Genomic DNA, 54698 nt, shown 5'->3' with positions numbered 1-54698 from the left:
CTATATCCATTAAATATATATTGTTTGTAAGCTCTCTTTTGTTTGTTATTTTATACATTTCTGTTCCCCCTATTTTTGATATTAATTCATATTCAAAAAATAATAGTCAAATACTTTATGTATTTTCTTTTATATGCTTAGTATAGCACTTACTTTTATTTGTTATTTTTCTATCATATTCCTGTTTATTTTAATAACAACAAAAGCTCTCTTGTATGAGAGCAATTGTTTTACTGAGAGTTTAAGTGTGTGTATTTTAAAACTTTAACTTAGTCATAAAACTAAGTAAGTTAAGTTTACCTCATTATTAGTTAATTTATTATCTAAATAATCTTATAAATTAACTTTAGTTCCATAGTATGTGCATTCAAATAATTTTTCCATTGTTGCATCATCTATTTCTCTAGGATTTGATCCCGTACATGCATCTAATACTGCATTTTGTGCAATAAATTTAAGATTAGCTTTAAATTCAGCCTCTTCAATTCCATATTCTTTCATTGAATGTGGAATACTTAATTGATCATTTAAATCATTAATTACTTTTATTAATGAATCTGTTAATTCCCCATCTGTATTTCCTTCTAATTTTAATGCTCTAGCAATATCAGCATATCTATCTTCACATTTTGCTCTATTATATTCAATTACATATGGTAAGAATATTGCATTAGCACATCCATGAGGTATGTGGAATACAGCTCCTACTTTATGCGCCATTGAGTGAACTATTCCAAGTAAAGCATTTGAGAATGACATTCCAGCTAAACATTGAGCTTCATGCATTAAGTTTCTAGCTTCTTTATCTCCTTCATATGATTTAATTAAATTTTCTTTAACCATTTCTATTGCTTTAATAGCTAATGGATCTGAAAAATTTGATCTTAATGATGCAGTGTATGCTTCTATAGCATGAGTTAATGCATCCATTCCAGTATGAGCTACTAATTTAGCTGGCATAGTTTGAGCTAATGCTGGATCAACTATAGCTACATCTGGAGTTAAATTAAAGTCAGCTAAAGGATACTTTATTTTTTCTGTATAATTTGTTATTACTGAGAAAGCTGTAACTTCTGTAGCAGTACCACTTGTTGATGGAATAGCTACAAATTTAGCCTTTTGTCTAAGATCTGGTAACCCAAATGGAACAACTGCTTGTTCAAAAGTAAAATCTGGGTATTCATAGAATATCCACATAGCTTTTGCTGCATCTATTGGTGAACCTCCACCCATTGCAACTATCCAATCAGGCTTGAAGTTTCTCATTGCTTCTGCACCCTTCATTACTGTTTCTACAGATGGATCAGGTTCCACGCCTTCAAATAACTCAACTTCCATTCCTGCTTCTTTTAAATAATCTTCAACTTGCTTAAGAAAACCAAATCTTTTCATTGAGCCTCCACCAACTACTACAAAGGCTCTCTTACCCTTTAAAGTTTTAAGTGCTTCTAAGGATCCTTCTCCATGATATAAATCTCTTGGTAATGTAAAACGTGCCATAATTAATTCCTCCTAAAGTTTTATCCTTTATTTATATACCTTATCTATATATGTTTGTTATTAAATTCACAAATACATATAACCAATATTATACTTAAGCAAAAACCGTGCCAACTTTTTATAATATTAAATTCTTTTATTTTTTATATATAAAAAACGATAATATTTAAAATATTAAAACATATATTTTATTTCATAGAATGAAACAAAGTTATTTAATAATTAGCTATAAACTAATTTTCATCAACTAAATATTTTATAAAATATTAAAACATACTTTTTTTATTATTCTTTTAACATACTCTAGCTATTTGTGATATATACATTCTACAAAAATAAAAAATGTCCTAAAATAGTACAATTTATTCATTATTTATTGTACTATTTTAGGACACTGTTCAGATTTATTACACTTCTATGTTATACTTTTTAATTTTTAAATATAATGTATTTCTACTTATCCCTAAAACCTTTGCTACCTTAGTTATATTATTATTATATGCTTTTATAGCTGTTATAATTGTTTTCCGTTCTAATTCTTCTAAATTAAAATTTTTTTCTTCAATTTGAAAATTTTCAGAATTACTCTGATCTTCCTTAAAAATTACTTGATTTATCATTTCCTCATTATCTTCCCATAAATCAAATGATAAAACTCCATCTAAATTAACTATATTTTCTATATAATTTTCTAGTTGTCTAATGTTACCTGGCCAATTATATGATAATAATTTATTATATAATTCTCCTTTAATCTCAGGAATATGCTTATTTAACTTAAAAGATTTTATTCTTAAAAAATATTCTATAAGCTTTTCTATATCACCTTTTCTCTCTCTTAAAGGTGGTAAAGTTATTGGAATAATGCATAATCTATAATATAGGTCTTCTCTGAAAGTCCCTTTCTTAACTTCTTTTTTTAGGTTTTTATTTGTAGCTGCAATCACTCTAACATCTATCGGAATTTCTTTACTTCCTCCTAGTCTTATAACCCTACCTTCCTGAAGTACTCTTAGCAATTTAACTTGCATATCTAATGGCATTTCCCCAACCTCATCTAAAAATAAAGTACCTTTATTTGCAATTTCAAATTTACCTGATTTTCCACCTTTTTTCCCTCCAGTAAATGTACCATCCTCATATCCAAATAATTCACTTTCTATTATATTAATAGGTATAGCTCCACAATTTATTGCAACAAACTTATTGTTTCTTCTCAAACTATAATTATGCATAGCTTGTGCTAAAATTTCTTTTCCTGTTCCACTCTCCCCTTGAATTAAAACCGTTGAAGGACTGTTAGATATAATTTTACAATTTGTTATTACATTATTAATAGCTGCACTTTCTCCTATAATATCATTAAAACTAAAAAATGCTCCAGTTGAATCTTTTACCCCTTTTTCTTCCTTTTCGTTACTCATAGTTATAACCATTCCAACTATTTTTTTATTATGCCTAATTCCTTTAAAAACTAACTTAGTCTTATATCTACTTGTATGACTAAACTTTAATTCTTTAATAATAGTTTTTTCATCTGTATCTAATTTTTCTAATATATTTTCTAAATTAGGCAAAATATATTGTATTTTTTCCTTTAATAATAATTCTTTATCCTTATTAAAAATTTCTGCCGCAAATTTATTAATATTAGTTATTTTTCCTTCTTTATCTACAATCATAATACCTTTATCTAAATTTTCTATAACACTTTCCATATAGTTATACATTTGAGTCAAGATATTACTTATTTTTTTCTTGTCTAATTCGTTTTCAATTGCCTTTACACCAAAAACTACCAAACCTAATGTATGTGGATGTTTCATATTACTTCTTCCAGTTAAATTTAAAGTTCCAATAATCTCTCCTTTAGAATTATGAATAGGTGCAGCTGAACAAGTTAATCCTTGAAGACCATGTATATAATGTTCATTAGCAGTTATTTGAACACATTTATCTTCTTTAATCGCAGTTCCCATCGCATTAGTACCTATATTTTGTTCATCCATATAAGCTCCAATACTAATATTAATACAATCTAACTTACTAATGTTCTCTTCTATTCCTTTTATATATAAGATACATCCATTATTATCTGTAAGTACTATAATAAATTCATTATCCATTACAGCAGAAAAAACCATATCAATATATACTTTAGATACTTCTATTAATTCTTTATTTTTAATTAATATCTTTTTTAATCTTTCTCCTGAAAGAATTTTCTTTGAATAATTTGATTTCTTTTCAACACCATAGCTTTCACTTCTTTTATGAGAATTCTCAATTAATATTTTTTTATTTTCCATAGTGCAACCCATCTTTCCTTATAACTAGTTTCATTATTTCAACTTTCTTCAAATATCACTCATTCTATCATATATCATTTTTAGGCACAAATTATAACTATAATAATTCCTTTATTAATTTACTGCTATTCATAATTTTACTTTATTATATATAATTAGATAAATAAATAAATCTATGTCACTCATAGTAAACATAGATTTATTTATGTACAAATATTAAAATTTTTCTTTTATTAATTTCTTTATGCCAGTAATACCAATAATTGATAAACTAGTAGCAATACCAACTAATGCGATAATTTTTCTATTTTTAGAATTTCTTTTTATTAAATGATACTTACAATATTTTTCATCCTCTTCCATAGTATTATAACATTCTTTAATTTTACACTTCATAAATACTCCTCCTTTTAATTTAGGATATGTTCAAGTAAATTACCTTCCCCCTAAAATATAGCCTATTTTTTAATATGTTTTATATAACTTTTTTTGGAGTTATATAATATTTGGTTTATATTTACTATTTTCGTTTCATTTAAGTTTTTATTTATAGTATTATCTTCTTTTAATTTATGATTCACATAATTTCTTCCATTTTAAAAATTTTATTTGAACTTATATATTAAACACTTTAAATGTAATAAAAATTAGGTTATAAAAATATTTTAAAATTGATAATGATTTTCATTTACAATTCAAAATTTATGTGTTATATTATTTTCAGGCTTAATTTTATCGCGGCAAATCTTTACAGGAGATGATATTATTATGGCAAAAATGAGGCAACCAAGATTTAAATTATGTAGAAGATTAGGATTAAATGTTATCGGACATCCAAAAGCTATGAAAAGAGAAAATAATGGAAGCGCTAGAAACGCGAAGAAACTTTCATCTTATGGTACTCAACTTCTTGAAAAACAAAGATTAAGATCATACTATGGGGTAATGGAAAAGCAATTTGCAAATTATGTAAAAAAAGCACTTAAAGATAAAGAACAAACTGGCTCTGCTTTAATAAAAAGACTAGAATGTAGATTAGATAATTTAGTTTACAGATTGGGCTTTGCAACCTCAGTTGCTCAAGCACGTCAAATGGTTGTTCATGGACATATTTTAGTTAATGATAATAAAGTAAATATTCCTTCTTTCAATGTAAAAATTGGAGATGTGATTAATTTAAAAGAAAAGTCTCAAAAAAATGAACTTTTTAAAGAAAACTTTTTATCACAACTTACCAATGTGTATCCATATCTAACTAAAAATGAATCTAATTTCTCAGGTACTCTTATAAGACACCCTGAAAGACATGAGGTTCCAATACAAATTAATGATTCACTAGTAGTAGAATATTACTCAAAACTTTAATAATTAATGACCTATATTTTTATATAAGGTTTGCTTTAAAATATAGGTCATTAAAAACAATAGTAAATAAGAACTTACTTTTGTTTTTTAATTAATTGCATCATTGAAAAGAGGTATATTACATGAAAGGCAATACAGATAAAAACCTAAATACAAAAACTAATTATAAAGACTATTTATTTTGGGAAAATAAAATCTTAAATGATTACCCTTTATGGGAAGGTTATTTTAATAAAAACTCTATAACTACAGAATCTAAAATTGCTTATACTGGAATACTAGACTCAAAAAAAGGTATTTTAAAATGCGGATGGGTAGTTTATCCTTCACTAAATTCTCTTTTAGGTTTTTTACAACATGTATTCTTACCTACTTCATTTTTAACTTATTTTGATCGCACATGTGAAGGATTCTTTATTCCAGTATCTACCTTTGACATTGTAACTCAAGAGGTAATTAAAAATAATTCTATTAATATAAATGATTTTAATTCAATGATACAATCTTATAATTTTTTAAATTCACTTTGGGAAAGTAATAAAGACAAGCTATTATTAGAATTAAATTCATTCTGTAATAACTTTAATACTAGATGGGATAATGACCCTGAAAAAAAATTGTTCATTAAAATTTTTAATTCACCTTCAGATACATATGAATTTATAACCCAATCTATAGGATGGGATTTTGAAGAATTTGTTGAAGAAGAACTTTCTATGAGTTTAAGTGATCTTAAATTTACTTGTGATAATGTACTCAATGAACCTTTATTAAATAAAAGATTTATTGATATATTAAATATAAATATACCAATATTATTTTAGTAACTTAATAGAGAATTTAATCATAATTAACCTAACAGTGTTTTGCCAGAATACTGTACACCTTCTATTACATTAATTCTCTATTAGCACTAAAAAATTTTGCTCCTTAAAAATATAAAAAATTAATGCCATATAAACGATATTCTGAAAAAGCATTAAATTAAAAGAAGATGATTTTTATAAAATATAGAAATCATCTTCTTTTAATTTTATTATTTAATATAGGTTCTATGATATTTTTAAATAAAACACATTTTTTGACATTGACTTTTACTTTAAGCCTACTTAATATCAGTAATAAGAATATTTATTTTTTAAAATTCACTTACTTAATTTACATATTTTAAATTTTAAATAAAATAATTTTAAAAACTCTACTTTTTATTAATTAGACTTATATGGAGGTGCATAATGGTTTTTTTATTAACATTAACATTAATCACATTTATAATTTTTTTAACTTCCTATTTAATGGATTCAAGAAAATTAATTAATGGACTTTTGTTTAATATTTTCTTATTTTCTGCAATGATAACAACTGTTGATATAGCATTTGAAACACAAAATAGTTTTTTAATGTTTTTAGTTCTTGCTTTTGGTATAATAGTTTTTTTAGTGCTTATATTTGGAGTTTATGCATTAATTTTGGCATTATTTATAAATTCTAAAATTGTTCTAAAACGCGAAAGTAGAACTCGTGCTAACATGTTAACTTTCTTTTTAGCAATAGGATTAATTTTATATTTAATCTTCTCTGCTATTATAAGTAAAAACATTTTTCCTGATGAAGTAAATATGTTTTTAGCTGGTTTTAGTACTATTGTATTCTATTATTTATTTGATGTTTTTAATTTTTTAATGATATCTTTTCTTTATCAGTTTAATAGACCTAAATTAAATCAAGATTTTATTATTGTTTTAGGTAGCGGATTGATTGGAGAGAGAGTTCCTCCTTTATTAGCTAGTCGTATTAATAAGGCTATTGAATTCTATAATAAGCAAAGTCTTGTTACTACTCCACCAAAAATTATTTTTTCTGGTGGGCAAGGATCTGATGAAAAAATTTCAGAAGCCTTAGCTATGCAAAGATATGCTGTTGAAAATGGTATTCCTGTTGAAGATACTATTTTAGAAGATAAATCAGTTAATACATTACAAAATATGAAATTCTCTAAACAAATAATGGAAAACTTGATTCCAGAAAATCCTTCTAGTATATTTGTAACAAATAATTTTCATTTATTTCGTGCTGGAATTTATGCAAGAAAAGCAGGTTTAAAAAGTCAAGGACTTGGTTCGAAAACAGCTCTTTATTTCTTACCAAATGCTATGATTAGAGAATATATTGCTTTTATAGTAATGTATAAAAAAAGACATGCAATTATTATTTCTACATTTATAATAATAAATTTATTTTTAGTTATAATACAACATTTCTTTGTTGCACCTTATTTATAGAATTGATTTAAGGCTATGTTTTAAAATATACGTTTAAAACGTAGCCTTATTTTTCTTAAAAATATTATAACCTATATATTGCTTTTCATAAAAAATAAAGGTATATCTTAAAATTTCTATAAATATGTTTATTTTAAGCTATACCTTATTATTTTATTATAATATTTTTTATTCAAAAATTCCCTTTACTTCATCTAATATTTTAAAATTAGTAAAATCAAAATGTAGTGGTGTTAATGTAACATATCCTTGAGACAAAAAATATAAATCAGTTTCATCTTTTTCTATTTCATTTCTAACACCTTTTGTTTGATAAATTTTATCATCATCTTCATCTAAAAGAATGTATTCTGTTTTATAAGTAGATTTTCCAATTTTACATACTTTTAATCCTTTTATATGATGTTCATCTATATTAGGAACATTAATATTTAAAACCACATTGTTTTTTAAATATTTTTCTTCTGCCAAGTCAAGAACTTTACTTACCCAATTAGCAGCTTTAGAATAATCTTCATCATGTCTATCCCAATCTACTTCCATAGATACAGCAATTGATGGTACATTATAAATTGCTCCTTCTATTGCAGCAGAAACAGTACCTGAATAAAGGATATCAATTCCACTATTAACTCCTCTATTTATTCCTGAAATAACAACATCGATATCATCTGCTAATAAGGATAAGCCTACTTGAGTACAATCTGCTGGAGTTCCAACAACACTATATGCTCTGCAATTTAATCCAGAAATCTTTTCTTCTCTAATTTTAATTGGCGTATTAATAGATATAGAATGACTGGATGCACTCTTTTGTTCTCTTGGTGCAACAACTATTACATTATGATTCTTTAGTATTTTTTCAGCTAAAACTCTTATTCCTTTAGCGCTTATTCCATCATCGTTAGTAATTAAAATATTCATAATTCCTCCTAATATTATTAATATCTCAACATTATATGTTCTTTTTTAAGGTTTTTATCTTTTCATATAAATATTATTACTTTAAGTTAAAATTTATATTATTTTATAAGCTCTAATTTTTTTATAATACTTTTCTATACTTATATATTCTATAATACTAATCTATACTTATATATTCTATAATACTAAACTTAATTATAATTATCAAAAGCACTTTATATTTAATTAAAATTAAACTTATATATATTATATATATGCATTCTATTACTAATCAGTGCTATTGATCATTTAAACACTTTATCTATTATCAATAATTTAATTTAATAAGTATATCTACATTCCGATAAAATTTTGTTGATTTATATAAATATTTCAAGAAATTTATATAAAAAAAGTGCTTACTATAACTCTATAAAATGTTCTAGTAAGCACTTTTTTATTTACTCAATTAAAAATATAGTTTTTTATTTTAAAGCTTTTTTATGTTTATATACTATACTATTTTCATAAAAGAATGTAAACCATGCAAAATTACTAAAAAATATACACCATAAATAATTCTCGTTAATAATTCCTTTAAGACCTATTAATGAAATCAACCCTAAGAATCCTAAAAATTTATATTTTTCAAAATTCATTATATTATCCCCCTCGTAATAAAATCCATACTTTTGTATATTATACCATATTGTTAATTATATCCCATATATAAATCTATAGATTTATATAATACTTCATTTCTGGTCTTCCTATATTTCCCATATTCATTTCAACCCATACACTACCTATACTTTCAAGATAGTCCATATATTTTTTTATAGTAACATTACTAATACTTAATTCATAAGATATCTCTCTTAACGTCCAAATTTTATTATCACTTTCTTTTAAAAAGTTTATAATCTTATCTAATGTCCTTTTATTTAACCCTTTGGGTAATAAAGCTTCATTTGTGTTATTTGAAAAAACAGAATCTAATTCTTTTTGTGTTATTTTATCTTCTTTAGATAACATATTATGTTTTATTTTATATTTATTAATAGCTTCTTCAAATCTTTTAAATTCAAACGGCTTGATTAAATAATCAATAACTCCATAAGCATAAGCCATCTTTAATTCTTCCACACTATTAGCTGCTGTTATCATAATAATATCTTGAAGATACTTTTTACCTCTTAAACTTTTTAATATTTCTATACCACTTTTGTATGGTAAAAATACATCTAATAATATTAAATCAATCTCTTCTTTTTCTATAACATCTATTATTTCATTTTCATATATTTCTGGACCAAAAACTTTTATACCCTGAATTTTTTCTAAATAAGTTTTATTTATTAATGCTACCATTGGATCATCTTCAACAATTAAAACCTTTATCATTCGTTTTCTCCTTTAGAAATTGTTATAACAAATACTTTTGAATTCCTAAATTCATCTATTTCTATTCTTCCATTATATAACTCGACTCTATTTTTTACTAAATAAAGACCCGTTCCTCTTTGATCTCCTTTAGAAGATATCCCTTCTTCAAAAATGTTTTCTTTTATCTTTTCATTAATTTCTATACCATTATCTTCAACTTGTATCTCAATGACTTCTTCATCTTCATATAATGAAATTTTCACAAACATATCATTTTTATGAATTTGCGAGCATGCTTCGAAAGCATTTTCTATTAAATTTCCTATAATAGTTATTAAATCTAAAGAATCTATAATTTTATGATTTTCAAATAAAAATGATTCTTCTGTTAAAATAAACTCAATTTTTCTTTCCTTAGACACAAGTTCTCTACTTAATAATAAAGCTCTTACATAATAATCATCAATACTACTGAATTTATGTGAATTACTATTTTGTATTTGCCTAATTTTTAAAATATATTCTTCTGCATCATTATATTTTTTTAACTGTAACAGCCCAAGTATCACATACAAATTATTTTTAAACTCATGTACATTTGCTCTTAAATTCTTAACAACTTGATCTACTCCAGTTATTTCTTTAGCAATCTTGCTTATATTATTTTTGTCTATTAACCTAATAACCGAACCCAAATATTGATTATTAATTTCTATACTCTTAATACTTATAAACAACTTTTTTCCCTGTATTATAAATTCCTTCATTTCAAATTCTTCATGAGAATTTATATACTTTTTTAACTTTGAAATCATTTTTTCTGCATCAAATTCTTCTACCAACTCATAACATTTTTTATTTATTTCTGTTATTTCATTATTCTTATTTAAGGCTATTATTCCTTCATTTACAGTATTTATAATTATCTTTTTTTCACTATATAATTTACTTATTTCATAGGGTTCCATATTATGCATAGCCCTTTTTACCTTTAATGCAAGCATTTTGGAAGATATAATTGCTATACCTAAGATAAAAATAAGTTGAATTAAATATGTACTTTTAATTTTAGAGTTCATTACAACAATATCATTGTAATATTTACCAGTCATAACAAATCCTACTTGTTTATCATTGCTATAAATTGGTTGAAACCATCTTAATGTTTTACCCATAGATCCCTGCATCAATGAGTAATACATTTTTCCACTATTTAATACATCTTCTTTATCACTTCCTATAAAAGTCTGTCCAATTTGACTTTCATCAATATGAGAATACTTTTTTCCTGTCATATCTGCAATTACAATTATATCTACATTATTGAAATTTCTTATAAGATCCTTAGTGTACTGTTCTATTGTATAATCATTTTCTCTAAGTTCCAACTTATTTTTTACTAATTGACTTTCACTAATATAATTTCCCATTTCTTTTAACGCTATTTTATTTTTATATTCAATATCTTCTAATTTTGAAAATATTAAATTAGTATATGATAAAATTAATGGTAATGATGTTATTAGTAATGCTATTAATATTAATTGTTTTTCAAATGTATTTTTTTTATTTTTATTAATTTTCATTTGTTACTCCTTAAAGTAAGGTTCATATATTTTTTAAAAACTATATTTTTATCCATGAGCTTTATACTACAATATAATAGTGATAAAAAACAACCATAAAATTTAAGAGACTATATTACAATATAATTTTTATTAATTATATTGTATTAATATAGTCTCCTATTATATCGAATTTATTATATCTAGCTTATTATGCTATACTATTTTTGCATATTCCTTGATTTAAATACTCTCTTAAATTTTCATATGAAAACTCAATCATATTGCTTAATGCTTCATCTGTATATGAACCAATGTGTGGTGTTAATAACACTTTAGGATATAAATTAACTAGTTTTTCAAAAACTTTATTAGATAGTTCTTGATTTTTTAAATCTTTAAAGAATACTTGTGATTCTCCTTCTAAAACATCAGTAGCAAATCCGCCAAGTTTTCCACTTTCAATAGCTTTAATAATAGCTTCAATATTTTGAACTTCACCTCTAGCTGTATTTACTAAAATAGCTCCATCTTTCATTTTTGCTATAAATTCATCATTAATCATATGATAATTTACACCTTTAATATATGGCATATGTACTGAAAGAATATCTGCTTGTTTTAATAACTCATCCATTTCCATAAATTCAACAATTTCTTTAGCTTCATCACTTTGATAAACATCATAAGCAATAACTCTTGCCCCTAATCCTTTAAATAACTTAGCTGTTGTTAAACCAATTCTTCCTGCACCTAAAACCGCTACAGTACAATTTCTTATTTCTTTACTAAACATAAATGCATCTACAGTAAAATTCTTTTCCTTTGTTTTATTTACTGTGTAAGCAGTATGTCTTAATAACATCATTGCAAGTGAAACTGCAAGTTCTGAAATTGCATTTGGTGAATAACCAGGTACTCTAGCACATTTTAAATCTAACTCTTTAACAGCATCTAAATCAACATGATCAAATCCTACAGTTCTTGTTAATAAATATTTAAGTCCATTTGCTTTAAGTAACTCTAAATTTTGTCTATCTGCCATACAATTTCCTCTAACCATAACGGCTTCAGCACCAATAGCATCTTTAACATTTTCATGATTTAATCCCAATGTAACTAATTTTATATCATAACCAAACTTTTTATTTATTTTTTCAAAATATGGGACTTCTGTTTCTCTTACTCCATAACAAACTAATTTAACCATAATTAATCTCCTTTATCATTAGCTACTTAGCTTTAAAATATTGCTAAACTTTTTATAACTTCTAAAACAACTATCCAAATTGGCATTGCAAATACTGCAACTACAGTAGATAATAATGAACAATTTGATGTAAATAATGACTCTCTATCATAACTAATAGCATATGCTGCTGCCACTGTAGCAGTTGGTGCTGCCATCATTATAACAGTTGCTGCTAAACCTTCAAATGAAACTGGTAAAATGTTGAATTTATTTAATACTATTAATAATGCTAAATTTATTACTGGTACTAATATAACTTTAATTATACTATATACCCAAGCATCTTTTTGTGATACAGCCTTCTTAAATGGTACTTCTGCTAAAGTAGAACCTATTGATAACCAAGCAAGTGGTGATGCTAATGTTTTTAAATAAGTAAGTGGTTTATATAACCATGGAACTGTTTGATCAATTCTTAAAAAAGCAACTTCTTTCATTTTCCCTTGAACTTGAACTGATACTTGTGGTAAATTTTCTTGGAATAACCAAATAAATAATCCTAAGAAAGTTGCAATAATAATTGGATTTAAGAAAATTTCTTTCATATTCTTCTTGAAATTATCTTTGTCCATTTTTGCTCCTGACATTTTAATAAATGCATATGAATATAAGAATACTCTATAAGCAATATTAAATATGTTTGCATACATTACTCCTACTGCTCCATAAACTACAGTAACAATTGGAGTTGAAAAGAATGTAGTTGAACCAAATATAGTTAAAACTCTATAAACATCTTGCTTATCACCTTTTACTTTTAAATACATAAACTTGGTAATTGGAATTAATATAATATAAATTGCAAATCCCCAAACTAATATACTTAAACCTTCTTTTAATTGTTCTCCATTTATATCACTCATAAAAGATGTAAATGCTAATGCTGGTAATGAAACCGAAAGAACAACTTTAGTAAGCATCTTAGATGCAGCTGAATTTAATATTTCCTTCTTTCTTAAATAAAAACCTAATAAAATAATAAATATTGATGAAAAAATCGCTCCTAAAATTGCATTATCTGTTAATGTACTTTTTATAATCTCTAACACAATAACTTCTCCTTTGTTTAATTTTTAACATTAATTCGTATAATGTTTATCTCCAAAAGCATTGTATTATGTTTATTCATCCAAAACAATTTTATAAAGTTTTTAAATAATTATTTAAGTTATTTAAGTATTTTTTCACCTATAATAAAGTAATTAAGGTTATCATTTTCATTTAATGTCGTTATTTGGTCAAAGATCAACTTAGAATTTATCTCAATATATTCTTTAATGGCATCTTCTAAATAACCAAGATCTTGCAAGTTTAATTCATTTTTAGAATAAATTATAACATTATAATTTTTACTTCCACTTAAAAAAGATAAATTTTTTAATATATTCAGAATCATTCCACCTATTGAATCAGTATTTTCTTCTTGCCCCATAATAATATAATTTATATAATTCATATTTTTTACTTTATATAAAAACTCTTCATTTGAAATTATCTTAATTAATAATTTTAATTCTATTTCTTCATGGTTTTTTAAACCACTAATAAAAATAGTACTTTTTAAATTTTCTTCTGTTAAATTTTCTCCTGCAAATATTAAGACATTACTTTTTTTAATTAAATTCTTGATTTTACTAACATTATTACTAGTTATTTTATTAATCAATACTATTATTTTTCCTTTATACAAATTAAAATTATAATCTTCAAAATTATATAAATTAATTACTTCTATAATATTGTTATCTATTCTATAATAATGATTACTACTATCATCCAAAAAAGAAAGTGCGGGACTACTATCCTTTAATTTTATTTTATCTCCAAAACAAATAATCTTATAATTCATAAAACATACTCCCTCATCTTTAATTATAAAAACTCTTCACATTTTTTATATGATTTTATTTTTTTAAGTAACATTGAACTATTTATTATTATATTGTATTTTTTTTAATTTCACTAATTAAAATTTTAACTAAAAAAATGCAGAGAGATGAATTTCCTGTACTATCTATTGCAACAGCCTTAAGACTTTAATTAAAGGTTAATTAAAATATCTAATTTTAATATACTAGATAATAATATATCTTTATATAAAAATAGAACTTCACAAATATAGTGAAGTTCTATTAAATATTATTGCGCTCTTAATTTATTGATACATTTTACTATTAATTAATAATCTATTCCTTTTTTGCGAAATTACATTTGATTTTAGCTCTTATATCAAAACTTTGACTTAACAAACCACATATCTTTCTATTCCTAATGCTACACCATCATTGTGCACAGTATCTGTAACTTCATTTGCATATTTTTTAACCTCATCACATGCATTTCCCATTGCTATTCCACATCCAACTATTGATAACATTTCTATATCATTTTTGCCATCTCCAAATGCATAGCTATTTTCAATTGGAATATTTAAATATTCTAAAGCTTTTAATATTCCAGTTGCTTTAGTATTTTTCTTTGAATATAGTTCAAAAGATTGATCATCTATGCTACTAAAATAATCATAATCTGAATTACTCTCTATTAATGATAAAAATAACTTTGAAACTTCTTTATCATGACATAAAATTTCTACTTTATGCACATTAATTTCTTCAATATCATAATTACTATTTATATATCTTCTTGAAATGCCTAAACCGTCATAAAAATTATAAAACTCTTTAAAATCTTCTTTCATATATGAATACAAGTCACCCTCTAATATATATTGAATATTATGTTTTTCAAACTCAGATATTAATTTTTTTACAAACTCTTTATTTATAGGATCACTATATATAGTCTTATTATTAATTATTACTTGGGCTCCATTTGCTAAAATAAAACCATCAAATCCAAAATCCAATATAGCTTGGCTCAAAAATGCATAAGGTCTACCTGACGCAATAAAAACGTAATCTCCATTTGCTTGTAATGAACGAATTACCTTTTTAACTTTCGGTGTAATATCTACTAACCCATTAAAACAATCTAATAATGTACCATCTATATCTAAAAATATAACTTTCTTCATAAGTCCATCCCCTTGTTTCCTATTTGTTCTGATTTTATATTATTTATTCTCATTTGTCAATTGAATTTATTATAACTTTATATTATAATGATAACAAATAGTAATTTTAGGAGATTTAAAAATGTTTATTGAAGAGCGTTATAAATATATTTTAGACTTATTAGACAAAAATGGAAAAGTATTAGTTAAAGATTTAAGTAAAGAATTTAATGTAAGTGAGAGTATGATAAGAAAAGACCTTCAAGCTTTAGAGAAAAAAAAACTATTACAACGTACTTATGGTGGAGCTATAAATGTAAGACATACACTTGTTAATTGTCAAAGTTTTAGTAAGCGTGTAGTTGAAAACATGGATTTGAAAGAAATTGTTGCTCAAAAAGCTTTTAATCAAATAAATGAAAATGATACCATTTTTTTAGATGCATCAACTATTTCATATATAATTGCAAAATTAATAGTAAAAAATGATAAGCCCATAACTTTAATCACAAATATGTTTGAAATATCATCATTAATTCCTGAAAATTCAAAAACACATTTTATTTTCATTGGTGGAGACTATAATTCATTTGTAGGAGGCAGCATTGGATCATACTCTATTGAACAAATTAAAAAATATCGTTGTAATAAAGCATTTTTAGGTTGTACTGGAATTGATCTTAGTGATGGTAGTATAAGTACCACTATCTCAGAAGATGCTTCTACCAAACAAGCTATGATAAGCATATCTAAAGAATTATTTTTAGTGATGTTAAATGAGAAATTTAAAACAAATGGTAATTTTATTTTTTCAAATGCAATAGATTTTCATGGTATTATTACTGAAGCTCTACCTAATAAATCTATAGTTAATTTGCTTGATGAATATTACGTTAATTTAATATAAAAATTGATTTACTATTTAATGAATTAAGGGAAGACTCTAGACTTCCCTTAAAAATCAGTATATTTTAAACATTCTCCCCAAACATAACCTGATATTATTTTTATTTCTTTAATATCAGTTAATTTTTTGAACTATTTCTTCACAAAGTTTATGAGTCTCTAAGGCATCCTCTATTGTAATTGATGGCTTATTATTATTTTTGATACAATTTAAAAATTCATCTATTATACCCTCAAATCCTTTTTTATATAAAGTAGTCTCCCATGCCCCGAACTCTTCCATGGAAGTTTTATTTCCCTCAAAAGATTTTTTAGAAGCAAGCTCCCTTAAAACAACCTTTTTAGAAATCGTCATATATTCTAATGTTTCTTCATTTATTCCATTTTCCCTATTCATAATAGCTATCGAAGTTGTATTTTTATTTGATAGTTTTACTAACACTGAAGAAACTTTCTCTCCTTGTTTTTTATAATCAACAGTAATATGATCTACTTCACCATTCATTAAAAATCTTATTGTATCAACAACATGAATAAAATCATCAAATACAAAAAATCTCTTTTCTTCTGGTCCTTTAAACCTGTTTTTTTCCATTATAATAATACTTGCTGTTCCTAATTCCTTTAGTTCTTTTATTCTTGGAGAAAATCTTCTATTAAAACCAACCATTAGTAATACATTATTCCTTTTTGCTATATTATAAAGTTCTACTCCTTCCTCATAACAATAGCTTATTGGTTTATCAACATAAACATTTATCTTATTTTCTAAAAGCTTTTTGCATATTTCATAATGTGATTCTGTAGATGAGTGTACAAAAACTCCACAGACATTACTTTTTATTAAATCATCTATGTTTGTTACACATTCTTTAATTCTATATTTCTTACTAATTTCATTTATGGTACTTGTATTCCTTGTACATAATACAAGCTCTATCTTTTCCTTACTTGTTATAAACGGAAGATATGCTTTTTTACAAATTTTCCCTATACCTATAATTCCAATTCTCATATTGTTATTCTCCTATATTTCTTTTGGTGTTTTTTACAATATATCAATTATAATACAATTTATTTAGTTTTAATACTATAAAAGAACTAATCTCTATATTCTATAACAATAATCTGTTATAAAATATAGAGATTTCATTATTATTAGTCTATTTATTTTTCATTAATTACTCTATTATATTCAAAATCTGCATATTCTTTTACTGAAAAACTACTTACTTTACCTGTAAATGAATTGATTCCTACTTCTACCTTTTTTGATGAATCATTTTCATCTTGATAAAAAAGACGCTTTCCTTTTACAAGTATACATTTAGGATTTTCTAAGTCTCCTAATTTATGTTGTTTAATAAAAGCTTCTGCTGTATTTTTTAATTCTTCTTCACTAATTTTTAATGGAACATCTGATTCTTTAGGAATGCCTTCACTAACCAATACAGAATCTACTTCCTTTGTATTCTCATTAAAATCAAACATATAGCATTTATTCTCGTTATTAACACCAACCCATCCCGTTTGAATCATTCCATGTTTTAATTTTTCTACTCTATTTTTAAGTCCATCATTATTTTTTTCAGAAAAAGCTATTCGTTCATCATATTCTTCCTTAGCAATCTCTTTATTGTCATATAACTCCTTTATTGTTTCTTTTTCTTTTACCTTTAGTTCATCTAAAGTTTTTTCATTTAATACACATGCACTGAACTTAAAGTTTTCATTTTCTTTAACTGATATATTAAAGTAATTTTTTAAAACCTCTAAAGACTTATCTCTATAAGCTTCTTCTTCAGCACCAGTTACATCAAAATCATCTTTAGAAGCTACTGATGCATTATCTTTAGTATAAACAACATTTTGTTTTACACTATCTGCAAAAGCTCCTTTTATGTTAATTTCATTAAATAAAGCACTAGTAGATGCTACTACTCCTAATGCAACTAATACTGCTGTTAACTTTTTTGAAAACATAATAATTCCTCCACATACAACATATTTTTATTTTTCATTCAGTCTTAATTGTGTATAAGTACTTACCACACTTTAATTATAAAATTCAAATGTCCCAGAAGTTTATTCCAGTTGTAAAATAGTTGTAAACTTTCAATTATTTTTTATTTTACTTTTAGCTTACAAATTTAATTAATGTATAGTGGAAATAGAATTTCTAAAAATTAAATTTACTTCTGTACCCTTACCTAATTCACTACTTATTTTAATATCCGCATTATGAACTTCCGCTATTTTTTTGCAAATAGAAAGTCCAATTCCTGCTCCATTATTCTTTCTACACCTTGCTTTATCAACAACATAAAAAGGCTGCCATATTTTATCCAAATGTTCTTTTGCCATTCCAAAACCAAAGTCCACTATAGATATATAAGTCTTATCTTGTAAAACAGATACTTTTAAATATATTTTAGAATCATTATCAGATGCTTTTATAGCATTTTCTACTAAATTGCATAATTCCATCTTAATTAAATCTTTGTCCACATCTAATATGCAATCTTCCCCTTCAATAATTAAATTTATATTTTTATCTCTAAACTTAGCAGACAAAGATTTTTCTACTTCATATATTATTGGCATAATTTTTTCAGGTATTAATTTAAATTCTTGAGTCTTAGCATAAATTAAATCCATCATTTTAAAAGCCATCTTCTCAAGTCTTTTTCCCTCTTTGTAAATATAATTTGCAGATTCAAAAAATAACTCTTCATTATATTTTGATGTTCTTATTAAATTTGCATATCCAATTATAGAAGTCAAAGGAGTCTTAAGTTCATGAGTAAGATTATTTATGAAGGTTTCCTTTTCAATATTAGAAATTTCCAGATCATTTATTTTATCTTCTATTGTCTGAGCCATTAGATTAAAATGATTTGAAAGAACATTAAATTCATCCTTTGATTTTATGCTTACTCTTTCAGAATATTGTCCCAAAGATATTTTCTGAGTAGACTCTATTAACGTATTTATTGGTTTTGTTATTAATCTGCTTACAAAAAACATAAAAACAGCAAAAAGAGAACAGATTAAAATATCCAATTTCATAAAAAGAGCATAATGGCTCATTTTTTCGGTGTATATGCTTGAAATATCTTTAGCATAATGTATTTTTATTGGGATATTATACACATTAATTAAACTACCTACATATAAATACTGCTTTCCATCTAATGTTCGAATAATGTAGTTTGTTTTTCCTAAAGAAAGGTTTTGTAATTCCTGTTTTTCATCTGAAACAGGAAATTTTACATCTGAATATAATATTTTATTTTGGGTATCTAAAATTTCTATATCTCCATGTTGTCCAATTTCATGATTAATTAAATTGTTATACTCACTCATTAAAGCACTAATTGACATATTAATATCAGGAGAACTATCTAAATAATAGTTTTTTTGCAAAGCTAAAGAATTAATTCTGAATTCTGAAGAAACAAATTTTTGTTCTGCAAGACATTTCTCAATCTCTTTTTCTAATACATCATTATGGAATTTTTGTATCAGTATAACTCCAGCTATATTTAAAGTAAATATAAGCAATAATAAAGAAAAAAAGTATATTTTTTGCCATAACTTCATATATTCTACTCCTCTAATCTGTATCCAATTTTATATACAGTTTTTATGTCATCCACAATGTCTAACTTTTTCCTTATTTTTTGAATATGAGTATCTATTGTTCTTGTTTCACCCATATATTCATATCCCCATATCTTTTCTAATAAATATTCCCTTGATAAAGCCATATTTTTATTTTTTACAAGCATAAGCATAAGTTCAAATTCTTTTAAAGTAAGATCAATTATTTCATCTTCTTTTTTTATAATTCTTTCATCTTCATATATCTTTAAATTCTTAAATTCTATACAATCTTTATTTTTAGAATATCTTCTTAAAACTATTTCAATTCTTGCTAGTAATTCAACTGTTTCAAATGGTTTGACGATATAATCCTCTGCACCTGATGTTAATCCAGTCACCTTATCAGCAAGTCCATTTTTAGCTGTCAGGAATATTACTGGTATATTTAAATCTTTTATTCTCTTCATTAATTCAAAGCCATCCATGCCTGGTAGCATAATATCCATGAGTATTAAATCGAAAGATTCTTCTTTTAATAAATTAAAAGCTTCTAATCCATCAAATATCTGTTTGCTTTCATAACCAGCCATACTTAAGTTTATTTTTATTAAATTAGAAATAGCCTCATCATCTTCTATAATTAAAACATTTATTTTCAAATTTCTTCCCCCTAGTACAATTATTTTGACTCTTACTTAAGAACTTTAAAATATCCAACATCCATTTAAAACATAGCATTTAATAAGTGTTCATTTATAAATCCATTATATAATAAACTCCTCAAAACATTGTAAAATAGTTGTAAACTTTTCTCAAAATATAAAAAAATAAGAAGTACATCTTTAGATACTTCTTATTTTTACAAATTATGGTTATCGCTAATTAATATCTTGTTTTTTATTTCTGAGCTTTATAGAAATTATCAATAACAATATTTTTCATAGTATTATTATTTCTTTTAATACTTTAGAAAGTAACTTATTATATGTTATGAGATTACAATGCTTACTAATTAATTTTTCAAAACTTTTTATTTTTAAACACTTAGTTCATTAACTCAGTTTTATCCGTTGATTTCATGCATTATTCTCATCATATTTCTTGCAATAGGTTGTACAATAAGTAACTCTAAAAACATAACTACACAAAAGTTACGTGGCCAACAAATTGGAAATTCTTTAATAGCTTCTAGACTAAGCCCACTTGCTAAAATTTCTCCCACATTTGTCATAATAATAGACATACCAATAACAGTAAAAAATGTCCTAAACATAATATGAGCATTTAAACTATCTGTTGGTAAAATAAAAATAGAAACTAATTTATCAGCTACCTTACCTACAATAAACATTTCAAGTATCATCGCAATTATAAAAACTAATGGAAATGCTTTTAATACTGTAACTATAGACGCTCCTGAAACTCCCCCCATATTAATACAAATATTCATAGTTGCCATGAAAATGCAAGTCAATGCACATATAACACACCCATAAATCAATCCTTCTTTTCCATTTCTAGGCATACATTTTTCCATAATATCCTCCTTATTTTTAGTTGAATTGAAAAATACGCTGTATCGACGACAAGTGGTATGACCGTCGGTACAACGCATTGACTTTCATAGTATAGCATAAATTTTTTCATTGATGTAATACCCTAATTTTATTTTTTTATTATATCCATATTGAATTTTACAAAATTATTTTACACTTTGTTTAATTGCTTTAACTGTGATTCTAATGAATCCATTATACTTTTTTTCCTGTTTGAATTTCTCTCCAAGTTCTCCATTATATTTTTTATTATATTATCCATATCCCATATGAATTGATTATCATACATTTCAAAAGCGCATTTCCCATACTCTGTAACTTCTCTTTGATATATACCTTTCTTATTATTTATATAGTTTAAACGAGTTACACAAAATTCATTATTCCATAATAACCACAATTCATATAATCCGTATTTCTCATTCATATAACACTTAACATCTTTACTTCCACTCTTATACTCATCTACTTTCATAGCATGTTTACATAAATCATTAAATGATATCAAATCACTAAATTTACTATTAAGATTAAAGCGCTCTATGTTATCTATTTTTTCATAAACTAAATGCTTTCTTGAAATATTAATTATCTCCATTATTTCTGTTACTTTAGATTTTAATAGTACAGAACTTTTTTCATTAATCATCTTATTATTAATTTCTATTTCATTAATCAAATTTTTTATTTTATTTAACATGTTACCTCCAATATTTATAAATATATATCAAACTAAAAGTGTATTCTTAAAATTACAAATTTATAATATTAATCTATAATACAAATCTAATCTACACTATTATTTATCGACATAAAATACTATATTTTTATATAAATAACATTATTTTTTAGTTATAAAATTTAATTACTATTCTTAATTAATTCAATTATATTTAAACTCAATTTTTCCTCTTTATTTTCGTCATCTTCTTTTTTTATTAAAAGTAACTTATAAACTTTCTTTATAAATTATTTTTATATTTATTTTTTACAATCAATTTCAAAAAAGTACTGTACCTGTCGTAGTAAATGTGATATATTAAAATTACTACGACAGATATAGTATTATAATCGTAGTAGTTGTAAAGGAGGGGATACTTTGATTAGTAGTGATATTATCCGAGGATATAACGATACTATCATTCTTTATATGCTACAAGCTGGTGAATCCTATGGATATGAAATATCAAAAAATATCAGAAAACTTTCAGAAGAAAAATATATAATAAAAGAAACGACTCTTTATTCAGCGTTTACACGTCTTGAAAAAAATGGGTATATCGAGTCTTTTTATAAAGATCAAACATCTAGTAAAAAACGTACTTATTATAAAATTACTCCTGAAGGTCTAAAGTACTATAAAGAAAAATGTGAAGAATGGAAATTAACAAAAGAAGTTATTAATAAATTTATTAAGGAGTGATTAAAATGGAAACCATAAAAAATTATTTAGATACTATGTTTAGCAGCTTACCAAAAACAAGCCAAATTCTTAAATTAAAAAATGACTTATTAGAAAACATGGAAGAAAAATATAATGAACTTAAAGACGAAGGAAAATCTGAAAATGAAGCTATAGGTATTGTAATTTCAGAGTTTGGAAATATTGATGAACTAATTAATGAACTTGAAATTGATACTAATAAAAATCAGAATATACTTCCAACTATTACTTCAGAAGAAGCTTATGGTTTTATAAATACTAAAAAAAGAGCTGGATTATTAATAGGTATTGGAGTATTTTTATGTATTCTATCGGCAGCTATGTTAATATTAATCACTAGTCTTATAGAAAATAATATTGTTTTTACTAACCTATCAAAAAATGACCCAGATTTACCTGGGGTTATAACTTTATTTATTATGATTGTACCTGCTGTAGCTTTATTTATTTATTCTGGAATGGAATTAAAAAAATATAATTATCTAAAAAAACCATTTGAGTTACCTATTAATGTAAAATCAGATATAGAACAAAAGTTTAACGCTTTTTCATCAACTTATATGATATCTCTAATAGTTGGAGTATGTTTATGTGTATTATCACCGATTGCAGTTTTAATAACAGATAGCTTAAATAGTAATGCATCTGATTATGGAGTAGTCCTTTTACTAACAATTGTTGCTATTGCAGTTTTCATTTTTATATACTTTGGAAATATCAAAGAAAGTTTTAATATCTTACTAAAAATCAAAGATTTTTCAAAGGAACAAAATAAGGTTGTAAATGTAGTTGCAAGTATAATCTGGCCTTTAGCAGTTTGTATATTCTTAATCACAGGTTTTATTTTTCATATATGGCATATAAATTGGATTATTTTCCCTATAACAGGAATATTATTTGGTATGTTTAGTTCAGTTTATAATATCTTAAAAGGTGAAAATAAATAATTTTTAATCCTAGCCTATTTAATTAAATTTACTATCTAAAAATAAATATACTAAATCTTTTATTACCAGTTATAAGTTAACGTTAATATTTTAATATAAACATTATTTTGAAATATAAAGTTTAAAATTAATATTTATTATAAACAAATTTTCAACCTTCAGATAAAATTTAATTTATCTGAAGGTTGAAAAGTATTATATTAACATTTATGAAAATATAGTTATTATAAAATTCACCTTTATCTATTATATAAAATCTATTTAAAAAATTAGAATTTAACTATCTAACTACTTTTAATTGTTGTTTCATAATTTTGTATTCTCTACTAATTAGGTACAATAATATCAGAAATACTATTGTATCTATCATTGGAGTAACAAACCAAACTGCTTTAATTCCTGAAATAGCAGGGAATAATATAATTGCTGGCACAAATAATATTACCTGTCTTAAGAAAACTAGTATACCAGCATTTTTTGCATTTCCTATTGACTGAAAAAATGTTACTCCCATAATAAATGCTCCTAGTACTGGAAATGCACTATACATTATTCTGAAATTACTTATTCCTTCACTAACTATTGATATATCCGTTATCATTAAAGATAATACTTGTTTAGGAAATAATTCAATTGGAATCCAAAATATACATGCAAGAATAGTTGCACCTAATATAAATGTATTTGTACATTTCTTTACTCTTGAAAATAATTTTGCTCCATAGTTAGTTCCAACTACTGGTTGTAATCCTTGACTCATTCCCCAAAGAGGAATAAAAGATAATGCTTGTATTCTTAATGTTGCTCCCATTAATATTAATTGATTACTTCCTCCATATTTTGCTGTCATTCTGTACATTAATGTCTGTTGTACCATACTCATAACTTGCATCATCATAGCAGATAATCCTACTGAAAATATTTCTGGTAAAAGTGTTCTTTCAATTTTAATTTTATGAAATCTTACATTTTTACTTGTTCTTATAAAATAAATCATTGTAATAATAGATTGTATAATTTGAGATATTACTGTAGCTACTGCTGCACCTTCAATCCCATATTCACCAAAAGATATTATTAAAATTGGATCTAATATTATATTTAAAACTGCACCTATTGTCATAAAAAGCATAGCTTTTTTCATAATTCCTTCTCCACGCATTACCATATTAGCACTTTGCGCAAAATTTACAAAAATTGAACCTGTAAAAATAATACGAAGATATTTTACTGCTAATTCTAAAATTTCTCCCTCTGCACCAGTTAAGATTAAAATTTCTTTTGTAAATACAATCCCTAAAACCATAATAATAGTCGAAAAAATTAATACTAAACTTAATAAGTTTCCCATAATCTTATCTATGGTTTTTTGATCATTTTTACCTATAGATCTCGATAAAATAGATGCTGATCCAATCCCTATTAAAGTAGATATAGCACTATTTAAAAATGTAATTGGATATGCAATAGATACAGCTGCCATAGCATTTTTACCAATCAATTGTCCTGCAAATACTCCATCCATAAATGAATATAATCCTATTACAACCATTCCTAAAATTGCTGGAGTACATAACTTAAACATCAATTTTTTAGGATCTTTTTGTAGCAATTCTTCTCTGTTTTTACTCATTAATAAATCACTCCTTTTAATCGATTATAATTGATATTAATTTTCATTATCCACTCCATAAAAATAAAAATGCTCCAAAAAATTTGGAACATTTCTTCTTCATTGAAATTATAAACTCTTATTCTTAATACTTTATTATAATTTATTCTATCCCATTAAAAAATCTAGTATATTCCAACCTGAACTAGCTTGCGCTTTATATAATTCAGTATAACCACATCTTGTACAACTAACAGTTATAAATTTTTTATTTTGTACATCAAATATCTTTGCAAAGTTTCCACCTGTTGCTTGAAATTGATCTGATTCATAATGTTGATTTCCACATTTAGGACACACAAATTGCTTCTTTTCCATAAACTCCATCCCCCTCTACTTATTTTATTAACTATATGATAAATTAATTAAAATATAATTTTTTCATATTAATAAACAGTTACTTTTTAACATTACTTTATTCTATAAATAATATAAATTATTTATTATATGTAATTAGTCTTATTATAAGCAATTTTAAAAATCATTCCAAGCAATTTTATTTAGAAATTTATTCCTCACTGTATATAAAAATTTACCTTCTAAACATATTATAAAAAAAACTCCTACAAAAAAGATAAATTAGTTTTTGTAGGGGTTTTTATAAAAATTTTAATTACTACTATTTTAATTATTATATTATATTAGGTAAATAGGTTATACTTATCTTATTTGTAATAGAATTAATTCTAATATTAGCATTTACTCGAAAAAGTTTTTTTATTAAATCATTAGTTATTACTTGTTCTGGAGTGCCATAGTCAATTATTTTTCCGTTATCCATAACAAATAATTTGTCGCAATAAAAACATGCTATGTTTAAATCATGTATAGATGAAAAAACTGTTATTTCTTGTTTCTTTAATATATCCATAATCTGAAATTGATAACCTATATCTAAATGATTTGTAGGCTCATCTAATATTATAAATTCAGCTTTTTGAGCCAATGCTCTTGCAATTAGAACTCTTTGTTTTTCTCCTCCAGATAAACTTAAAAAACTTCTATCCTCATAATTAGATAAACCAACTTCTTTTAATGATTGTCTTGCTATAAAAAAATCTTCATTAGAATTATTCTCTAATAACTTTTTATGTGAATATCTTCCTAGTAAAACCATATCTAAAACATTAATATCAAATTCTATATTATTTTCTTGGACCATCACAGACATCCGTTTTGCAATATCCTTATTATTTAATTTATTAATGCTAATATCATCAATGAATATACCTCCACAATAAGGTTTATATACTCTATATATATTTTTTAATAATGTTGATTTACCGCATCCATTTGGACCTATTAACCCTACAAAATCGCCTTTATTTATTTCAATGTTTATATTACTTAATATTTCATCTTCACAAATTTTATAAGACAAATCTTCTACTTTTAATTTCATTATCTGCTCCCTCCAAAAGTATAACTACTTTTCCTTAAAAGCCACAAGAAGAATGGTGCTCCGATAAATGCTGTAACTACACCAATAGGTAATTCTTCTGGTGAAACAATTACTCTAGCAAATACATCAGACCAAATTAAAAACAATGCTCCTAATAAAATTGATGCTGGCATCAATCTTCTATGACTTGATCCTACAAAAGTTCGAGTAATATGTGGAATAATTAAACCAACAAAACCAATAACTCCACTTACTGAAACTATTGAGCCAGTAAGTAAAGTGCATAAAATTATTATTATAATTTTTAACACTCTAATATTAACACCTAATGTAATAGCTGTAGCATCACCTAAAAGTAATGCATCTAAAGCTTTATGTAAAACTAATAATAAAATTGTACAAATAATAAATAGTACTCCTACATAACCAATATAACTCCATCTAGTTCCTCCTAATGAACCTGTCATCCAAAATAAAGCTGTTCTAATCTTATCAGAGCTATTTTCTTTAAAAATCATTAAATTTGTTAATGCTGAAAATAATGCAGAAACAGCTATTCCTGATAAAACTAATTGAGTTGATGTAATTCTTCCTCTTATACAAGAAAATTTAAATGTTAATATAATTGCAGTAACTGCTCCTATAAATGCTCCTATCATAGTACTATATGATGATAGAAAGCTAAAACAACCAAACATAATAGTCGCTACCGCTCCTGATGATGCACCAGAAGAAATACCCAAAATATATGGATCTGCTAATGAATTTTTAGTTAATGCTTGCATTGCAATACCAGATAAAGATAATCCTGAACCTACCAAAACTGATAATAAGACTCTAGGTAATCTTATATTCCAAACTATCGATTCACTTGCTTTAGGCCATACTACATGAAAATAATCTTGATTTAAAATATTATTAGATATAATTTTAAATATCCAATCCCCTTTTATATTAACACTTCCAATAAAAATAGATAAAATTATAGACACTAATAAAAAAACTAATAATACAAAACAAAATGTAAAGTAACTAAATCTGCTCTTTAAAGGTAAAAATCTTTTTATCTTTTTATTATTCAAAATTCTTACCTCCTAATTATTAAAAACATCAGGATAAAAAGCTTTAGCTAAATCTTCTACCACATCTGCTGTTCCTGCACCACCTTCTATATCACTAAGAATTATAGGATAAATTCTCTTATTTTTAATAGCATCTACATCCTTTAAAGCTGGATTAGAACAAAGGAACTTTTCTTTTTCCTCTATGTTTTCATTATTATAATTCATAATAAGTATTACTTCTGGATTTCTATCTACAATATCCTCCCATGAAACATGAGCCCAAGCTTTGTCTATATCATCAAATATATTTTTTCCTCCAGCTATTTTGATTAAATCTCCTGGTAACCCTTGACAACCTGTAAAAGGAGATTCCTCTCCTGAATCGTATATAAATACCTTTTTAGGTTCACTTTTTATATTTTTAACCTTGTCCTTAACTTTTTCAACTTTAGTTTTCATAGTGTTAACCTTATCTTCTGCTAAGGATTTAACATTAAAAATTTCACCTAAAGTAATATAATCTGTATAAAGATCTTGTATCGTAGCATGATCTCCAGTAAATTTAGGCGTATAAATAGCTATACCATTTTCTTTACAGAAATCTTTATTAAATTTTTTATCCGAAAAGTTTGAATCCCATCCCATTGCAAAGTCTGGTTGTACACTTAATAATTTTTCTTGTGAAAGATTTTTATTTGCTAAAACAGGAATGTCCTTTTTCTTCTCATCAAATGTTGTTCTTATGCTTTTACAATTGCTTTCTGTTCTGCCTGCAATACTATTTTCTAGTCCCAAATCAAGCAATATATCAGTAAATTCATCACCAAAAGTAACTGCTCTTTTAGGTGAAGATTCAAATGTTTCTTCAACCTTATCCCCATTACCACTTCTTAATAAATCCACAGTAATAGTAACAGGTTTATATGTATTATCTTTTACTTGTTCATTAGATGATTTTGATCCATTAGAAGCACATCCTAAAAAAATACTTAAACTGATAGTACAAATGCTTGCTAAGTATAAAAATGATTTCGATTTCTTCATTGATTTACACCTCTTTAATTTTTTATTTAAGTTTATAAAAAAATAAAAGCTCTCTTACTTGACGCAGAAAGCTCTAATACACTCTATAAAAATAGAGTTTATGTAAACCTGTCACCTCCTTCATTGTCCCGTAAAGTTAGTTACGAAGACATATAGGCAGGTCTCCTGACTTTAGAATCATCATTTAAAGAATACCTTCCCAGTTTCCCAGTGGTATAAAACTTCCTTAAACTCCCCTATTACAGTGGCGGAACCGTACAAGATTTTCACTTGTTTCCCTTTTAAATTACATTTATTTAATTAATTTAGATTTTATTTTAATTAATCCATTATTTAAATGTAATACCTATATGCTTAATATTAAATTGTTTTATCTTCTATGCTTTTAAAACATACCTTAAATAGTAAATTGTGTCAAGTCTAACAACATAATAGTAAAATGTTTGTTTGTATAAATTCTACTATTTACTACATTATAATATATAATAAATTCTTATCATAAATTTAATAACAAACATATGTATTTCAAAGCATTATTAAATGGTATCGTTTAATTCAGTAATATGTTACATTTACTTTAAATTTTTAGCTTATAACAACTATTGTTAAAACATTTCAATCATATTATCATTATTATATATTTAGGTGATGGAGTTCGCCTTTAATCGCGTAATGCTAATGACTCCTACAAAAAACGGGTATACTGTTTTTTGTAGGAGTCTTTTTATTAAAAAATATAAAAAGGAGAATAAAAAATAATGTACAAAAATAATTCTGAAAAAGAAAAGGGAATTGTATTTCTTAAAAATCCAAACCTAAGTACACTTCTTGGAATATCATTTTTAAAGTGGATTTTTATAGGTACAATAGTTGGTTGTTTAACTGGAGTAGCTGGTGCTTTATTTTTAAACAGCTTAGAACTTGCTACAACTTTAAGAAGTAATAATCCTTGGCTATTATTTCTTCTTCCAATAGGAGGTGCCTTCGTTAGCTTTCTATATTCTAAATATGGAAAATCCTCTTCAAAAGGTAATAATTTAATTATAGATAAAATTAATACTAGTAATGGAGATATTCCTACTCGTATGGCATTTTTAGTTTTTCTTGGGACTTTTGTAACTCATCTATTTGGTGGTTCTGCCGGTAGGGAGGGTACTGGAGTACAAATTGGTTCAAGTATATCTGAAGTTATTGGACGTTTATTAAAATTAGACAAGGTAGATACTAAAATTATCTTAATGTGTGGAATTAGTAGTGGATTTAGTTCTGTCTTTGGTACTCCTCTTGCTGGAACTATATTTGGATTAGAAGTAGCCGCACTTGGAACAATGAGCTATCAAGCTTTGATTCCATGCTTTGCATCAGCTTTTGTAGGAAATATTGTAACAACAGCTTTTGGGGTTCATCATTCACATTACACTATATTACAAGTTCCTACTATTACATATATTGTAGTGTTAAAACTTATAATTGCTTCCATTTTATTTGGATTAATTAGTAAATTATTTAGTGAGTTAACACATAAATTAAAAGATATATTTTCTTCTAAATTTAAAAATGCTGCAATTAAAAGTATGGTTGGTGGATTTATAGTAATTATATTAACATATTTAATAGGAACAAGAGATTATCTTGGACTTAGTCTACCTTTAATAAATAATTCATTTACTGAACAAGTTAGTCCCTTTACATTTTTTAATAAACTTATATTTACTTCATTTACTTTAGGTGCTGGATTTCAAGGTGGAGAAGTTACTCCTTTATTTGTAATAGGTTCAACATTTGGTAATGCTTTATCAAATATACTTAATATTTCTCCATCCTTTTTAGCAGGATTAGGACTTATAGGTGTATTTGCTGGAGCTACAAATGCTCCTTTAACATCTTTTATTTTAGGATTAGAGCTATTCGGAGCTCAAGGAATTGAATTTATGTTTATGACATGTGCTATAAGTTATTTATTTTCTGGTCATTCAGGTATATATATTTCTCAAAAAATTGGTATAAGTAAAAGTACATTAATTAAAGTTCCTAAAGAATCTACATTAGCATATTATAGAAAAAATAAATCTTCTTTAAAAGATAATAATCAATTAAATGACAAATATATAGTTAACAAATAATAATGAAAAATGGAGGTAATTTAATTATAATAATTACTTCCATTTTTATTTTAATAAAAATTATATACTTTATAACAACTCCTAAGTTTTAGATAAGGCACAAATTTACTTAATAATTAAATTTCTACTTATATTGAATTTTAAAAGATTGTTTTGCATAAAAAAGTTGATGCAATAATACCACCAAAACTTAAAAATAAATTAAGACAAATATTAATAGTTCCTAAATAATAACTTCCTGAACTAATTAGATTAATCGTTTCATAACTAAATGTGGAAAATGTTGTTAATCCTCCCATAAGACCTGTTGTTAAAAAAAGTTTCATATTAGAAGATATTAAGTTTGTAGAAATACTAATTTCCATTATGATACCTATAAGAAAACCACCAAGTACATTGGCTATTAATGTACCTAACGAGATATTTGTATTAACTAATTTTGCTGAATTTATAGTAATTAAATATCTAATTGTTGCTCCTATAAAACCTCCAATACCAACACAAATAATTTTTTGCAAATTAATCACCTCCATACAAATAAATAAAAAAACTCCTGCTTAAAAAAGCAGGAGTCATTAGCTTAATGCAGTCTATCCAAAAGATACATTCATCACCATTTTAATTATAAAAACAGAACTAATAAATGTATTCTTTTAGACAACAATATCTAAATTTAGATTATATCTTATATTATCTATTACTTAGAAATTTGTTTCTGGTGAACCCCATCACCTATAAATTTATTATTACAGATTATAGTGTACGATATATTTCATAAAAAGTAAATATATTACTTTTATAACATATTTATTTAAATAATTTCAATTTTTAATAATCAGATAATATTCTATCTATTTAATTCTTTCTAGTTTATCTAACTTTTTATTGTATACAAACATATATAATGATGCACTAAAAATAATTGTATATCCTATAAAACTTAAATAATCTGGAAGTTGACTAAACATTACTAAGCTTATTATTGCTGAGAACAGTATGTTTGAATAATCAAAAATTGATATTTCTTTTGCTGGTGCATATTTATAAGCTAATGTTATTCCAAACTGTCCTAAACTTGCAAATATTCCTGCTAATATCAAATAAAGAAATTGTATTAATGCCATTGGCTTATAAGAAAATATCATAAATGGAAATAATACAACTGTAGAAAATAGAGAAAAATAAAATACTATTGTATCAGGTTTTTCTTTTCCTCCTAATTGTCTTACACAAGTGTACGCTGCTGCTGCAAAAATTGCCCCTCCTACCCCTGATAAAGCTGGTAAGATCTCAAGATTAAAAGATGGCTTTATAATAAATAACGCTCCAAAAAATGCAATTCCTAAAGCAATTATTTGTCTCATATTTATTTTTTCTTTCAAAAATAGTGCTGAAAAAATAATAACAAAAAATGGACTTAATTTATTTAACATATTAGCATCTGACAAAACTAATATATCTATTGTATAGTAATTAAGAACTATTCCTAGAGTTCCAAATAAAGACCTTAATATTAGCGTTTTCTGATTCTCTCTTTTTCCGAAAAACTTTTCTTTATGTTTTAAAATCAATGTAAAAGCAACTATTGTAGAAACCAAATTTCTAAAAAAAGCTTTTTCAAAAGACGGTAAATCTCCAGCAAGCTTAATAAATGCTGACATCATTGCAAAACCAAAAGCTGATAATATTATAAATATTATTCCTTTTGTTCTATTACTTAAAGTATTAAAATTCATATTTCCCCTTCCTCCTTAACCCATTTAATATATCACTATTGATAAATCTTTTCAATAACTCTACTATATGCCTTAAAATATTAAACATTAATAATATAAAAGAAAAAAACTGCTGATATGTGGTTATCAGCAGTTTTTGCTTGTAAATTAATATATATAAATTTAATGAAATGTACATCTTAGGGAGAACAGAAAAAATTTTTAATACTAAATGCAAGGTCATGCGAATTATTTCCATTTAGTATGTTGTTAAGTGTGTGCGCTTTAACTTTATCATATTGACAAAAGATCTTTTTTGCTTGGTTACAATCGTTATATACTTTCCAATAACCACAAAGTAAACATTTTTTCTTTGTACATTTCATAAAATCTTTAACATCTTTAATTGGTATTCCTAAGAATAACCCAAGTTCATGAGGACAATGATACAAATCATATCTTTCTTTTAATTTTTTTAGATAAATATGTATATCTTCTTTTTTATCATATCCTAGTTTATTTAGAAACAGCTTATTTTCTTCTTCAAATATATATTGTTCAAGTAGTTCCTTATTATAAAGCATTACTATTATAGCTTTATCATTATCTCTTAATTCAATAAATTCTAAACCTATACTTTTTACAAAACTTCTACCAAATTTAATCCATTTTCCATATAGATTATCTCCATCTTTTTTTAATGCTATCGTTGATGCTGGTTTTATACCTGCAATAACTTGAGAAACATTATAAACTATAAAATTTTCTATATATTCTTTATCTTCCATAGAATTTAATTTATTGTAAAAATCTAAATACTTCATAATAATTCCCTACCTCAATTGTTTTTTATAATGCAGCTATCTTCTTTCCAAAATCTTTACACTCTTCTTCATCTTCTGGTTCATTTTGAACTGTTAATGGATCAATTGCTGATTGACATCCATAAGAAATCATTCTTTCTTCCCAGTCTCTCATCCATTGTCCATCTCCCCATCCATAAGAACCAAACAATGCAACTTTCTTACCAGAAACTTTACTTGATAATTCCTCTACAAAAGGTTCAAATTCTCCTTCTTCAAGTACCTCATCACCCATAGCTGAACACCCTAAGATGACTACATCTTCATCATTAAATATATCTGAAGTGGCATTAGATACATTAACTACTGTTGCTTCTTTTCCAGCTGCAACTATACCTTCACTAATTAAATTTGCCATTTTTTCTGTATTACCTGTTCCTGACCAATAAACTATTTTCATCCCATTTCCTCCTCAACAATCTCTTTTCTTCTTGAGATCGATTATCATTTACAATTAAATAATATTATTAATTGATACGATTGTCAATACTTTATTTGAAAATAATTTATTTTCTTCATTTTTTTCTTAAATACTTCTCTTATATGAATTTAAATATACCTATATTAAAGGTCTTAAAAATTAATATTACCTTTTTAATAAATCACTAAAAACTTTATTAATGCTCTATTTATATACTGTTTTAGAGTATACCCTAAAATAAATAAGCTATTACAAAATAATTAAAACTTATTTTGTAATAGCTTATTTAATAATATTTATATATTTATTATTTTTAAATTTTTCATACTAAAATCTAATATTTTCGCTGAATGAGTCAAAGCTCCAACAGATATATAATCTACTCCTATTTCTGCAATATCTTTAATATTATTTATATTTACATTACCCGAAAATTCAATTATTGCTCTTTTATTAATAATATTCACAGCTTCTTTAGCTAAATTCAAACCCATATTATCAAGCATTATTATATCTGCTTGTGCGCTCAATGCCTCTTTAACCATTTCTATACTTTCAGTTTCTACTTCAATTTTTCTAACAAACGAAGAATTCTTTCTTGCTAATTCTACTGCTTGTTTTATTCCACCGGCTGCACTTATATGATTATCTTTAAGCATAATACCATCTGATAAATTAAATCTATGATTGCTTCCCCCTCCAACTTTTACAGAATATTTTTCTAAAATTCTTAAATTCGGAGTTGTTTTTCTAGTATCCAAAAGTTTAGCATTTGTATGTTTTATTTGATCTACAAATTTATTTGTTAATGTAGCTATACCACTCATTCTTTGTAATAAATTTAATGCAACTCTTTCTCCCTTTAATATATTTCTAGTATTCCCTTTTAAAAATCCCACTTTATCTTTAGGATATACATTATCACCATCACATTTATATAAATCAATTTGAACATCTCCTAAAAGTTCAAATACTCTTTTAAATACATCTAAACCTGCAATTATCCCTTCTTCTTTGCATAATAACTCTACTGTAGTAATACATTTATCATCTATTATAGAGTTAGTAGTTATATCTTCATTTGGTATATCCTCTTTTAATGCCTCTTTAATTATCTTATCTATAATTAAATAATTCATAATCTAAAATTCCCCCATTTAATTTTATTGCTTCTTTAACTAAAATACTGTTTTCTTCACTTAGCTCTTCTATAGATTTACTTATCTTATTTACTGCAATTACATTATTCTTTATATAATTTATATTTTTATTTATATTAATTGCACATCGTCTTGAAAATACAAGCCCCTCAAGTAAAGAATTACTTGCTAATCTATTTGCCCCATGAATACCTGTACAGCTTGTCTCACCTACTGCATACAAATTTTCCATTGATGTTAATGAATTAGAATCTACTTTTATGCCTCCCATTAAAAAGTGTTGAGCTGGAGAAACCTTAATATATTCCTTTGTAATATCCACACCTCTTTTTAAACATTCTTTATATATTGATGAAAATCTACTAACTATATAATCTTTTCCTAAAAAACTTATATCTAAATTTACATAATTAGAATCTGTTTTTTTCATTTCTTTATATACAGCCTTTGATACTATGTCTCTTGGTAAAAGTTCATCTACAAATCTTTCTCCATTTATATTTAATAATTTTCCACCTTCTCCTCTTAAAGATTCAGATATTAACAATCTTCTTTCATCTTCACATTCTTCATAAAATGCTGTTGGATGAATTTGGATGTAATTCATATCTTTAATTTCTATGTCATGCTTAATCGCACTAGCTATTCCATCACCTTTTAAGATTCTCTGATTAGTTGAATTACTAAATAATCCCCCTATCCCACCAGTTGCAAGTACTACACATTTTGAATATACATTTATCTGTTCATTTTCTTTTATTAACATTGCACCAATACACTTTCTTTGATTTTCTATAATATCAACAAAATACGTATATTCATAAATTTCTATATTATCAGACTGCATTACTTTATTTATAAGTTCCTTTGCAACACTTTCACCAGTATTATCTTTTGTATGAACTATTCTATTTACAGAATGTGCTCCCTCTTTAGTAAAGTTTAAATCCCCATTACTCTCCTTATCAAATTCTACTCCCATTGATATTAATTCTCTTATATTATTTATTGATTCATTTGTCAAAATTTTTATTGCTTCTATATCATTTTCATACTTACCAGCTTTTAAAGTATCACATATAAATAAAGGTATATCATCTTTATCTACAGCTGTAGATATTCCCCCTTGGGCTAAATAAGTATTAGTACATGTAATTTCACTTTTACAAACAACTAAAATCTTTAAATCTCTTCTTAAGTTTAATGCACAATATAATCCTGATATTCCTGATCCTATTATTAGTACATCTACCAACTTATTCATAATACTAATCTCCTAACCTATGCATATTTTCTAAAGATTTTAATGCTTTCTTTCTAATATCCTCATTCAACACTATTTCATTTTTCATATTTAATAAAGTGTCATATAAATTTTCAAGAGTTGTTTTCTTCATATCTTCACAATAAATTCTACTTTCTGGGAAAATAAATTTCTTATTAGGACTTCTTTTATTTAATTCATGTAAAATCCCTTCTTCTGTTACTATAATAAATTTATTGCATTTACTTTTTGTTGCATATTCTATTATTCCATTTGTACTTCCTATATAGTTTCCAAGCATTCTAACCTCTTTTTTGCACTCTGGATGAACTAATATTTCAGCATTAATATGTTGTTTTTTTAATTTTAAGATATCATTTTTATTTATTTTATTATGACATTTACAAAAACCATCCCATAATATAAATTCTTTATCTGGAAAGAATTCTGATATATATTCTCCTAAATTTTTATCTGGCAGAAATATTATTTGTTTATTAGATACCTTATTTAATATTTTTAATGCACTTGATGATGTTACAACAACATCACAATATGCTTTTACATTATAAGTTGAATTAATATAACAGACTACATATGCTTCTGGATATTTCTTCTTTAAATCTATTAAAATATTACTACTAACCATATCAGCCATTGAACATCCAGCTTTTTTATTTGGAATTAAAATATGCTTATTAGGAGATAATATTTTGGCACTTTCTGCCATAAAATTTACTCCACAAAATACTATAACTTCCTCTTTAGATTTTTTAGCTATTTCACTTAAATAATAAGAATCTCCTATAAAATCAGCTATTTCTTGTATTTCACTTGGCTGATAATAATGAGCAAGAATGATTGCATTCTTTTCTTTTTTTAATTTTAAAATTTTATCTTTTAATGTTTTCCCCACAATTACACCACTTTTACACTTTATTTACAGATGTATATACATCTATAAGTGAAATTATAGCATTTACACTTTTCTTCTTCAATATATAAACACAAATTAAAATAAATGTAATTTTTTTATCTTGTATTAAAAATACTTATTGGATTTTATTTATTATAAATACAAAAATATATTATATTCACATAATTTTATATTAATTTGGCAATACTTTAAGTTGTGTGCTACTAAGTTTATTAACTTAAGGCATATTCAAAAAATAATAGACCAGTATGTTCGTCTATTTTGATCTATTATTTTATTTCATGTGCCTAATAAAAAATTATTAATTCAAAATAAATTATTCATTTTAGAATAATAAAAATTTAGGAGGAACGTATATAATGAAAAAATTTGTTTGTACTGTATGTGGTTATATCCATGAGGGTGATGCCCCACCTGAAATTTGTCCTGTTTGTAAAGTAGGCAGTGATAAATTTATTGAAATGAAAGAAGATATGACTTGGGCAGATGAGCATAAAATTGGAATTGCAAGTGATGTATCATCTGAAATTATTGAAGCTTTAAGAGCTAATTTTACTGGGGAATGTACTGAGGTTGGCATGTATTTAGCAATGTCTCGTCAAGCTGATAGAGAGGGATATCCTGAAGTTGCCGAAGCTTATAAAAGAATTGCATTTGAAGAAGCTGAACATGCTGCTAAATTTGCTGAAATTTTAGGTGAAGTTGTTGTTCCTGATACAAAGGCTAATCTTAAAGCAAGAGTAGAAGCTGAATTTGGTGCTTGTGATGGTAAAAAGAAACTAGCAACATTAGCAAAAAAAGATAATTTAGATGCCATACATGATACTGTTCATGAAATGTGTAAAGATGAAGCTAGACATGGAAGAGCATTTAAAGGTCTATTAGATAGATATTTTAAGTAAATTTATAAATTAAATATTAATAACAGAAAAAATTTTCTAAATCATTTTTATATAGCTAAAAATTTATATTAAAAGGAGTGTTTTTTATGCAAAAAATTAATTGTGGTGTAACTAATTGCTCTCATAACTGTTCTGGCACTTGTTATGCTAACCGTGTTGATATTGGTGGTCAATCAGCACAAAAAGATTATGATACATGCTGTGGATCTTTCTTAGATAAAAAGCATTATAGTGACTTAACTAATAACACTAATAGTTCTGATGAATGTGACTGTCTTGTTTGTTCTGTTGAAACATGTAAACATAATTATAATAAACTTTGTGACCTTTCATCTATAACTGTTGATGGTTCACATCCAAACATGTATACAGAAACTCAATGTGAAAGCTTTGAATGTAAATAAAAATATTTATTCTATATGAATAATAAAAAATAAATGTGGAAAAATAAAATGTTCTCACATTATTTAATCTATTTATATAAATATTATTTAAAGGCAAGTATTTTAATATAAATTATAATACTTGCCTTTTATTTATTTAATGTTATTACTTTTTTCTGCCAATTTAATGCCGTGACAAGCACTAGCTGATGGACAACCTGAACATCCACATCCACAACCACCTTCACCATTTTTAGCTTTTTTGACTTGTTTTGCTATTACTAAAGCCATCAAAGCAAATATAATAACACTTATTAAAATTGTTGCTATCATAATATATCACTTCCTTAATTAAATATTTTTTAATTATATACTCATTCATCAAATAAAACTTAATGAATGAGTATATAATATGAATTATTTTGTATAACTTAACTTAGGAGTTGTTTGAGTTTTTATAGAATTTTTAGAAACTATTATAACAAAACTTACAATTCCAATAACTATCAAAATAGAAATTATTGCTCCTACTATACTACCACCAAATAAGATTGCATTACCAACTTGATTAATTAAAAGAGCAACCATATAAGCAGTACCAGTTTGGAACCCTAATGTAATCCAAGTCCATTTCCATGAACCCATTTCTCTCTTTATTGCACCTATTGCTGCAAAGCAAGGAGCACAAAGCATATTAAATGCTACGAAAGCAAATGCACTAGCCATAGTAAACATTCCTGCTATATTTCCAAGGAGTGCTGGATCTTCTTCTGTTGCATCCGCTATGCCATATAATACACCAAATGTTCCTACAACATTTTCCTTTGCAACAAGACCTGTAACTGTTGCAACTGCTGATTGCCAATCTCCAAATCCAAGTGGTGCAAATATCGGTGCAATTATATTTCCAATATCCGCTAATATACTTTCACCTGCATCTACCATTTCTAATGACCAATTAAATGATTTTAAGAACCATATTACTCCACACGCAACGAAAATAATCGTACCAGCTTTTATAATAAACGCCTTTCCTCTTTCCCACATATGCATTAAAACACCTTTTAAACTTGGAAGATGGTATTGTGGAAGTTCCATAACAAAAGGAGCAGGATCTCCTGCAAATAGTTTAGTTTTCTTTAAAATAATACCGCATATAATTATCATTATAATGCCTAAAAAATATACTGAAGGTGCTACCCAAGATGCTCCTCCAAAAATTGCCCCTCCAATTAATGCAATAATTGGTAACTTAGCACTACATGGAATAAATGTAGTTAACATAATTGTCATTTTTCTATCTCTATCATTTTCCATTGTACGAGTTGCCATTATTCCTGGCACTCCACACCCTGAACTAATAAGCATAGGAATAAATGATTTACCTGACAGACCAAATTTACGAAAAACTCTATCCATAATAAAAGCTACACGTGCCATATAACCACAATCTTCAAGTAAAGATAATAGTAAGAATAAGACCATAATTTGAGGTACAAACCCAAGTACTGCTCCTACTCCACCAATTAATCCATCTATAATTAATCCTTGTAACCAATCAGCAACATTTGCACTTACTAACCAATCCGAAACATTTCCTTGAATAATCTCTGCAAATAATGTATCATTTACCCAATCTGTCATCGCAGTTCCAACTGTACTTATTGCTATGTAATATACTCCCCACATAATAAAAGCGAAAATTGGAAGTGCTAAGAAACGATTTGTAACAATTTTATCAATTTTATCTGATGTTGTTTCGCTTCTTTTATGATTTTTCTTTATAACCTTTGATATATTTTCTCCAATAAATGAATAACGTTCTTCAGTAATAATACTTTCACTATCATCATCAAGTTTAGATTCACATTTTTTTATAACTGATTCAATTTCATCTAAAACTACAGAAGATATTTTTAATTTTTCTAAAACATTTTTATCTCTTTCAAACAATTTAATTGTAATCCAGCTATTTTTCATACCTTCATAAGAAATATTATCATCAACAATTCTTCTAATAGCTTCTATTGATTGTTTAACTTCATCAGTTAAAGGTAAAGTAAATTCATTTTTTTGATTTACAATTTGAATAGCCTTTTCTGCTGCCTCTTTAACACCTTGTCCTTTTACTGCTGAAGCTTCTACAACTGGACATCCTAATAATTTTGATAGTTTGTTAACATCAATTTTATCGCCATTTTTTCTGACTATATCCATCATATTTAATACTACAACTGTAGGAATTCCTAATTCCAAAATTTGAGTTGTTAAATATAAGTTTCTTTCAATATTAGAAGCATCAACTATATTTATAATTGCATCTGGTTTATCATTAATCATAAAATCACGACTTACAACTTCTTCAAGTGTGTAAGGAGATAAAGAATAAATACCTGGTAAATCTATAATTTCAACATCCTTATGACCTTTTAATTTTCCACCTTTTTTTTCAACTGTTACTCCTGGCCAGTTACCCACATATTGTGTTGAACCTGTAAGCTCATTAAACATTGTTGTCTTACCACAATTTGGATTACCCGCAAGACCTATTTTAATTGACATTTTTATTCCTCCTTGTTTACTTGTTTTTATAACTTAAGCATAAAAAACCAAGTCACATATCTTACTTGTAAAAATCACTTTTTAGATATTACTTTACAACAATCATTTCTGCATCCGATTTACGAAGGGATAATTCATATCCTCTAACTGTTATTTCAATTGGATCTCCAAGTGGTGCAACTTTACGAACAAAAATTTCACACCCTCTTGTTATTCCCATATCCATAATACGCCTTCTAACTGCACCTACTCCATCAACTTTGGCAACATTAACAGTTTGTCCGCATTTTATATCCTTCAATGTACTCATTTTTTAATCCTCCTAAACGATTATTCGGCTTGCCATAGACTTATCTAATGCAATTCTACTATTCTTTACATTTATTATTACATTACCCCCGATTTCAGAAATAATAGTAATTGCCTCACCCACAATAAAACCTAAACTAGCTAAAAATCTTCTTGTTTCGTCATTCCCACTAACTTTTTTGATAAATACACTTTTACCTCTATCCGCTAATATTAATGGCATATATCTTCCCCCCTAAGTTTGTTAAACAAATATTTATAACAATTAGACATAATAAAAAGTATATTTTTATAACATGTCCAATCGATTTTTCTTAACTATTGATAATGATTATCATACTAATATGATATCACTTTTCTAAGAAGTTGCAAATGATTTTCAGTAACTTTTATATTTTTTATTTATTCATCAATTGTAAACCTTTTATTTTTCAATTTAATCATTTTTTAAGTTATTTGATTATTGTTTCTATATTTGTAAATATAAGACTATATTTTAAATTAACTTTAACATTTACTATTACAATATAAAAATTAAAAGAAGGTTATATAAATAACTATTTATATAACCTTCTTTTATATTTAAATTAAATTCATCTCAGTGTAAACAATTACTTTTTTTCTTCTACTAATTAACATATTATGTTAGAATATTCTTATACTTAATCTTAGGTATATCAAAAAAATAATATACAAGAATATTATTTTTTTGAATGTATCTTATAAAAAGAGGTGTTAATATGGATCGTATGAAAGCAATGTTACTTACAGTTTGTATTATATTAATCTATTCTGTTGTCATTGGATTTATCTATAAATATGGTAGAAAATTTTTTAAAAAGAACAAAAAAAACAATCATTAAATTTACTTATATTAAAAATTTATAAAAGTTATTTTGTACATGTCTATTAATACGCTATTGAATAGTATTATTAAAATAAGTGTTTGGTATATTAATTTTATAAACAAACTAGCATAACCAGACACTTATTTATAACTTTTATATATTAATATCCACTATATCAATTCAACTAAAACATATTCTTATTTTTTTAAATTCAATAAATCTTCAAATTTATTTATTACATAATCATATTCCTGTAAATTCCCAAAACCATAGCTTGCATATACAAAAGGCACTCCTGCTTTCTTACTAGCTTCTGCATCCCATTTAGTATCTCCAACATATACTGGACTACGTAAATCATTCCTTTTCTTTACTATTTTAATATTTTCTGCTTTAGGTAATTCTGTTCTACTTGGGTCTTCAAAATCTAAAAAATATTTTTCTAAATTATGAGCTTTTAAAAAACATTGTATATATCCTTCAACACAATTACTAACTATAAATAACTTATATTTCTTAGATAATTCTTTAAGTGTGTCTTCTAGTTTAGGATATAGATTTCCACCATTTTTCAATAAATATTTAAGTTCAATATCAGCACATTCTTTTATTATATTTTCTCTACGATTTTCATCTAACCTTGGAAAAAATTTTTCCATTATATCATTCATTGTCATTCCCATAACACTCTTTATTTGTTCAAGTGTCATACCAGTTTTTGTTTCATCATACTTTAAAAAAGCTTCATTCCAACATACATAAAAAGCTTCTGTTGCATCCCATAACGTTCCATCTAAATCAAAAATAAGACTATCCACAATTTTACCTCCTTTTTACTTATATCCTAATTATATACTAATTTACTTTTTCAGATTAATATTAGTTTACATTCTAATTTTTAAATTAAAACATATCTCATATAACCTATTTATAATATATAAGTTCCAATAAAGTTTGTTCATTAATATAAATCTTATAATAGTTATAAATTATATCACTTACCAGTATAATGAGAATCTTATATAGAAAATTTATGCTATATAAGCTTCCAATTTAGATAATATTAATTCAAAACATAATTTTCTATAAAAACTTTATAAAAAATTATAAATGTAATAACTTAATTAGAATATATATATTAATTATTACTATGATTAGTAACTAATTTATTTTTTATTCTTCTTTATATTTAGAGCACTTATATATCCGCTTTATTTTTATAAATTATTGTAACCAAACATATATTCGTAGTATAATAAATTTCATGAGAACATATATTCTGTTCATCCTGTTAAAAAGGAAGTGTAATTAAAATGGATTTAATGGATAAATTGAAAATTCTTTCAGCAGCTGCAAAATATGATGTTTCCTGCTCCTCCTCTGGTTCAAAAAGGAAAAATCTTAATAAAGGAATTGGAGATGCTTCTAATAGCGGTATTTGTCATAGCTTTACCCCTGATGGTCGCTGTATATCGCTTTTAAAGATTTTATTTTCAAACAATTGTGTTTTTGATTGTAAATATTGCTTAAATGCTATATCTAGAGATTTTTTAAGAGTTAGTTTTACACCTGAAGAAGTATGTAATCTTACTATTAATTTTTATAAACGTAATTATATAGAAGGACTTTTTTTAAGTTCTGCTATTATAAATAACCCAAATTATACTATGGAACTTTTATTAAAAACAGTAAAAAAACTTAGAATAGAAGAAAAATTTAATGGGTATATTCACTTAAAAGCAATACCTGGTGCTGATAAATATTTAATCGAAGAAGCTGGTAGATATGCAGATAGGATGAGTGTTAATATCGAGCTCCCATCAAATAACAGTCTAAAACTTTTGGCACCGCAAAAAAGTAAAGATACCATATTGAAACCTATGAGAATAATTAAAAATTCTATAATTAACTATACAGAAATGAAAAAAACAATAAAAAGTACTCCTTTATTTGTACCTGGTGGACAAAGTACACAGTTAATTGTAGGAGCCACACCTGAAAGTGATGCTAAAATAATTGGTTTATCTCAATCACTCTATGATAAATATAAATTAAAAAGAGTTTATTATTCAGCATATGTACCGGTGGTGAAAGATAATAAATTATTACCTGATATAACTCATCCTCCAACACTCAGGGAACACAGACTTTATCAAGCTGATTGGTTACTTAGATATTATGGATTTAGAGCAAATGAATTATTAAAAAACGAAAATGATAATTTTGATTTAAATTTTGATCCAAAAACCTCATGGGCATTATCTAACTTAAATGATTTTCCTATAGAAATTAATACAGCTTCCTATGAGAAATTATTACGTATACCTGGTATTGGAGTTACCTCTGCTAAAAGAATAATAAAAGTTAGAAGAGTTCATAGATTAACATTTGATGATTTGAAAAAATTAAGAATCACTTTAAAAAGAGCAAAATATTTTATTACTTGTAATGGTAAATACTATGGAGAAGTTTCATTTGATGATAACAAAATTAAAAATAAACTTTTAGAACAAAATATAATTAAATCAACTGAACCACATCCTGATCAAATATCTTTTTTTGATGAATCTAAGTTAGATGAAAAGATAACTCCATCAGGAATTATTTTACCTAATGACCAAAATATATTCTCAAATAATAAATTTAGATTAAGTGACAAAATTACAGCTATAAATGGAGAATTTTAATTATGAAAATATTTTTATATGATGGTAGTTTTGAAGGTTTATTAACTTCTATTTATTATTGTTTTTATAGTAAAACTCTACCAACATCTATTTATAGTTCAAGTTCATCTAATATACCTCTTTTATTTGATGAAGTTATTAATATTAATACTGAAAAGGATAAATTTAAAAAAGTTAAAGATACTATTTTAAATAAAATAGATAATCTTTGCTTGAAAAAAATTTATATTGTTTATTTAAGTAACTTTGAAAATAAAGAAATGCTTATATTTAAATATTTAAAAATAGCTTTCAAACTTAGTTATAATATACATTCATTTTTGAATATTGATGAAGTAAGACTTGTTGATACGATAAATAAAAGAGTTGCTTCTGAAAGTCATAGATTTAAAGGATTTATTAGATTTAAATCAATTGAAAATAGATTTCTTTATGCTTCAATTGAACCTGACAATGATATATTAGAACTTATCGGTGAACATTTTAAAAAAAGATTTCCTAATGAATATTTCATTATTCATGATATATCTAGAGAAAAAGCTTTAGTCTATGATTCTATCTCATATGAAATAATTAGTATGAATATTGATGATTATGAAAAACTTAAACTTCTTAATGATGATTATTCTACTCTTTGGAATGCTTACTTTAAATCTACCAATATAAAAGAAAGAGAAAATTCTAGGTTACAAATGAGAATGATGCCTAAACGATATTGGAAACATATATTTGAAACTCAGAATTTTTAAAAGAATAAAAAACCGCTAAACGACTGTGAAGCGTCGATTTTTTTAGCCATGAACTCTTTCCAAACATAGTGCAGGAAATGGTGCGGCGACATATGATTTTTTTATTCTTTAGATTGTACTTATAATACCTCTAAAACACGATATTCTAGAAGTTATCCACATATTTTGAGATATATAATTTCTTAAAGAATAAAAAAGATTTTTAAGATAGATATTATTTAAATAACTACTCTTAAAAATCTTTTAATAATATATTACCAAATTGACAATCTGTCTTCTAATTTAACATACATACCATCTTTTTCTGTAATATTATAAGTTTCATAAAATTTTTCAAATTGTTGCAGAACAGTATTAACTCTAATATTATTAGGCGAATGACTATCTGTTTTTAATAGAAGTTCTTTATATTCTTTAGTAGCTATATTGCGCCATGTAGTAGCAAAACTTCTAAAGAAAGCATCATAATCTGGATTTTTTATTGTATCTAATATATCTAACATACAAGTCATAGAGCCTATATCTGCAATGTTTTCACCTACTGTCATCTTGCCATCAATTTTTTTCCCTGGAAATACTTCAATTTCTCCATAAAAATTTATTATCTTTTGTATTTTTTCTGTAAACTCTTTATAATCTTCATCATTCCACCAATTATTAATTTTACCATTCTCATCAAACTTAGCTCCTGTATTATCAAAAGCATGTGTAATTTCATGTCCAATAATCATACCTATTGCTCCTAAGTTTACTTCCTTGCTTGCATTAGCATCATAAAATGGTGGTTGTAATATTGCTGCTGGAATAATGATTTGATTTGTATTTACATCATAATATGCATTAACATCTTGTGGTTTACCCAAATCAAAAGGTAATTTTTCTTCTTTAACTGATTTATTAAGTTTATTTAATTTTTCTTTATATGAAAAAAGTTCTAAATTTACTATATTATCAAAAAGTGAACTCCCTTCATTATATGACTTCAAATCTAGTTTTGAATAATCTTTCCATTCTCCTGAATATCCTATAGTTACTTTTAAACAATCTAATTTTTTTATAGCACTTTGTTTAGTTGAATCAGTCATCCAATCAAGTGAATTAATTCTTTTTTTATAAGTTTCTATTATTTTATGAGTGATTTCTTCTATATCTTTTTGAGCTTGCTTCGTAAAATATCTTTTAACATATAATTTACTAAACAACATCCCAAAGTTTTTTTCTACATATTCGCTTCCTTCCTGCTCTAAAGTTTTGTCCTCTTTTAAGGAATATAACTCTTTTTCAAATTCTGAATATGTATCTTTAAAATCTTTACTTAAATATTGAGATGAAGATGAAATTAAACATACTTCAGTATAATCTTTGATAATTTGTAAATTTTCTTCTGTGTATAATTCATTTAACTTTTCTAACCATTTAGGTTCAAGCAAAATAACTTTATCAGCTTTGTCATATCCTAATTCTTCCATTATATATGAAAGATTTAAATTAGGTGCCTTTTCACCTATTTCTCTGACATTACAAATTTCACCTATACTTTCATTTGTGCTATACTGTTTAAAAAACTCTTGTATACTTAACATAGATGGTGATAACATTTTTTCAAATTTAAATAAATTATTGACCTTCTCATTTGTCTCTTCATCATTATATCCACTTAACTTTAAAATATTATTTAAATATTTTTCCATTATAATTTTATTTTTATTAAATTCTTCTGATGGATTTTTATATTGAGCAGAATCACCTAAAAAAAGTGGAGTCGAATATATGTATAAAACATTAGTTTTTCCATCTTTGTTATCTGGTTCTACATTAAATTGAATTAAATTATTAAATATATTTATTTCTGGATTAGAAAATAATCTTGTAAGTTCATCTAAATTTTTTACACCCTTTATTTGATTTATATATTTTTTTACTGGTTCAATCCCTTGTTTGTTTCTTGAGTTCATATCAATAAAATTATTATATAAATTAATAACTTTTTTTTCTTCACTATTTTCACTATACTTATTTTTATTAATTAATAATTGATCAAATATAGTATCCATTTCACTTTTTACTTTATTTTTAAGACTTATAAATTCACTTTTTTCATTTTCCCCATCTTTAAGCTTAGAATTTTTAATCCACTCTTGATTAATTGCTTTATAAAAATCATCTTGTAATCTTATCTCATTACTCTTATTTAAACTTTTTTGAGATGTTTCTGATGCCATAACTGTTGAATATTTAATGGGAATTAAGGTAATTAAGCAAATCAAAATACTTAATATCGATAATATTCTTTTTTTCATCTCATCCTCCTTTTTATTAAATATAAATCTACTTTACACAATTTTACCATAGTAATATAAACTGGTAAATTAAATACACTTATCTTAAGAAAAACTTTAATTTATAATCTATAGTATTATTTTAAATATTAGCAACAATTTTTATTAATTTTTTATTTAAATATTGAAACTTTATTTAAACTATTACTCTTATATTAAAGTTAATTTTCATATTAAAATAAGAAATTATATTATCGACTTAAAAAACGTGAATTTTAATTAAAAATATTAAAACGCATATTTTTACATGAATTATCACAATCTTCTTTAAGATTGCATATTATACTTATTGAGTAATCAAATTGAAGGGATGAATTTTTTTATGTACAGAGATGATAACTGTATGTATAAACAAAAAGAATATGCTCGCGCATATATATTACCTCAAAAATATGAGAATTTATTTTCATGCAAAGAAGCCTTTGATAAAGGAACAATTTTCAAATCCCTTTATCAACCTTATGATGAAAAGAAAAAAAATAAATGTTAGAGGTGATATATTATGTCTGAAAAAGAGTTATTAGATAATATAAGGATTTATCAATTTGCCGCTATAGACTTAAATCTATTTCTAGATAATTTTCCTGATGATAAAGATGCAAAAAAAGATTATGAAACTTTATCTTATAAACTAATTTGTTTAATTAATGAATATGAAAAAAACTATGGCCCACTTACAAACTTTGGAACTTCTTTTAAAGAAGATTCAAAAGCTTGGGTTGAACAACCATGGCCTTGGGAAAATTATGATTAGGAGGATTTAAATTTATGTGGTATTATGTAAAAACACTGGAATATCCAGTAAATCTTAAATGTAAAGATCTTCAGATGGCTAAATTTCTTATATCTCAATATGGAGGTCCCGATGGAGAATTAGCTGCTGCACTTAGATATTTAAATCAACGTTATACAATGCCTACTGGAAAATCCAAAGCATTACTTACAGATATAGGAACAGAAGAAATGGCTCATGTTGAAATAATTGCTACTATGGCTCATCAACTTATGGAAAATGCAAGTTTAGATGAATTAAAAAAGGCTGGACTTGGTGGCCATTATGTTGATCATGGAAAAGCAACATTTTATACTGATGCTACTGGAAACCCTTGGACTGCAACTTATATACAAGCTAAAGATGATGTAATTGCAGACTTGCATGAAAATATGGCTGCTGAACAAAAAGCAAGGGCAACTTATGAACATTTAATTCAATTAACTGATGAACAAGATATAAAAGATATATTAAAATTCTTAAGAGAAAGAGAAGTAGTTCACTATCAACGATTTGGTGAAGCTTTAAATAATGTGCAAGATCACTTCTGTAAAAGGTAGTATTCTTCATAAAAATACTCTAATTTAAAATTTGTTTAATTTCATTAAAATGTGAAATTGCAAAAAGCTCTATTACCATAAAAGTAATAGAGCTTTTTGATTTAGGTACATTCAAAAAAATTAATAGACCAGTATGTTTGTATATTTTCTCTTCTTGTCTGAAACATAATAGACGCCACATCTTTGATCTATTATTTTATTTCATGTGCCTTATTTAATTAAAAGTGTAGTCCACTCCAATAAACACATTGTTTAATTATTGTTTTTTCAGGAAATTCTATTCCTTCTAGAGCCCATTTTTTATATTCTGAAAATCCTACTCTATCAATAATATATCCTATATGTTCTTTTCCTCCTGGTGCATCTTTATCAATATACTTCTCTACAAATTTATAGGTATTTAAAATTATTTTAATTATACTCTCTTCATCTGCCCAAATTAGGAAATCTTCTGCTAAACGTGGATTTCTCTTTCCTGTTCTACCCATAATAACTAATTTATAATATTTTTCTTTACTTCTAGTCCATGCACCAGTAGGACAGTTTATAACACATTCTCCACAACCAATACATTTATCCTCATTTCTAACAACCTTATAATTAACAAATTTAAGGGCATCTACAGATTTTTTCTTACATTTTTTTATACATGCTCCACAACTTACACATCTATCTATCTCATATTGTGGTTCTGTCATCCCTATTATACCAAAGTCATGAGTTCTTGCTTTTATACAATCATTAGGACATCCTGTTAACGCTATTTTAAAATGTAAATCATTTGGGAATATAGCTTTATCAATTTTTTTTGCGAAATTAGTTGTATTATAATTTGCAAAAGGACAAACCTTATTTCCTATACAAGCAGCTACATTTCTTGTTCCAGCAGCTGTATATCCTTTACCTGGTACTTCTTGATTTATATCTAATTCTTCAATTATAGGTTGTAATAGCTTATTTACCTTATCCATATCTTCATATTTTATTCCAGGTACTTCGAATCCTTGACGTGTTGTTATATGAATAGTACCATTACCGTATTTTTGTGCAATTTCTTGAATCTTACCTAAAAGTTCTGCTTGCATATGTCCACCCGGAACTCTGATTCTAGAAGCAGTTACTCCTCTTACTTTTGTAACTCTAAATGCATTCTTTTTAATTTTTTTTGTATTTAAATCCATAATTAACTCCTTCCTAATCTATTAAAGATTTTCCTTTTGAATAGTTAAAAACTGGTCCGTCTAAGCAAATGTATGTATCATCTATTTTGCAATGACCACATTTACCAATTCCACAACACATTTTTCTTTCTTGTGATATCCAAATATTATTTTCTTCTATTCCAAGCTTTAAAAATTCTGCCACTGTAAATTTCATCATAATAGGAGGACCTACTACAATAACTACTGCATTTTTAATATCTTCAATTGGAAGGTTTGGAATGTATTTAGTAACCATGCCTACATTGCCTTCATATCCTTCATGGGCATTATCAACAGTTAAAATAAGATTAATATTTTTATTCCAAGCTTCAATGTCACTTTTAAATAAAATATCACTAGGAGATTTAAAACCTGCTATTAATGTAAAACTTTTTGCATCTTCCATATTGTTTGAAAAATAATCAACTACTCCTTTTACTGGTGAAAGTCCTGTTCCTCCTGCAACTACTATTAATTCTTTTTCTTTATAATTATTAATATCAAATCCATTTCCATAAGGACCTCTTAAATATAGCTTATCACCAACATAGTTATTAAATATTTCATTAGTAACTTTACCAACTCTTCTTATTGTTAAATCAACAGTGTCTTCACCAATACCACTTACTGAAATAGGTGCTTCACCAAACTTAGGTAATGATACCTCAAAAAATTGACCTGGTTTTACATCACCTTTAAATTCCATTCTGAAAGTATATTCAATATCTGTATGTTTAATTACTTCTTTTATTTGTGATAAAAAAGGAATATATTCATTTTTACTCATCTGCTGACACCTCTTCCATACCATCTTTTAACTTATTTATACAATTTGAAAAAGATATATATTCTGGGCAAATATCATCACATCTACCACATCCAACACACATGTGATATCCCCATTTCTTCTTATAATCATAAACTTTGTGCATTACCTTAAATCTCATACGTTGTCCTTTATCTAGTCTAAAACTATGTCCACCAGCCATATCAGTAAATCCATCTACTTGGCAAGATGCCCATACTCTACGTCTTTCACCAGCTTTACCATTATCAGTATAGAAAATATCTTGCATTGTAAAACAAGTGCAAGTAGGACAAGCAAAATTACATCTACCACATGCAATACAACGTGAACTATACTCTTCCCACATTTTAGACTTCATAATATCTAAAGAAAGATTTTCTGGTATAGACACATTTACATTATTTTGTGTTACAAAGTCAGGCTTAACGTCTATCTCTTTATCTTGTTTAAATAATTTTTTAAGTTCTTCTTCTTGTATATCTACATATACATAATCATCCATTACTTTTAAATAAGCATCATATTCATTTGTTTCATTTGTTCCCATGCTTACACAAAAACAATTTTCAAATGAATTTTCACATCCCATTAAAATAAACTTTACATTTTCTCTTAATTTTTTATAGTAATAATCTTCTTGTCCATTTTTTAAATAAATATCATCCATACGTTTTATAGCATGTAAATCACAACTTCTTAAAAATATAATTGCTCCTTTTTTAGGCGGATTAGGTTCTTTTATAGAATCTTCTGTAAAAAAGAAAAGTGTTTGAGAAATTGGTAGTAATACTTCTTTAGCAGAGTATTGTGCTTTTTCATTAAAAATAATCTCATCTATATTTTTTATTTCACCATAACGAATTCTATCAGTATCTGAAAAATTCCCCTCTCCCAAAAATAATTTAGGTGCATAGATTAGATATTCTTTTGATAAACTTTCAAATATATCGTTTATACTTTTTTTATTTAATTTATATCCCATATTACTACTCCTTTACTTTCTTTTTGAAATTATATAGTATGGAAAGGCTACAAATAATGCCCCACCAATAATATTTCCAAGTGTTACTACTCCAATATTATATATATATCCCATTATGCTAACATCTGCCGTCTCTGGTGATAGTAACCCTATTGTTAAAAGTGTCATATTTGCTACGCTGTGTTCAAATCCAGCTGTTATAAATAAAAATAAACACCAAAAAATCATTATTAGTTTAGCTACTTCATTTTTACAACGGAAACTGCACCATACAGCTAAACAAACTAATATATTACAAAATATAGCTCGCATTAATAACGGTAAAAATGGAATACTCATTTTTATTGCCGATGTATTGGCAATAAAAGTTCCTACTGGTCCTATTGCAAGTCCAGTAAAATAAAACATAATCCCTGCAATTATTGAACCAAGTAGATTTCCAACAAAGCAAACTATCCATATTTTAAACGTATCACTCCACTTTACTTCTCCACTTAAAGATGCCGCAGTCATAACAAAATTATTTCCTGTAAAAAGTTCTGAACCAGCCATGACAACTAAACTTAATGCTACTCCAAATGATATTCCCATAATTATCTTAGTAGCTACTGAACCTGCACTATTTAATAATCCTCCAATAGTAAATATAAGCATAATTCCCATTCCAACATAAAGACCTGCAAGCATTGAGCTTATAAAATATCCACATTTATTCGTTCTCAATAAATTAATTTTTGCTTTTCCAGCACCCACTACAGTGTTAAATTCTTCACAAAACATAATATAAGTTCTCCCTTCGTTTGTGTATTAAATTAATCTTTAATTAAAGTATAATTAATTAAAAATTAAAGCACCGTGATTTTAATCACGGTGCTTTAAAAAACTTTGATAATTTATCCTGATCAATTACCAGAATTTTTTTATCTTTATATTCTATTAATTTTTTATTAGAAAGTATCTTTAAAACTCTAGATATCGTTTCTCTTTTTGAACCTAATAATTCTGATAAATAAGTAATAGTTATATTTATATTAATAAGTATTCCATTATCACACTCTTTACCATAATCCTTACTTAATTTCCATAGCTTTGCTGCTAACCTTTTTTCCATTTTTATTACACCTGTTGAATTTTTAAGTTGCCTATACATTCTTCTAACTTTCATAGATAAAGAACATATTACGTTTTTAGAAAGTATAAAGTCTCTTTCCATAATTCTCAAAAAATCGTCTTTGATATAACTAAGTATATATGCATCTTCAAATGCCTCACAATTTATAGATGAAGGTAACTCTTGTATAATTACATCATTAATCATCTTACCTTTTCCTAAGATAAATATTACACGTTTATGGCCACATTCATTTAGCTTATATAATGATACAGTTCCTTTTAATACAATATATAATTTCTTTACATCTTCTTTATCTCTAAAAATGTGGCTTCTTGAGTTGTATTTTTTTACTTCCCCTTTTTCCATAAGTTCTTCTAAAGAATTTTTAGATATACCATTAAATATTTCTAAATCTTTTATTTGTTCTAGCATAATATCTTTCATTTCTGCTCCTAATCATATTTATATAATAAAATAATTATCTAAGCTTTTATTTATAATCAAAAATACATAGTACCTTCATTTATTATAATTTTTTAATTTTAGAAAATTTCTTTTTAATAATATAACACTTAAATGTAAAAAAATAAACAAAGAACTATCTTAAGTACATAAATATGTTTTAAGATAGTTCTTTTATCAATCTACATTTTAAAATAGTGTTGATGTTTTAGTATAAGGGCGAACTGGCATTGGAATTTTCTTTTTAGAACTCTTAAGTGAAAGTCAAAATTTTATATTTTGTTACTTGAACTTACTCAGCGAATGTACATGAGTCG

At 25.5% G+C, this 54698-nt stretch carries 55 protein-coding genes and 2 riboswitches; of the genes, 15 read left to right on the top strand and 40 right to left on the bottom strand.

The window, feature by feature from the left end; genetic code table 11:
• Positions 1-333 precede the first annotated feature (333 nt).
• From KYD98_RS16890 to KYD98_RS16880, 3 genes are all read right to left on the bottom strand, one after another.
• On the bottom strand, positions 334-1500 hold the full coding sequence (locus KYD98_RS16890) for an iron-containing alcohol dehydrogenase (protein WP_219781227.1): 1167 nt from the start codon (positions 1498-1500) through the stop codon (positions 334-336).
• Between the two features lie 407 nt (positions 1501-1907).
• Positions 1908-3809: a transcriptional regulator AdhR gene (adhR, locus tag KYD98_RS16885; RefSeq protein WP_219781226.1), complete on the bottom strand. Its 1902-nt coding sequence runs from the start codon at positions 3807-3809 to the stop codon at positions 1908-1910.
• A 216-nt stretch (positions 3810-4025) separates the two neighbouring features.
• Positions 4026-4205, bottom strand: a complete 180-nt coding sequence (locus KYD98_RS16880) for a hypothetical protein (protein WP_219781225.1) — start codon at positions 4203-4205, stop codon at positions 4026-4028.
• Between the two features lie 372 nt (positions 4206-4577).
• On the opposite strand from KYD98_RS16880, the gene rpsD reads away from it, so the two are divergent.
• The 3 genes from rpsD to KYD98_RS16865 all read left to right on the top strand — a co-directional run bounded on the left by rpsD (position 4578) and on the right by KYD98_RS16865 (position 7456).
• Positions 4578-5174, top strand: a complete 597-nt coding sequence (rpsD, locus tag KYD98_RS16875) for a 30S ribosomal protein S4 (RefSeq protein WP_219781224.1) — start codon at positions 4578-4580, stop codon at positions 5172-5174.
• Between the two features lie 122 nt (positions 5175-5296).
• Positions 5297-5998 (top strand): hypothetical protein, encoded by a 702-nt coding sequence (locus tag KYD98_RS16870; RefSeq protein WP_219781223.1) that lies wholly within the window; start codon positions 5297-5299, stop codon positions 5996-5998.
• A 411-nt stretch (positions 5999-6409) separates the two neighbouring features.
• Positions 6410-7456 carry a YdcF family protein gene (locus tag KYD98_RS16865; protein ID WP_219781222.1) on the top strand — a complete coding sequence of 349 codons (1047 nt, stop codon included), beginning with the start codon at positions 6410-6412 and terminating at the stop codon, positions 7454-7456.
• A 168-nt stretch (positions 7457-7624) separates the two neighbouring features.
• Here KYD98_RS16865 and surE read toward each other — a convergent pair whose 3' ends face one another.
• The 8 genes from surE to KYD98_RS16825 all read right to left on the bottom strand — a co-directional run bounded on the left by surE (position 7625) and on the right by KYD98_RS16825 (position 15599).
• Complete coding sequence (gene surE / locus KYD98_RS16860; protein ID WP_219781221.1) at positions 7625-8380, bottom strand: 5'/3'-nucleotidase SurE; 756 nt, start codon at positions 8378-8380, stop codon at positions 7625-7627.
• Between the two features lie 464 nt (positions 8381-8844).
• On the bottom strand, positions 8845-9018 hold the full coding sequence (locus tag KYD98_RS16855) for a hypothetical protein (protein ID WP_219781220.1): 174 nt from the start codon (positions 9016-9018) through the stop codon (positions 8845-8847).
• Positions 9019-9094: 76 nt separating this feature from the next.
• Complete coding sequence (locus KYD98_RS16850; RefSeq protein ID WP_219781219.1) at positions 9095-9763, bottom strand: response regulator; 669 nt, start codon at positions 9761-9763, stop codon at positions 9095-9097.
• On the bottom strand, positions 9760-11331 hold the full coding sequence (locus KYD98_RS16845; protein WP_219781218.1) for an ATP-binding protein: 1572 nt from the start codon (positions 11329-11331) through the stop codon (positions 9760-9762). The genes KYD98_RS16850 and KYD98_RS16845 overlap by 4 nt, the downstream gene beginning before the upstream one ends.
• A gap of 190 nt (positions 11332-11521) precedes the next feature.
• Positions 11522-12520 carry a 2-hydroxyacid dehydrogenase gene (locus KYD98_RS16840; protein WP_219781217.1) on the bottom strand — a complete coding sequence of 333 codons (999 nt, stop codon included), beginning with the start codon at positions 12518-12520 and terminating at the stop codon, positions 11522-11524.
• Positions 12521-12552: 32 nt separating this feature from the next.
• Positions 12553-13611 (bottom strand): AEC family transporter, encoded by a 1059-nt coding sequence (locus tag KYD98_RS18465; protein ID WP_219781216.1) that lies wholly within the window; start codon positions 13609-13611, stop codon positions 12553-12555.
• Positions 13612-13730: 119 nt separating this feature from the next.
• Positions 13731-14411, bottom strand: a complete 681-nt coding sequence (locus KYD98_RS16830; protein WP_219781215.1) for a hypothetical protein — start codon at positions 14409-14411, stop codon at positions 13731-13733.
• 393 nt (positions 14412-14804) lie between these two features.
• Entirely contained in the window at positions 14805-15599 is a 795-nt protein-coding gene (locus tag KYD98_RS16825; protein WP_219781214.1) for an HAD family hydrolase, read from the bottom strand.
• A gap of 121 nt (positions 15600-15720) precedes the next feature.
• On the opposite strand from KYD98_RS16825, the gene KYD98_RS16820 reads away from it, so the two are divergent.
• The gene (locus KYD98_RS16820; RefSeq protein WP_219781213.1) at positions 15721-16485 is read left to right on the top strand and encodes a DeoR/GlpR family DNA-binding transcription regulator; all 765 of its coding nucleotides are present in this window, start codon (positions 15721-15723) and stop codon (positions 16483-16485) included.
• A gap of 114 nt (positions 16486-16599) precedes the next feature.
• Here the strand turns inward: KYD98_RS16820 and KYD98_RS16815 are convergent, their stop codons facing one another.
• The 6 genes from KYD98_RS16815 to KYD98_RS16790 all read right to left on the bottom strand — a co-directional run bounded on the left by KYD98_RS16815 (position 16600) and on the right by KYD98_RS16790 (position 22346).
• Positions 16600-17499 (bottom strand): Gfo/Idh/MocA family protein, encoded by a 900-nt coding sequence (locus KYD98_RS16815; protein WP_219781212.1) that lies wholly within the window; start codon positions 17497-17499, stop codon positions 16600-16602.
• A gap of 152 nt (positions 17500-17651) precedes the next feature.
• Positions 17652-18467, bottom strand: a complete 816-nt coding sequence (locus KYD98_RS16810; RefSeq protein WP_219781211.1) for a hypothetical protein — start codon at positions 18465-18467, stop codon at positions 17652-17654.
• A gap of 171 nt (positions 18468-18638) precedes the next feature.
• Positions 18639-20087, bottom strand: a complete 1449-nt coding sequence (locus tag KYD98_RS16805; protein ID WP_219781210.1) for a sensor histidine kinase — start codon at positions 20085-20087, stop codon at positions 18639-18641.
• Positions 20088-20092: 5 nt separating this feature from the next.
• The gene (locus tag KYD98_RS16800; protein WP_219781209.1) at positions 20093-20749 is read right to left on the bottom strand and encodes a response regulator transcription factor; all 657 of its coding nucleotides are present in this window, start codon (positions 20747-20749) and stop codon (positions 20093-20095) included.
• Between the two features lie 404 nt (positions 20750-21153).
• Positions 21154-21627, bottom strand: a complete 474-nt coding sequence (locus KYD98_RS16795; protein ID WP_219781208.1) for a DUF2798 domain-containing protein — start codon at positions 21625-21627, stop codon at positions 21154-21156.
• 170 nt (positions 21628-21797) lie between these two features.
• On the bottom strand, positions 21798-22346 hold the full coding sequence (locus KYD98_RS16790) for a hypothetical protein (RefSeq protein WP_219781207.1): 549 nt from the start codon (positions 22344-22346) through the stop codon (positions 21798-21800).
• 399 nt (positions 22347-22745) lie between these two features.
• On the opposite strand from KYD98_RS16790, the gene KYD98_RS16785 reads away from it, so the two are divergent.
• Together KYD98_RS16785 and KYD98_RS16780 are read left to right on the top strand one after the other, a co-directional pair.
• Entirely contained in the window at positions 22746-23069 is a 324-nt protein-coding gene (locus KYD98_RS16785) for a PadR family transcriptional regulator (RefSeq protein WP_219781206.1), read from the top strand.
• 5 nt (positions 23070-23074) lie between these two features.
• Entirely contained in the window at positions 23075-24037 is a 963-nt protein-coding gene (locus tag KYD98_RS16780; RefSeq protein ID WP_219781205.1) for a permease prefix domain 1-containing protein, read from the top strand.
• Between the two features lie 280 nt (positions 24038-24317).
• Here KYD98_RS16780 and KYD98_RS16775 read toward each other — a convergent pair whose 3' ends face one another.
• From KYD98_RS16775 to KYD98_RS16755, 5 genes are all read right to left on the bottom strand, one after another.
• A complete protein-coding gene (locus KYD98_RS16775; RefSeq protein ID WP_219781204.1) occupies positions 24318-25670 on the bottom strand; it encodes an MATE family efflux transporter in 1353 nt (450 codons plus the stop codon).
• A 147-nt stretch (positions 25671-25817) separates the two neighbouring features.
• Positions 25818-26027: a zinc ribbon domain-containing protein gene (locus tag KYD98_RS16770; RefSeq protein WP_219781203.1), complete on the bottom strand. Its 210-nt coding sequence runs from the start codon at positions 26025-26027 to the stop codon at positions 25818-25820.
• 313 nt (positions 26028-26340) lie between these two features.
• A complete protein-coding gene (locus tag KYD98_RS16765) occupies positions 26341-27111 on the bottom strand; it encodes an ABC transporter ATP-binding protein (RefSeq protein ID WP_219781202.1) in 771 nt (256 codons plus the stop codon).
• The gene (locus KYD98_RS16760; protein WP_219781201.1) at positions 27111-28193 is read right to left on the bottom strand and encodes a FecCD family ABC transporter permease; all 1083 of its coding nucleotides are present in this window, start codon (positions 28191-28193) and stop codon (positions 27111-27113) included. Before KYD98_RS16760 ends, KYD98_RS16765 begins: the two co-directional genes overlap by 1 nt.
• 12 nt (positions 28194-28205) lie before the next feature.
• Entirely contained in the window at positions 28206-29219 is a 1014-nt protein-coding gene (locus tag KYD98_RS16755) for an ABC transporter substrate-binding protein (protein WP_219781200.1), read from the bottom strand.
• 138 nt (positions 29220-29357) lie between these two features.
• A riboswitch (cobalamin riboswitch) is annotated at positions 29358-29528 on the bottom strand.
• Positions 29529-29854: 326 nt separating this feature from the next.
• Positions 29855-29914, top strand: a riboswitch (Fluoride riboswitch).
• 63 nt (positions 29915-29977) lie between these two features.
• Between KYD98_RS16755 and KYD98_RS16750 the strand changes: the two genes are divergently transcribed.
• Complete coding sequence (locus KYD98_RS16750; RefSeq protein ID WP_219781199.1) at positions 29978-31342, top strand: voltage-gated chloride channel family protein; 1365 nt, start codon at positions 29978-29980, stop codon at positions 31340-31342.
• Positions 31343-31482: 140 nt separating this feature from the next.
• Here KYD98_RS16750 and crcB read toward each other — a convergent pair whose 3' ends face one another.
• The 7 genes from crcB to nadA form a co-directional block, all read right to left on the bottom strand.
• Positions 31483-31860 (bottom strand): fluoride efflux transporter CrcB, encoded by a 378-nt coding sequence (gene crcB, locus KYD98_RS16745; RefSeq protein ID WP_373368743.1) that lies wholly within the window; start codon positions 31858-31860, stop codon positions 31483-31485.
• A gap of 333 nt (positions 31861-32193) precedes the next feature.
• Positions 32194-33078, bottom strand: a complete 885-nt coding sequence (locus KYD98_RS16740) for a DMT family transporter (RefSeq protein WP_219781197.1) — start codon at positions 33076-33078, stop codon at positions 32194-32196.
• Between the two features lie 179 nt (positions 33079-33257).
• On the bottom strand, positions 33258-33881 hold the full coding sequence (locus tag KYD98_RS16735; RefSeq protein ID WP_219781196.1) for a DUF3793 family protein: 624 nt from the start codon (positions 33879-33881) through the stop codon (positions 33258-33260).
• 25 nt (positions 33882-33906) lie between these two features.
• Positions 33907-34320 (bottom strand): flavodoxin, encoded by a 414-nt coding sequence (locus KYD98_RS16730; protein ID WP_219781195.1) that lies wholly within the window; start codon positions 34318-34320, stop codon positions 33907-33909.
• A 317-nt stretch (positions 34321-34637) separates the two neighbouring features.
• Positions 34638-35480 carry a carboxylating nicotinate-nucleotide diphosphorylase gene (gene nadC / locus KYD98_RS16725; protein WP_219781194.1) on the bottom strand — a complete coding sequence of 281 codons (843 nt, stop codon included), beginning with the start codon at positions 35478-35480 and terminating at the stop codon, positions 34638-34640.
• Positions 35458-36765 carry an L-aspartate oxidase gene (locus KYD98_RS16720; protein ID WP_219781193.1) on the bottom strand — a complete coding sequence of 436 codons (1308 nt, stop codon included), beginning with the start codon at positions 36763-36765 and terminating at the stop codon, positions 35458-35460. The genes nadC and KYD98_RS16720 overlap by 23 nt, the downstream gene beginning before the upstream one ends.
• A gap of 4 nt (positions 36766-36769) precedes the next feature.
• The gene (gene nadA, locus KYD98_RS16715) at positions 36770-37681 is read right to left on the bottom strand and encodes a quinolinate synthase NadA (protein ID WP_219781192.1); all 912 of its coding nucleotides are present in this window, start codon (positions 37679-37681) and stop codon (positions 36770-36772) included.
• Positions 37682-38061: 380 nt separating this feature from the next.
• On the opposite strand from nadA, the gene KYD98_RS16710 reads away from it, so the two are divergent.
• Entirely contained in the window at positions 38062-38604 is a 543-nt protein-coding gene (locus KYD98_RS16710) for an NADH peroxidase (RefSeq protein ID WP_219781191.1), read from the top strand.
• A gap of 86 nt (positions 38605-38690) precedes the next feature.
• Entirely contained in the window at positions 38691-39008 is a 318-nt protein-coding gene (locus KYD98_RS16705; protein ID WP_219781190.1) for a DUF1540 domain-containing protein, read from the top strand.
• A 132-nt stretch (positions 39009-39140) separates the two neighbouring features.
• Here the strand turns inward: KYD98_RS16705 and KYD98_RS16700 are convergent, their stop codons facing one another.
• The 4 genes from KYD98_RS16700 to KYD98_RS16685 all read right to left on the bottom strand — a co-directional run bounded on the left by KYD98_RS16700 (position 39141) and on the right by KYD98_RS16685 (position 42081).
• Positions 39141-39320, bottom strand: a complete 180-nt coding sequence (locus tag KYD98_RS16700) for a FeoB-associated Cys-rich membrane protein (RefSeq protein WP_219781189.1) — start codon at positions 39318-39320, stop codon at positions 39141-39143.
• A gap of 84 nt (positions 39321-39404) precedes the next feature.
• Positions 39405-41549 (bottom strand): ferrous iron transport protein B, encoded by a 2145-nt coding sequence (gene feoB, locus KYD98_RS16695; RefSeq protein ID WP_219781188.1) that lies wholly within the window; start codon positions 41547-41549, stop codon positions 39405-39407.
• Positions 41550-41637: 88 nt separating this feature from the next.
• The gene (locus KYD98_RS16690; protein WP_219781187.1) at positions 41638-41859 is read right to left on the bottom strand and encodes a FeoA family protein; all 222 of its coding nucleotides are present in this window, start codon (positions 41857-41859) and stop codon (positions 41638-41640) included.
• Between the two features lie 12 nt (positions 41860-41871).
• On the bottom strand, positions 41872-42081 hold the full coding sequence (locus KYD98_RS16685) for a FeoA family protein (RefSeq protein WP_219781186.1): 210 nt from the start codon (positions 42079-42081) through the stop codon (positions 41872-41874).
• A 517-nt stretch (positions 42082-42598) separates the two neighbouring features.
• Here KYD98_RS16685 and KYD98_RS18310 point away from each other — a divergent pair.
• Entirely contained in the window at positions 42599-42721 is a 123-nt protein-coding gene (locus KYD98_RS18310; RefSeq protein ID WP_258049895.1) for a hypothetical protein, read from the top strand.
• Between the two features lie 182 nt (positions 42722-42903).
• Here KYD98_RS18310 and KYD98_RS16680 read toward each other — a convergent pair whose 3' ends face one another.
• Positions 42904-43524 (bottom strand): HAD family hydrolase, encoded by a 621-nt coding sequence (locus tag KYD98_RS16680; RefSeq protein ID WP_219781185.1) that lies wholly within the window; start codon positions 43522-43524, stop codon positions 42904-42906.
• Between the two features lie 495 nt (positions 43525-44019).
• Here KYD98_RS16680 and KYD98_RS16675 point away from each other — a divergent pair, with 495 nt between their 5' ends.
• Complete coding sequence (locus KYD98_RS16675) at positions 44020-45393, top strand: putative DNA modification/repair radical SAM protein (protein ID WP_219781184.1); 1374 nt, start codon at positions 44020-44022, stop codon at positions 45391-45393.
• 2 nt (positions 45394-45395) lie between these two features.
• Positions 45396-46142: a TIGR03915 family putative DNA repair protein gene (locus tag KYD98_RS16670; RefSeq protein WP_219781183.1), complete on the top strand. Its 747-nt coding sequence runs from the start codon at positions 45396-45398 to the stop codon at positions 46140-46142.
• A gap of 254 nt (positions 46143-46396) precedes the next feature.
• On the opposite strand, the gene KYD98_RS16665 is transcribed toward KYD98_RS16670, so the two are convergent.
• Positions 46397-48442 carry a M13-type metalloendopeptidase gene (locus KYD98_RS16665; RefSeq protein ID WP_219781182.1) on the bottom strand — a complete coding sequence of 682 codons (2046 nt, stop codon included), beginning with the start codon at positions 48440-48442 and terminating at the stop codon, positions 46397-46399.
• A gap of 361 nt (positions 48443-48803) precedes the next feature.
• On the opposite strand from KYD98_RS16665, the gene KYD98_RS16660 reads away from it, so the two are divergent.
• Genes KYD98_RS16660 through KYD98_RS16650 form a run of 3 tightly spaced genes read left to right on the top strand, consistent with a single transcriptional unit; the run spans position 48804 to position 49813 of the window.
• A complete protein-coding gene (locus KYD98_RS16660; RefSeq protein WP_219781181.1) occupies positions 48804-48971 on the top strand; it encodes a spore coat associated protein CotJA in 168 nt (55 codons plus the stop codon).
• 12 nt (positions 48972-48983) lie between these two features.
• Positions 48984-49235: a spore coat protein CotJB gene (locus tag KYD98_RS16655; RefSeq protein WP_219781180.1), complete on the top strand. Its 252-nt coding sequence runs from the start codon at positions 48984-48986 to the stop codon at positions 49233-49235.
• 14 nt (positions 49236-49249) lie between these two features.
• Positions 49250-49813, top strand: a complete 564-nt coding sequence (locus tag KYD98_RS16650) for a manganese catalase family protein (RefSeq protein ID WP_219781179.1) — start codon at positions 49250-49252, stop codon at positions 49811-49813.
• Between the two features lie 218 nt (positions 49814-50031).
• Here KYD98_RS16650 and asrC read toward each other — a convergent pair whose 3' ends face one another.
• From asrC to KYD98_RS16625, 5 genes are all read right to left on the bottom strand, one after another.
• On the bottom strand, positions 50032-50994 hold the full coding sequence (asrC, locus tag KYD98_RS16645) for a sulfite reductase subunit C (RefSeq protein ID WP_219781178.1): 963 nt from the start codon (positions 50992-50994) through the stop codon (positions 50032-50034).
• A 13-nt stretch (positions 50995-51007) separates the two neighbouring features.
• Entirely contained in the window at positions 51008-51802 is a 795-nt protein-coding gene (asrB, locus tag KYD98_RS16640) for an anaerobic sulfite reductase subunit AsrB (RefSeq protein WP_219781177.1), read from the bottom strand.
• Positions 51795-52805 carry an anaerobic sulfite reductase subunit AsrA gene (gene asrA / locus KYD98_RS16635; RefSeq protein WP_219781176.1) on the bottom strand — a complete coding sequence of 337 codons (1011 nt, stop codon included), beginning with the start codon at positions 52803-52805 and terminating at the stop codon, positions 51795-51797. Before asrA ends, asrB begins: the two co-directional genes overlap by 8 nt.
• A 12-nt stretch (positions 52806-52817) precedes the next feature.
• Complete coding sequence (locus KYD98_RS16630) at positions 52818-53585, bottom strand: formate/nitrite transporter family protein (protein WP_219781175.1); 768 nt, start codon at positions 53583-53585, stop codon at positions 52818-52820.
• A gap of 85 nt (positions 53586-53670) precedes the next feature.
• Complete coding sequence (locus tag KYD98_RS16625; protein ID WP_219781174.1) at positions 53671-54363, bottom strand: Crp/Fnr family transcriptional regulator; 693 nt, start codon at positions 54361-54363, stop codon at positions 53671-53673.
• Between the last annotated feature and the right edge of the window lie 335 nt (positions 54364-54698).

Source organism: Clostridium weizhouense (genome assembly GCF_019431045.1).
Classification (GTDB): Bacteria; Bacillota; Clostridia; order Clostridiales; family Clostridiaceae; genus Clostridium; species Clostridium weizhouense.
The sequence above is the reverse complement of the archived record's forward strand: the minus strand, read 5'-3'. Positions and strand labels throughout refer to the sequence as shown.

Excerpts from the sequence above, each read along its gene's own strand:
- KYD98_RS16825 (WP_219781214.1), bottom strand. The coding sequence starts at position 15,599 with ATGAAGAAAGTTATATTTTTAGATATAGATGGTACATTATTAGATTGT.
- KYD98_RS16655 (WP_219781180.1), top strand. The coding sequence starts at position 48,984 with ATGTCTGAAAAAGAGTTATTAGATAATATAAGGATTTATCAATTTGCC.
- KYD98_RS16755 (WP_219781200.1), bottom strand. The coding sequence starts at position 29,219 with ATGAAGAAATCGAAATCATTTTTATACTTAGCAAGCATTTGTACTATC.
- asrC (WP_219781178.1), bottom strand. The coding sequence starts at position 50,994 with ATGGATTTAAATACAAAAAAAATTAAAAAGAATGCATTTAGAGTTACA.
- KYD98_RS16865 (WP_219781222.1), top strand. The coding sequence starts at position 6,410 with ATGGTTTTTTTATTAACATTAACATTAATCACATTTATAATTTTTTTA.
- KYD98_RS16770 (WP_219781203.1), bottom strand. The coding sequence starts at position 26,027 with ATGGAAAAGAAGCAATTTGTGTGTCCTAAATGTGGAAATCAACATTAT.
- KYD98_RS16880 (WP_219781225.1), bottom strand. The coding sequence starts at position 4,205 with ATGAAGTGTAAAATTAAAGAATGTTATAATACTATGGAAGAGGATGAA.
- KYD98_RS16740 (WP_219781197.1), bottom strand. The coding sequence starts at position 33,078 with ATGAATTTTAATACTTTAAGTAATAGAACAAAAGGAATAATATTTATA.
- KYD98_RS16820 (WP_219781213.1), top strand. The coding sequence starts at position 15,721 with ATGTTTATTGAAGAGCGTTATAAATATATTTTAGACTTATTAGACAAA.
- KYD98_RS16855 (WP_219781220.1), bottom strand. The coding sequence starts at position 9,018 with ATGAATTTTGAAAAATATAAATTTTTAGGATTCTTAGGGTTGATTTCA.
- KYD98_RS16730 (WP_219781195.1), bottom strand. The coding sequence starts at position 34,320 with ATGAAAATAGTTTATTGGTCAGGAACAGGTAATACAGAAAAAATGGCA.
- KYD98_RS16685 (WP_219781186.1), bottom strand. The coding sequence starts at position 42,081 with ATGCCATTAATATTAGCGGATAGAGGTAAAAGTGTATTTATCAAAAAA.
- KYD98_RS16795 (WP_219781208.1), bottom strand. The coding sequence starts at position 21,627 with ATGGAAAAATGTATGCCTAGAAATGGAAAAGAAGGATTGATTTATGGG.
- adhR (WP_219781226.1), bottom strand. The coding sequence starts at position 3,809 with ATGGAAAATAAAAAAATATTAATTGAGAATTCTCATAAAAGAAGTGAA.
- KYD98_RS16840 (WP_219781217.1), bottom strand. The coding sequence starts at position 12,520 with ATGGTTAAATTAGTTTGTTATGGAGTAAGAGAAACAGAAGTCCCATAT.
- KYD98_RS16815 (WP_219781212.1), bottom strand. The coding sequence starts at position 17,499 with ATGAGAATTGGAATTATAGGTATAGGGAAAATTTGTAAAAAAGCATAT.
- KYD98_RS16690 (WP_219781187.1), bottom strand. The coding sequence starts at position 41,859 with ATGAGTACATTGAAGGATATAAAATGCGGACAAACTGTTAATGTTGCC.
- asrB (WP_219781177.1), bottom strand. The coding sequence starts at position 51,802 with ATGAGTAAAAATGAATATATTCCTTTTTTATCACAAATAAAAGAAGTA.
- KYD98_RS16720 (WP_219781193.1), bottom strand. The coding sequence starts at position 36,765 with ATGAATAAGTTGGTAGATGTACTAATAATAGGATCAGGAATATCAGGA.
- KYD98_RS16765 (WP_219781202.1), bottom strand. The coding sequence starts at position 27,111 with ATGAAATTAAAAGTAGAAGATTTGTCTTATAAAATTTGTGAAGATGAA.
- KYD98_RS16850 (WP_219781219.1), bottom strand. The coding sequence starts at position 9,763 with ATGATAAAGGTTTTAATTGTTGAAGATGATCCAATGGTAGCATTAATA.
- KYD98_RS16705 (WP_219781190.1), top strand. The coding sequence starts at position 38,691 with ATGCAAAAAATTAATTGTGGTGTAACTAATTGCTCTCATAACTGTTCT.
- feoB (WP_219781188.1), bottom strand. The coding sequence starts at position 41,549 with ATGTCAATTAAAATAGGTCTTGCGGGTAATCCAAATTGTGGTAAGACA.
- KYD98_RS16890 (WP_219781227.1), bottom strand. The coding sequence starts at position 1,500 with ATGGCACGTTTTACATTACCAAGAGATTTATATCATGGAGAAGGATCC.
- KYD98_RS16810 (WP_219781211.1), bottom strand. The coding sequence starts at position 18,467 with ATGTTTTCAAAAAAGTTAACAGCAGTATTAGTTGCATTAGGAGTAGTA.
- KYD98_RS16625 (WP_219781174.1), bottom strand. The coding sequence starts at position 54,363 with ATGAAAGATATTATGCTAGAACAAATAAAAGATTTAGAAATATTTAAT.
- KYD98_RS16805 (WP_219781210.1), bottom strand. The coding sequence starts at position 20,087 with ATGAAGTTATGGCAAAAAATATACTTTTTTTCTTTATTATTGCTTATA.
- KYD98_RS16735 (WP_219781196.1), bottom strand. The coding sequence starts at position 33,881 with ATGAAGTATTTAGATTTTTACAATAAATTAAATTCTATGGAAGATAAA.
- KYD98_RS16650 (WP_219781179.1), top strand. The coding sequence starts at position 49,250 with ATGTGGTATTATGTAAAAACACTGGAATATCCAGTAAATCTTAAATGT.
- surE (WP_219781221.1), bottom strand. The coding sequence starts at position 8,380 with ATGAATATTTTAATTACTAACGATGATGGAATAAGCGCTAAAGGAATA.
- KYD98_RS16665 (WP_219781182.1), bottom strand. The coding sequence starts at position 48,442 with ATGAAAAAAAGAATATTATCGATATTAAGTATTTTGATTTGCTTAATT.
- KYD98_RS16780 (WP_219781205.1), top strand. The coding sequence starts at position 23,075 with ATGGAAACCATAAAAAATTATTTAGATACTATGTTTAGCAGCTTACCA.
- KYD98_RS16775 (WP_219781204.1), bottom strand. The coding sequence starts at position 25,670 with ATGAGTAAAAACAGAGAAGAATTGCTACAAAAAGATCCTAAAAAATTG.
- KYD98_RS16790 (WP_219781207.1), bottom strand. The coding sequence starts at position 22,346 with ATGTTAAATAAAATAAAAAATTTGATTAATGAAATAGAAATTAATAAT.
- KYD98_RS16845 (WP_219781218.1), bottom strand. The coding sequence starts at position 11,331 with ATGAAAATTAATAAAAATAAAAAAAATACATTTGAAAAACAATTAATA.
- KYD98_RS16830 (WP_219781215.1), bottom strand. The coding sequence starts at position 14,411 with ATGAATTATAAGATTATTTGTTTTGGAGATAAAATAAAATTAAAGGAT.
- KYD98_RS16750 (WP_219781199.1), top strand. The coding sequence starts at position 29,978 with ATGTACAAAAATAATTCTGAAAAAGAAAAGGGAATTGTATTTCTTAAA.
- KYD98_RS16660 (WP_219781181.1), top strand. The coding sequence starts at position 48,804 with ATGTACAGAGATGATAACTGTATGTATAAACAAAAAGAATATGCTCGC.
- KYD98_RS16630 (WP_219781175.1), bottom strand. The coding sequence starts at position 53,585 with ATGTTTTGTGAAGAATTTAACACTGTAGTGGGTGCTGGAAAAGCAAAA.
- KYD98_RS16710 (WP_219781191.1), top strand. The coding sequence starts at position 38,062 with ATGAAAAAATTTGTTTGTACTGTATGTGGTTATATCCATGAGGGTGAT.
- KYD98_RS16670 (WP_219781183.1), top strand. The coding sequence starts at position 45,396 with ATGAAAATATTTTTATATGATGGTAGTTTTGAAGGTTTATTAACTTCT.
- KYD98_RS18310 (WP_258049895.1), top strand. The coding sequence starts at position 42,599 with ATGGATCGTATGAAAGCAATGTTACTTACAGTTTGTATTATATTAATC.
- rpsD (WP_219781224.1), top strand. The coding sequence starts at position 4,578 with ATGGCAAAAATGAGGCAACCAAGATTTAAATTATGTAGAAGATTAGGA.
- asrA (WP_219781176.1), bottom strand. The coding sequence starts at position 52,805 with ATGGGATATAAATTAAATAAAAAAAGTATAAACGATATATTTGAAAGT.
- KYD98_RS16675 (WP_219781184.1), top strand. The coding sequence starts at position 44,020 with ATGGATTTAATGGATAAATTGAAAATTCTTTCAGCAGCTGCAAAATAT.
- nadC (WP_219781194.1), bottom strand. The coding sequence starts at position 35,480 with ATGAATTATTTAATTATAGATAAGATAATTAAAGAGGCATTAAAAGAG.
- KYD98_RS16700 (WP_219781189.1), bottom strand. The coding sequence starts at position 39,320 with ATGATAGCAACAATTTTAATAAGTGTTATTATATTTGCTTTGATGGCT.
- KYD98_RS16870 (WP_219781223.1), top strand. The coding sequence starts at position 5,297 with ATGAAAGGCAATACAGATAAAAACCTAAATACAAAAACTAATTATAAA.